At 42.4% G+C, this 57,671-nt stretch carries 54 protein-coding genes and 1 pseudogene (2 of these 55 cut by a window edge); all 55 read left to right on the plus strand.

The genetic code is table 11. The features are described from left to right. Positions 1-964 carry the 3' portion of an acetyl-CoA C-acetyltransferase gene (locus ACZ427_RS00270; protein WP_461177191.1) on the plus strand. Its footprint begins 224 nt before the window's first position, so only the last 964 of its 1,188 coding nucleotides appear in the window; its start codon lies off the left edge, out of view; it ends in the stop codon at positions 962-964. A 112-nt stretch (positions 965-1,076) separates the two neighbouring features. Further along, positions 1,077-1,331: a hypothetical protein gene (locus tag ACZ427_RS00275; protein ID WP_464883489.1), complete on the plus strand. Its 255-nt coding sequence runs from the start codon at positions 1,077-1,079 to the stop codon at positions 1,329-1,331. Positions 1,332-1,378: 47 nt separating this feature from the next. Next, a complete protein-coding gene (locus tag ACZ427_RS00280) occupies positions 1,379-2,230 on the plus strand; it encodes a 3-hydroxybutyryl-CoA dehydrogenase (RefSeq protein WP_461177189.1) in 852 nt (283 codons plus the stop codon). A 25-nt stretch (positions 2,231-2,255) separates the two neighbouring features. After that, positions 2,256-3,392, plus strand: coding sequence for an acyl-CoA dehydrogenase (locus ACZ427_RS00285; protein WP_461177188.1), 1,137 nt, complete (start codon positions 2,256-2,258; stop codon positions 3,390-3,392). A gap of 15 nt (positions 3,393-3,407) precedes the next feature. Beyond that, positions 3,408-4,547, plus strand: a complete 1,140-nt coding sequence (locus tag ACZ427_RS00290) for an acyl-CoA dehydrogenase (RefSeq protein ID WP_461177187.1) — start codon at positions 3,408-3,410, stop codon at positions 4,545-4,547. A gap of 191 nt (positions 4,548-4,738) precedes the next feature. Continuing rightward, on the plus strand, positions 4,739-5,683 hold the full coding sequence (gene meaB / locus ACZ427_RS00295) for a methylmalonyl Co-A mutase-associated GTPase MeaB (protein WP_461177186.1): 945 nt from the start codon (positions 4,739-4,741) through the stop codon (positions 5,681-5,683). Then, the gene (locus ACZ427_RS00300; protein ID WP_461177185.1) at positions 5,680-6,318 is read left to right on the plus strand and encodes a TetR/AcrR family transcriptional regulator; all 639 of its coding nucleotides are present in this window, start codon (positions 5,680-5,682) and stop codon (positions 6,316-6,318) included. Before meaB ends, ACZ427_RS00300 begins: the two co-directional genes overlap by 4 nt. A gap of 23 nt (positions 6,319-6,341) precedes the next feature. Beyond that, the gene (gene icmF, locus ACZ427_RS00305; RefSeq protein WP_461177184.1) at positions 6,342-9,584 is read left to right on the plus strand and encodes a fused isobutyryl-CoA mutase/GTPase IcmF; all 3,243 of its coding nucleotides are present in this window, start codon (positions 6,342-6,344) and stop codon (positions 9,582-9,584) included. Between the two features lie 550 nt (positions 9,585-10,134). Further along, a complete protein-coding gene (rpoE, locus tag ACZ427_RS00310) occupies positions 10,135-10,620 on the plus strand; it encodes a DNA-directed RNA polymerase subunit delta (RefSeq protein WP_461177183.1) in 486 nt (161 codons plus the stop codon). A 190-nt stretch (positions 10,621-10,810) separates the two neighbouring features. Further along, positions 10,811-12,160: an ISLre2 family transposase gene (locus tag ACZ427_RS00315; RefSeq protein WP_461180035.1), complete on the plus strand. Its 1,350-nt coding sequence runs from the start codon at positions 10,811-10,813 to the stop codon at positions 12,158-12,160. 292 nt (positions 12,161-12,452) lie between these two features. Then, on the plus strand, positions 12,453-14,063 hold the full coding sequence (locus tag ACZ427_RS00320; RefSeq protein ID WP_461176760.1) for a CTP synthase: 1,611 nt from the start codon (positions 12,453-12,455) through the stop codon (positions 14,061-14,063). 604 nt (positions 14,064-14,667) lie between these two features. Next, positions 14,668-15,027, plus strand: a complete 360-nt coding sequence (locus tag ACZ427_RS00325; protein WP_461176761.1) for a response regulator — start codon at positions 14,668-14,670, stop codon at positions 15,025-15,027. A gap of 102 nt (positions 15,028-15,129) precedes the next feature. Next, on the plus strand, positions 15,130-15,987 hold the full coding sequence (locus tag ACZ427_RS00330) for a class II fructose-bisphosphate aldolase (RefSeq protein WP_461176762.1): 858 nt from the start codon (positions 15,130-15,132) through the stop codon (positions 15,985-15,987). 38 nt (positions 15,988-16,025) lie between these two features. Further along, positions 16,026-16,667, plus strand: a complete 642-nt coding sequence (gene fsa / locus ACZ427_RS00335) for a fructose-6-phosphate aldolase (protein ID WP_461176763.1) — start codon at positions 16,026-16,028, stop codon at positions 16,665-16,667. Positions 16,668-16,895: 228 nt separating this feature from the next. Next, complete coding sequence (locus tag ACZ427_RS00340) at positions 16,896-18,185, plus strand: UDP-N-acetylglucosamine 1-carboxyvinyltransferase (protein ID WP_461176764.1); 1,290 nt, start codon at positions 16,896-16,898, stop codon at positions 18,183-18,185. 126 nt (positions 18,186-18,311) lie between these two features. Next, positions 18,312-19,280 carry a class II fructose-bisphosphatase gene (glpX, locus tag ACZ427_RS00345; RefSeq protein WP_461176765.1) on the plus strand — a complete coding sequence of 323 codons (969 nt, stop codon included), beginning with the start codon at positions 18,312-18,314 and terminating at the stop codon, positions 19,278-19,280. 1,100 nt (positions 19,281-20,380) lie between these two features. Then, the gene (gene rho, locus ACZ427_RS00350) at positions 20,381-21,661 is read left to right on the plus strand and encodes a transcription termination factor Rho (RefSeq protein ID WP_461176766.1); all 1,281 of its coding nucleotides are present in this window, start codon (positions 20,381-20,383) and stop codon (positions 21,659-21,661) included. 151 nt (positions 21,662-21,812) lie between these two features. Further along, positions 21,813-22,058, plus strand: coding sequence for a type B 50S ribosomal protein L31 (locus tag ACZ427_RS00355; RefSeq protein WP_461176767.1), 246 nt, complete (start codon positions 21,813-21,815; stop codon positions 22,056-22,058). Positions 22,059-22,316: 258 nt separating this feature from the next. Further along, positions 22,317-22,937 carry a thymidine kinase gene (locus ACZ427_RS00360; protein WP_461176768.1) on the plus strand — a complete coding sequence of 207 codons (621 nt, stop codon included), beginning with the start codon at positions 22,317-22,319 and terminating at the stop codon, positions 22,935-22,937. A gap of 171 nt (positions 22,938-23,108) precedes the next feature. Then, positions 23,109-23,309 (plus strand): hypothetical protein, encoded by a 201-nt coding sequence (locus ACZ427_RS00365; protein ID WP_464883490.1) that lies wholly within the window; start codon positions 23,109-23,111, stop codon positions 23,307-23,309. Between the two features lie 271 nt (positions 23,310-23,580). Next, positions 23,581-24,651 carry a peptide chain release factor 1 gene (gene prfA / locus ACZ427_RS00370; RefSeq protein WP_461176770.1) on the plus strand — a complete coding sequence of 357 codons (1,071 nt, stop codon included), beginning with the start codon at positions 23,581-23,583 and terminating at the stop codon, positions 24,649-24,651. Position 24,652: 1 nt separating this feature from the next. After that, positions 24,653-25,504, plus strand: a complete 852-nt coding sequence (gene prmC, locus ACZ427_RS00375; protein WP_461176771.1) for a peptide chain release factor N(5)-glutamine methyltransferase — start codon at positions 24,653-24,655, stop codon at positions 25,502-25,504. 82 nt (positions 25,505-25,586) lie between these two features. After that, positions 25,587-26,189, plus strand: a complete 603-nt coding sequence (gene spoIIR / locus ACZ427_RS00380) for a stage II sporulation protein R (RefSeq protein WP_461176772.1) — start codon at positions 25,587-25,589, stop codon at positions 26,187-26,189. Positions 26,190-26,373: 184 nt separating this feature from the next. Continuing rightward, the gene (locus tag ACZ427_RS00385) at positions 26,374-26,775 is read left to right on the plus strand and encodes a GNAT family N-acetyltransferase (protein ID WP_461176773.1); all 402 of its coding nucleotides are present in this window, start codon (positions 26,374-26,376) and stop codon (positions 26,773-26,775) included. A gap of 359 nt (positions 26,776-27,134) precedes the next feature. Then, positions 27,135-28,166 carry an L-threonylcarbamoyladenylate synthase gene (locus ACZ427_RS00390; protein ID WP_461176774.1) on the plus strand — a complete coding sequence of 344 codons (1,032 nt, stop codon included), beginning with the start codon at positions 27,135-27,137 and terminating at the stop codon, positions 28,164-28,166. A gap of 72 nt (positions 28,167-28,238) precedes the next feature. Further along, positions 28,239-28,793: a manganese efflux pump MntP gene (locus tag ACZ427_RS00395; RefSeq protein WP_461176775.1), complete on the plus strand. Its 555-nt coding sequence runs from the start codon at positions 28,239-28,241 to the stop codon at positions 28,791-28,793. 60 nt (positions 28,794-28,853) lie between these two features. Continuing rightward, a pseudogene (locus ACZ427_RS00400) lies at positions 28,854-29,072 on the plus strand (hypothetical protein); the annotation flags it as partial. 139 nt (positions 29,073-29,211) lie between these two features. After that, the gene (locus tag ACZ427_RS00405) at positions 29,212-29,817 is read left to right on the plus strand and encodes a low molecular weight protein arginine phosphatase (RefSeq protein WP_461176776.1); all 606 of its coding nucleotides are present in this window, start codon (positions 29,212-29,214) and stop codon (positions 29,815-29,817) included. A gap of 165 nt (positions 29,818-29,982) precedes the next feature. Next, positions 29,983-30,558: a TIGR01440 family protein gene (locus ACZ427_RS00410; RefSeq protein WP_461176777.1), complete on the plus strand. Its 576-nt coding sequence runs from the start codon at positions 29,983-29,985 to the stop codon at positions 30,556-30,558. A gap of 74 nt (positions 30,559-30,632) precedes the next feature. Next, positions 30,633-31,880, plus strand: a complete 1,248-nt coding sequence (locus ACZ427_RS00415; protein ID WP_461176778.1) for a serine hydroxymethyltransferase — start codon at positions 30,633-30,635, stop codon at positions 31,878-31,880. 148 nt (positions 31,881-32,028) lie between these two features. Then, entirely contained in the window at positions 32,029-32,658 is a 630-nt protein-coding gene (gene upp, locus ACZ427_RS00420; protein ID WP_461176779.1) for a uracil phosphoribosyltransferase, read from the plus strand. Positions 32,659-32,955: 297 nt separating this feature from the next. Continuing rightward, a complete protein-coding gene (locus ACZ427_RS00425) occupies positions 32,956-35,127 on the plus strand; it encodes a S8 family serine peptidase (protein WP_461176780.1) in 2,172 nt (723 codons plus the stop codon). A gap of 658 nt (positions 35,128-35,785) precedes the next feature. Next, entirely contained in the window at positions 35,786-36,184 is a 399-nt protein-coding gene (locus ACZ427_RS00430; protein ID WP_461176781.1) for an ATP synthase subunit I, read from the plus strand. Between the two features lie 63 nt (positions 36,185-36,247). Continuing rightward, the gene (atpB, locus tag ACZ427_RS00435) at positions 36,248-36,970 is read left to right on the plus strand and encodes a F0F1 ATP synthase subunit A (protein WP_461176782.1); all 723 of its coding nucleotides are present in this window, start codon (positions 36,248-36,250) and stop codon (positions 36,968-36,970) included. A gap of 107 nt (positions 36,971-37,077) precedes the next feature. Then, on the plus strand, positions 37,078-37,284 hold the full coding sequence (gene atpE, locus ACZ427_RS00440) for a F0F1 ATP synthase subunit C (protein ID WP_461176783.1): 207 nt from the start codon (positions 37,078-37,080) through the stop codon (positions 37,282-37,284). A 160-nt stretch (positions 37,285-37,444) separates the two neighbouring features. Beyond that, the gene (gene atpF / locus ACZ427_RS00445; RefSeq protein WP_461176817.1) at positions 37,445-37,948 is read left to right on the plus strand and encodes a F0F1 ATP synthase subunit B; all 504 of its coding nucleotides are present in this window, start codon (positions 37,445-37,447) and stop codon (positions 37,946-37,948) included. Next, complete coding sequence (locus ACZ427_RS00450; protein ID WP_461176784.1) at positions 37,945-38,490, plus strand: F0F1 ATP synthase subunit delta; 546 nt, start codon at positions 37,945-37,947, stop codon at positions 38,488-38,490. The genes atpF and ACZ427_RS00450 overlap by 4 nt, the downstream gene beginning before the upstream one ends. Positions 38,491-38,508: 18 nt before the next feature. Continuing rightward, positions 38,509-40,023 (plus strand): F0F1 ATP synthase subunit alpha, encoded by a 1,515-nt coding sequence (atpA, locus tag ACZ427_RS00455; RefSeq protein WP_461176785.1) that lies wholly within the window; start codon positions 38,509-38,511, stop codon positions 40,021-40,023. A 59-nt stretch (positions 40,024-40,082) separates the two neighbouring features. Then, positions 40,083-40,943 (plus strand): ATP synthase F1 subunit gamma, encoded by an 861-nt coding sequence (gene atpG, locus ACZ427_RS00460; protein ID WP_461176786.1) that lies wholly within the window; start codon positions 40,083-40,085, stop codon positions 40,941-40,943. Positions 40,944-41,089: 146 nt separating this feature from the next. Further along, the gene (gene atpD, locus ACZ427_RS00465; protein ID WP_461176787.1) at positions 41,090-42,487 is read left to right on the plus strand and encodes a F0F1 ATP synthase subunit beta; all 1,398 of its coding nucleotides are present in this window, start codon (positions 41,090-41,092) and stop codon (positions 42,485-42,487) included. A gap of 273 nt (positions 42,488-42,760) precedes the next feature. Beyond that, on the plus strand, positions 42,761-43,156 hold the full coding sequence (locus tag ACZ427_RS00470; protein ID WP_461176818.1) for a F0F1 ATP synthase subunit epsilon: 396 nt from the start codon (positions 42,761-42,763) through the stop codon (positions 43,154-43,156). Positions 43,157-43,394: 238 nt separating this feature from the next. Next, positions 43,395-43,625 (plus strand): DUF1146 family protein, encoded by a 231-nt coding sequence (locus tag ACZ427_RS00475; RefSeq protein ID WP_461176819.1) that lies wholly within the window; start codon positions 43,395-43,397, stop codon positions 43,623-43,625. A gap of 100 nt (positions 43,626-43,725) precedes the next feature. Continuing rightward, on the plus strand, positions 43,726-44,439 hold the full coding sequence (locus ACZ427_RS00480) for a YwmB family TATA-box binding protein (protein ID WP_461176788.1): 714 nt from the start codon (positions 43,726-43,728) through the stop codon (positions 44,437-44,439). A gap of 34 nt (positions 44,440-44,473) precedes the next feature. Next, complete coding sequence (gene murA, locus ACZ427_RS00485; protein WP_461176789.1) at positions 44,474-45,802, plus strand: UDP-N-acetylglucosamine 1-carboxyvinyltransferase; 1,329 nt, start codon at positions 44,474-44,476, stop codon at positions 45,800-45,802. Positions 45,803-46,915: 1,113 nt separating this feature from the next. After that, complete coding sequence (locus tag ACZ427_RS00490) at positions 46,916-47,743, plus strand: M55 family metallopeptidase (protein WP_461176790.1); 828 nt, start codon at positions 46,916-46,918, stop codon at positions 47,741-47,743. A gap of 14 nt (positions 47,744-47,757) precedes the next feature. After that, positions 47,758-48,564: a serine hydrolase gene (locus ACZ427_RS00495; RefSeq protein WP_461176791.1), complete on the plus strand. Its 807-nt coding sequence runs from the start codon at positions 47,758-47,760 to the stop codon at positions 48,562-48,564. A 37-nt stretch (positions 48,565-48,601) separates the two neighbouring features. Next, on the plus strand, positions 48,602-49,534 hold the full coding sequence (locus ACZ427_RS00500) for an ABC transporter permease (protein WP_461176792.1): 933 nt from the start codon (positions 48,602-48,604) through the stop codon (positions 49,532-49,534). Position 49,535: 1 nt separating this feature from the next. Then, positions 49,536-50,492 carry an ABC transporter permease gene (locus ACZ427_RS00505; RefSeq protein WP_461176793.1) on the plus strand — a complete coding sequence of 319 codons (957 nt, stop codon included), beginning with the start codon at positions 49,536-49,538 and terminating at the stop codon, positions 50,490-50,492. Between the two features lie 8 nt (positions 50,493-50,500). Continuing rightward, complete coding sequence (locus ACZ427_RS00510) at positions 50,501-51,505, plus strand: ABC transporter ATP-binding protein (protein ID WP_461176794.1); 1,005 nt, start codon at positions 50,501-50,503, stop codon at positions 51,503-51,505. A 100-nt stretch (positions 51,506-51,605) separates the two neighbouring features. Further along, complete coding sequence (locus ACZ427_RS00515) at positions 51,606-53,225, plus strand: peptide ABC transporter substrate-binding protein (protein WP_461176820.1); 1,620 nt, start codon at positions 51,606-51,608, stop codon at positions 53,223-53,225. Positions 53,226-53,335: 110 nt separating this feature from the next. Continuing rightward, positions 53,336-54,049 (plus strand): hypothetical protein, encoded by a 714-nt coding sequence (locus ACZ427_RS00520; protein ID WP_461176795.1) that lies wholly within the window; start codon positions 53,336-53,338, stop codon positions 54,047-54,049. Continuing rightward, positions 54,024-54,941: a S66 peptidase family protein gene (locus ACZ427_RS00525; RefSeq protein WP_461176796.1), complete on the plus strand. Its 918-nt coding sequence runs from the start codon at positions 54,024-54,026 to the stop codon at positions 54,939-54,941. The genes ACZ427_RS00520 and ACZ427_RS00525 overlap by 26 nt, the downstream gene beginning before the upstream one ends. A gap of 160 nt (positions 54,942-55,101) precedes the next feature. Then, on the plus strand, positions 55,102-56,061 hold the full coding sequence (locus tag ACZ427_RS00530) for a C40 family peptidase (protein ID WP_461176797.1): 960 nt from the start codon (positions 55,102-55,104) through the stop codon (positions 56,059-56,061). Continuing rightward, on the plus strand, positions 56,058-57,083 hold the full coding sequence (locus ACZ427_RS00535; protein WP_461176798.1) for an ABC transporter ATP-binding protein: 1,026 nt from the start codon (positions 56,058-56,060) through the stop codon (positions 57,081-57,083). The genes ACZ427_RS00530 and ACZ427_RS00535 overlap by 4 nt, the downstream gene beginning before the upstream one ends. Positions 57,084-57,387: 304 nt before the next feature. Beyond that, positions 57,388-57,671, plus strand: the start of a protein-coding gene (locus tag ACZ427_RS00540; protein ID WP_461176799.1) for a DUF975 family protein. Its footprint extends 484 nt past the window's final position; 284 of the gene's 768 nt are visible here — the first part of the coding sequence; the start codon lies at positions 57,388-57,390; its stop codon lies beyond the right edge, outside the window.

Here is a 57,671-nt window from a genome sequence, read left to right on the forward strand (position 1 = left end):
TCCATGGGATGTTAAAACGGAAACGATTAATAAAGTATGTGCCTCCGGTCTTCGTAGTGTCACACTGGCAGATCAGCTCATTCGCCTTGGAGATGAAGAGGTGATCGTTGCGGGTGGAATGGAAAGTATGAGCAATGCTCCTTATTTCCTTCCTGATGCAAGGTGGGGAAATCGTATGGGAGACAAAAAAGTTGTCGACATGATGGTACATGATGGGCTGACCTGTTCTTTTGCAGGGGTGCATATGGGAACTTACGGAAACTCAACCGCAAAAGAATATGAGTTAACGAGGGAATCCCAGGATGAATGGTCCTATCGTAGTCATCAACGTGCAGTGCAGGCAATCGAAGCAGGAAAATTTGCAGAGGAAATCGTCGCCATGGAAGTTCCACAGCGCAAAGGTGACCCCGTGGTAGTGGATACGGATGAAGCACCGAGAAAGGATACCTCCATCGAAACACTGGCAAAATTACGACCGGCTTTTGATAAGGACGGCACAATCACTGCCGGAAATGCTCCTGGAGTCAATGATGGGGCATGTGCATTTGTAGTCATGTCTGATGAAAAGGCGAAAGACCTTGGCAAAACACCTATGGCTACAGTGCTTGGTCATGCAGAAGTTGCCGTAGAGGCGAAGGATTTCCCACAAACACCTGGACTTGTAATCAATAAATTGCTGGAAAAAACAGGCTACAACAAAGATGATATTGATTTATTTGAAATCAATGAAGCATTTGCAGCCGTTTCCCTGGCAAGTGGAAAAATTGCTGGAATTGATAAGGAAAAAGTGAATGTTAACGGAGGAGCGGTGGCACTCGGTCACCCAATCGGTGCAAGTGGTGCACGGATTATATTAACACTGGTTCACGAACTAAAACGACAAGGCGGTGGACTGGGAATCGCAGCAATCTGCAGTGGCGGTGGTCAAGGTGACGCGGTGCTGATTGAGGTGCCGAAGCGTTAAAGGTAGTTTGGGAAAGTTATGGGGGTGCTTGGGATAGTTCGGGCGGTGCGCGCGTAGTTTCGGTTGATGACTCGATGGATTCGGTTGAAGCGCGAGGTCTCGAGGTCGATGATTGCGAGATTCGGTCGATGAGGACAGTCTTGGGGGCGATGATTTCCGAGATTCGATCGATGATGGCATTCTCGGGGTCGATGATTGGCGAGATTCGGTCGAAGCGCGTGGTCTCGCGGGCGATGATTCCCGAGATTCAGTCGAAGCACGCATTCACGAGGACGATGATTCCCGACATTCGGTCGAAGCGCGCATTCACGGGGTCGATGTTTTACAAGATTCGGCCGACCTCCCAACTTCCGTCCAAGCAAAATAAACAACGTGGTTCAAACGATTATTTCAAATAAAGGAGGAACACACCCAATGGCAATAAGCAAAGTAATGGTAGTCGGAGCAGGTCAAATGGGGGCAGGTATTGCCCAGGTCTTTGCACAGTCTGGTTTTGAGGTTTTATTAAATGATGTGAAGGAAGAAGCGTTGGATACTGGCATGAAGCGCATCGAAAAGTTGCTGACCCGTTCTGTGGAAAAGGAGCGAATAACCGATAGAGAAAAATCGGATTCGATCAATCGAGTAAAACCATCAACACATTTGAAAGATGCTCAGAGTTGTGACCTGGTGATTGAAGCAATTGTGGAGAAGATGGAAGTTAAGACAAGTGTATTCAGTGATTTGGATGCATTTGCACCAAAGCATGCGGTTCTGGCCTCGAACACATCATCCCTTCCAATAACAGAAATTGCAGCAGCAACGAAGCGGCCGGAACAAGTGATTGGCATGCATTTTATGAATCCGGTTCCTGTTATGAAACTTGTAGAAATCATCCGCGGGCTGCAGACGAATGATGAAACATACGAGGCGGTTGAATCAGTAGCAAAGCAATTAAGTAAAACACCAGTCGAAGTAAAGGACTTTCCGGGATTTGTTTCCAACCGTGTGCTTATGCCGATGATTAACGAAGCGATTTACACAGTGTATGAAGGTGTGGCATCACCAAAGGATATTGACACCGTTATGCAGCTTGGCACCAATCATCCGATGGGCCCGCTGACATTGGCTGACTTTATCGGATTGGATACATGTCTTTATATTATGGAAGTCCTGCACGATGGATTCGGTGACAGCAAATACCGCCCATGCCCGCTGCTGAGACAATATGTAAAAGCTGGGTGGCTCGGAAAGAAATCCGGCAGAGGTTTTTACCAATATAGTTAACAAGCAAGAGAGAGGAAGACACCCTATGAATATGAATTTCACAGAAGAGCAGGAAATGATGCGTAAAATGGTCCGTGACTTTGCCCACAAAGAAGTGACAAAAGCAATAGATCGGATGGAAACAGAGGATCGGTTTCCGGAAGAGATTATCCGGAAGATGGGAGAGCTTGGTTTAATGGGAATCCCAATTCCTGAAGAATATGGCGGGAGCGGGATGGACTACACTTCCTATATTATTGCGATAAATGAGCTTGCTAAAGTAAGTGCGACAGTGGGAGTTATTCTATCTGTACACACATCTGTCGGCACGAATCCAATTTTACATTTCGGCACGGAAGAACAAAAGAGACATTATCTGCCAAAGCTTGCTTCAGGAGAATACCTGGGTGCTTTCGCTGTAACCGAGCCTGGAGCGGGATCGGATGTTTCCAGTATGAAGACAACTGCAAAAAAGGACGGAAATCATTATATATTAAATGGTTCCAAGGTGTTTATCACTAACGGCGGCATGGCTGATACGTATATAACGTTTGCCCGTACAGGTGAAGGGGCGAAAGGGATCAGTGCATTTATCATCGAAAAAAATACCCCGGGACTTGTCGTCGGAAAGAACGAAAAGAAAATGGGCCTGCATGGATCAAGCACTGTCCAATTAAATTTTGACCAATGTAAGGTGCCCGCTTCACAGCTGCTTGGCAGTGAAGGGGATGGATTCAGAATCGCATTGGCAAATCTAAATGCCGGACGTATCGGTATCGCGGCACAAGCACTCGGTATCGGTGAAGCGGCACTGGAGTATGCTGTAAACTATGCAAAGGAACGGGAACAATTCGGAAAGCCTATCGCTAAAAACCAGGGGATATCATTTAAGCTGGCAGATATGGCAACAGAAGTCGAAGCAGCAAAACTATTAGTCTATAATGTTGCCATGATGGTTGAACGGGAAATTCCGTGTGGAAAAGAAGCATCCATGGCAAAGATGTATGCATCCAAAACAGCGATGAGAGCGGCAATTGAAGCGGTGCAGGTCTATGGAGGCTACGGCTATACACAAGATTATCCGGTTGAGCGTCTTTTCCGTGATGCAAAAGTTACTGAAATCTATGAAGGTACAAATGAAATTCAACATATGGTCATTGCAAAAAATCTACTTAATGAATAAGGGGAGTCATAATCAATGAATTTTCAGCTTACCGAAGAACAGGAAATGTTGCGTAAAATGATTCGCGATTTTGCTACAAAAGATGTGGAGCCAACAGCGGCTGAACGTGACGAGGAAGAGCGGTTTGACAGAGAGATTTTTGATAAAATGGCTGAACTTGGACTGACTGGCATTCCCTGGCCGGAGGAGTATGGCGGGATTGGCTCAGACTTTGTCAGCTATTGCATTGCGGTTGAGGAACTATCCCGTGTCTGTGCATCTACAGGGGTAACGCTCTCCGCACATCTATCCCTTGCAAGCTGGCCAATTTATACGTATGGAAATGAGGAACAGAAGAAAAACTTTCTATACCGTCTGGCAACAGGTGAAGCACTTGGTGCATATGCATTATCGGAACCAGGTGCAGGCAGTGATGCCGCTTCGATGAAAACAACGGCAAGTAAAGATGGCGACAATTATGTGTTAAATGGCAGCAAGGTATGGATCACCAACGGCGGTGTTGCTGACATCTATCTTGTATTTGCGAAAACAGAAGCTGATGCAAAACATAAGGGAATAAGTGCATTTATCGTTGAAAAAGGGACCGATGGCTTCACGTTCGGGAAGAAGGAAAAGAAACTTGGCATTCGTTCATCACCTACAACGGAATTAATTTTTGAAAACTGCCGAATTCCAAAGGAAAATATGCTCGGCGCAGAAGGTGATGGCTTTAAAATTGCTATGACTACATTGGACGGCGGGCGCAATGGAATCGCAGCACAGGCGCTTGGAATTGCACAGGGAGCACTGGATGCAGCGGTGGATTATGCAAAAGAACGGGAGCAATTTGGTAAGCCGATTGCTGCCAATCAGGGAATTTCCTTTAAATTGGCAGACATGGCAACAGATGTAGAAGCAGCTCGTCTGTTAACCTATCAGGCTGCCTGGCTGGAATCAAAAGGGCAGCCATACGGTAAGGCATCAGCAATGTCAAAAGTATTCGCCGGGGATGCAGCAATGCGCATTACCGTAGAAGCGGTGCAGGTATTTGGCGGCTACGGTTACACGAAGGACTACCCGGTGGAACGTTATATGCGTGATGCAAAAATCACTCAAATCTATGAAGGAACAAATGAAATTCAACGGCTTGTCATTGGACGCATGCTGACAAAATAGGGTTTTCGCTTACAGTGGATTCCGAGCGAGGGATCGGTCAATTCGAGCCCAGAGTGTTACCATAGCTAGCGGCAGGGCATCGAAATCGAGTGACCATACCGCAGATTCCAGCAACCGCCACATCAAATCAAGCGTCTACACAGCCACACTGTTCATACCAATCGAACGGATTAGGAGAAAGGATGTACCCCATGCATGATATCGTTGAACGGATAAAAAAACAGGACATACGGGCATTGGCACGCGCAATTACGATGGTAGAAAATGACCACCCGGAAAAACTTCAGATGCTTAGTGATATTTTTTCACTGAAAAAACATGCGCGCTATGTTGGGATAACTGGATCACCGGGGGCTGGAAAAAGTTCACTCGTCAATCGCCTGATTACACATATACGTAATGAAGGTAAAACGGTGGCAGTCATTGCGGTTGATCCGACGAGTCCGTTCAGCGGGGGAGCGCTACTCGGGGATCGTGTCCGCATGAATGAACATTTTACAGATGAAGGTGTTTATATACGAAGTATGGCAACACGCGGTAGTCTGGGAGGTCTTGCCAGGGCAACAAAGGATGCAATCCGGATATGTGATGCCTACGGGTTTGATGTCGTCATTGTAGAGACGGTAGGTGTCGGCCAGTCGGAGCTCGATGTCATGAAAATCGTTGATACAACAGCTGTAGTCCTTACACCGAATAGTGGAGATGTGCTACAGATATTTAAAGCAGGTATTATGGAAATTGCTGATCTATTTGTCATCAATAAAGCCGATCTTCCAGGGTTTGGTAAATTAAAAGCCCTGCTGAAAGAGCTTGTCATGATGACATCAACCGAGAATCACATCACCGCAATTGTTAAAGCGATAACGACAGAGAATAAGGGAATCGACAAGCTGTGGGATAAAATCAAAGAACATCACGACTATTTATACAGCACGGAAGAAGGGAAAAAGCGGCGCACAGAACAGCAGGAGTTGGAAGTGTATGAGCTTATCCGTGAAGAAATCTGGCGTGATGTTCGGCATTTCATTGAGAATGAGGAGGATCTTCCGGCAATTCAAGCAGATAGTGACCCTTATAAACTGGCCATTGAATGGTTTGAAAAATGGAAAAAGGAAGGAAGTGCCACAGACAAATGAAAAATGATAAAGTCCTTTCTTCCGTAAAAGATCAGGAACTCATCGAAAAACGGCGCAGTCAAATGATTCAAGGAGCAATCACCCTTATTAAAGAAAAGGGTTTTCATCGTACAACCACAAGAGAAATCGCAAAAGAATCCGGCTTTAGTATCGGTACATTGTATGAGTATATCCGTACAAAAGAGGATGTGCTTTTTCTTGTTGTAGATTCTATCCATCATCAAGTCCGTGAACGTTTGGAAGAAAAACTCGATATACAGCAGGCCTCGGTTGAAAATTTCATTTTGGTAATCGAGTCCTATTTCCAATTAATGGATGACATGCAGGAGGAAGTACTCATTCTGTACCAGGAAGTGAAATCACTGAAAAAAGAAGCGAGGGATTATGTGCTCAATCGGGAACGGGACATGGTGAAGATACTTGAGCGTGCGCTAGTAACTTTACTGCCGTATGAGGTTTCCAAACAGGATGCGGAACTTCTGTCCAATAATATTCTTGTCCAGGGGCAGATGTGGGGATTCCGGCGTTGGGTGCTGCAGGGGAAATTTACGCTACAAGAATATACTGACATGCAGGTCCGTTATCTTTTGAAAAGCTTGGATATTGATGATAAACACACCGGTGAAGTAATTTAATAGATGAAAAAAGGAGTGTAAAGATGGAGAAGGTTGATATTTACCGGCCGAAGAATCCGGTCCGTTTTGTAACAGCTTCGAGTCTTTTTGATGGGCATGATGCCTCTATTAATATTATGCGCAGAATCATGCAGGCGAGTGGAGCAGAGGTGATTCATTTAGGACATAACCGCTCAGTGGAAGAAGTCGTCCATGCAGCAATTCAGGAGGATGTGCAGGGAATCGCTATCTCCTCTTACCAGGGCGGACATGTCGAATATTTTAAATATATGGTAGATTTATTAAAGGAGTTTGGAGCAGAACATATTAAGATCGTTGGCGGAGGTGGCGGTACCATCTTGCCACGAGAGATCAAGGAACTTCATGATTACGGGGTCACGTGGATATTTTCCCCGGAAGATGGTAGGAAATACGGATTGCAGGGCATGATCAACCGTATCCTTGAAAAATGTGACTTTATTCCATCAATAGATGTAGAAAAAGATCAGGCACAGCTTCTCAAAGGTGAACGCAGGGCAATCGCCAAATTTATTACGTACATGGAAAATGATGAAGTTGCATCAGATGAAAAGGAAACCGTCTTAAAGACATTGCAGGAAAAAGGAAACAAGGATACACCAGTGCTTGGCATTACCGGAACCGGGGGAGCTGGGAAGAGTTCGCTAACGGATGAGTTGATTCGGAGATTTATCAATGAAATTCCTGACAAAAAAGTAGCGATTATCTCGATCGATCCAACGAAAAGGAAAACAGGTGGTGCATTGCTCGGGGACCGTATCCGTATGAATGCGATTTTTACAGATCGTGTCTATATGCGTTCCCTGGCTACCCGTGATTCACGAGATGAATTATCTAAAGCGATTCAGGACGTAATTGATGTTGTCCGTGCTTCGGGCTATGATTTCATTATTGTGGAAACGAGTGGTATCGGGCAGGGAAATGCGGCGATTACGGATGTGACGAACTTATCCATGTATGTCATGACAGCTGAATTCGGTGCACCATCACAGCTGGAAAAAATTGATATGATTGATTTTGCTGATTTCATTGTCATCAATAAATTTGAGCAAAAAGGCTCGGAGGATGCCCTGAATCAGGTTCGAAAACAATATGAACGTAGTCATATGCTGTTTCATCAGGATAAGGAGAAATTTCCGGTGTTTGGAACGATTGCCAGCCAGTTTAATGATGCCGGTACCAATGCATTATTTGCCTCACTTGTCGATACACTAAATGAAAAATTTGCCTGGGAAAACGAGATTGGCTTTGATCGTAATATCATTGCTGAAAAGCAGAATATGATCATTACGAATGAACGACGGCATTATTTGCGGGAAATTGCCCAGCATGTACGCGGCTATCATGAAAACACTAAGAACCAGAGTGCCATTGCAAGAAAGCTGTATCAGCTGGAAGGTGCGAAAGAGGCAATTAGTGATGAACATGCGGCAGAAACAATTGACCAAACAATTGAGCAATATAACGAACAGCTCGAACTAAAAGCAAAAAAGCTGCTTGATGCATGGGATGAAACGAAAGAGCGCTACAGCCAGGATGAAATGACTTTTACTATACGTGATAAAGAAATTAATATGGATATTATGACAGAATCTATATCTGGAACAAAGATTCCGAAAGTAGCTTTTCCCAAATTCGAAGACTGGGGTGAACGCCTCACCTGGCTGTTAAAGGAAAATGTGCCGGGTGCATTCCCATTTACAGCAGGCGTTTTTCCATTCAAACGAAAAGGAGAGGACCCTACCCGTCAGTTTGCGGGAGAAGGAACCCCAGAACGCACAAATCGACGGTTTCACTATTTATCAAAAGATGAAGATGCAAAACGGCTTTCCACTGCATTCGACTCTGTTACATTGTATGGAGAGGACCCTGCGCCACGCCCGGATATTTACGGGAAGGTTGGGGAAAGTGGTGTAAACATTTGTACATTGGAAGACATGAAGAAACTGTATGACGGATTCGACCTGACAAGTCCCAACACATCGGTTTCCATGACGATCAATGGACCGGCACCAATTATTCTGGCGATGTTTTTCAATACAGCAATCGATCAGCAACTGACCAGGTTCAAGGAAGAAAATGGCCGCGAACCGAGTGTCGGAGAATATGAAAAAATGAAAGATGAAACGATAGCGGTTGTAAGGGGAACCGTCCAGGCGGATATTTTAAAAGAGGATCAGGGGCAAAACACATGCATCTTCTCTACGGAATTTGCATTGCGCATGATGGGTGATATTCAGCAATATTTTATCGATAAAAATGTACGAAATTACTATTCTGTATCCATCTCCGGCTACCATATTGCTGAAGCGGGGGCGAATCCGATTACGCAACTTGCCTTTACACTGGCAAACGGATTCACCTATGTGGAGTATTATTTGAGCAGAGGGATGGATGTAAATAAATTCGCCCAAAACCTGTCGTTCTTCTTCTCAAACGGACTAGATCCGGAATATACCGTGATCGGCCGGGTAGCAAGACGCATTTGGGCAGTGACGATGCGTGATAAATATGGTGCAAATGAACGCAGCCAGAAACTGAAATACCATGTCCAGACTTCAGGACGATCCCTGCATGCACAGGAAATTCAGTTCAATGATATACGTACGACATTACAGGCACTTCTGGCCATTCAGGATAACACGAATTCCCTGCATACGAACTCCTATGATGAGGCTATCACAACACCGACAGAGGAATCCGTCCGACGTGCGATGGCCATTCAGATGATTATCAATAAGGAATTTGGTCTGGTGAAAAATGAAAACTCCCTGCAAGGATCATTTATTGTTGATGAACTGACAGACCTGGTGGAGGAAGCCGTCCTGCAGGAATTTGAAAAAATGAATGACCGTGGCGGGGTGCTTGGTGCTATGGAACGCCAATACCAGCGCGGTAAAATTCAGGAAGAGTCCCTTTACTATGAAGGGAAAAAACATTCCGGAGAGTTACCAATTGTTGGGGTGAACACATACATGAACCCAACACCTCCAAATGAAGAGGACATTGACTCGATGGAACTGGCAAGGTCATCGAAAGAGGAAAAGGAACATCAAATCAGTGAACTGCATAAATTCCAGGAAGTAAATGCAGACAAGATAGAAGAAGCACTTAATCGCTTAAAACAAGTTGCTGCATCGAATGGAAACATCTTTGCAGAACTAATGGAAACCGTCAAAACAGCCAGCCTCGGCCAAATCACAAACGCACTCTACGAAGTAGGCGGACAATACAGAAGGAATATGTAGGAAGAAAAGCGCAGGCGACTGGTCAGAAACGGACGCATAAGCAAGGAACCGCAAAGTGCGTGTTTTTTCGCACTTGGAGTGTTCATTGCTTATGACGGCAGTTTCTAGGAGCCGGAGCTAGACAGGAAGAAAAGCGCAGGCGACTGGTCAGAAACGGACGCATAAGCAAGGAACCGCAGAGTACGTGGTGCATGGATAGAGGAAGGCCGACTAAAACCGGCACGTCCTATGCCAACGCCGGCATGACCTGCATCCTGCAGGCCCGAGTGTTCATTGCTTACGTCACGAGTCGCTAGCCCGGAAAGCTAGACAGGAAGAAAAGCGCAGGCGACTGGTCAGAAAAGCGGAAGTGGCTGATTAGGCAGATTTCACATGTAAAACGAAGGCTTTCCCGGTAGAGCCTTCGTTTTCAATTTCCTTTCTCTGGCATAAAGCCTTGAAATTGGTTTATAATGTAAGGTATGATTTATACCATAACAAATTTGAATATGAGGATATGAATGATCAGGCATGAAAGCCTTAAATATATCAGTAAAGGGAGTGCTTTACCGTGAGCTTAAAGGAATACAGCCATGAAGAACTTAAATCGATGCCAATGCTTGAATTGACAAGTGCCATTTTATGGAATGAAAAAAAAGCAATGAATTTCCATGATCTCTTTTCAAAGGTCGCTGAGCACAAAGACTATTCGGATGCAGATAAGGAAGCAAACATTGCACAGTTTTATACGGACATGAATGTGGACGGCCGGTTTATGACGGTCGGTTCCAATCTTTGGGGACTGAAACGCTGGTATCCAGTGGAACAGATGGATGAAGAAGTAGCTGATGCTCCAAAGAAAAAGAAGAAAAAGAAAGCTGCACCAAAAAAGAAAAAAGAATTGCCACCGGAAGAGGAAGAGTTGGACATTGTCGATGAAGACATTGAAGAAATGGTGGATGATTACGAAGAGGTAAAAGAACTGGGCGAAGAAGAAGAGGAGCCAGATGCAGAGCTGGATGAAGAAGAAGTATTGGATGATGAAAAAAATAAATAAAGTTAGAGTAAAATGTTTATGGGAGAACATATACCTCGTTTTTGGTGTTGAAGTCGTAAGACTTCAACACCAAAAATGAGGCCAGCAAGCGGAGCGCGATAGTAGTTGAAAAGCATTTTGAATGAAAAAAAGGACCTTCTTTTATATAGTTAAGTCTTCGACAACAACAACTATAGAAAGAGGTCCTCAAATGAAAGATATCATATCTACGCTAACAATGAAAGAATTAGAACAAATTACATACCGTGCTTTACAGGAAAGTTTTTCTCAGCTGATGGCAAAAACCCTTAAGGAATTAGATGAGGCGATTGCTTTAGGAAGAGATAAGCAAAGATTTTATTTAAAGGATAAAAGAACATTAAAGTTCGAATCTGTTTTTGGTCAGGTGGAACTGAAAAGAAATTACTATAAGGATAAAAAAACTGGAAAGTACGTCTATTTACTGGACCAATATTTGGCTTTTGATGGTACGAAGGGTATGAGTCCAGTGGTGCAGGATTTAGCTATTGAACTAGCTGTGACAGGTGTTTCCTATCGACAGGCTGGTAAAGCCATGGAGAAGCTTTTGGGCTACCCTGTAATCAGTCATGAAGGTATACGCCAACAGCTTTTGAATACGGAGGTAGTTCCGGAAGAATCAGTACCACTTGAAAATGATGTTGTATTTGTGGAGGTTGACGGGCTTTACACAAAAAGTCAGGAGAAAAACAAAAAAGGTAGGGAAATCAAGATTGCCAGTGTGCACCAGGGCTGGGAAATGAATGGCAAGCGAGCAAAGCTAGTTGAAAAGCGCCATTTCATTCATGAAGGGAAACTCCCGTTTTGGGAGGAATTTGAACAGTATTTAATGACGACTTTCGAGTATGATCCAACCAAGCACCATCTCGTTATTAACGGTGATGGAGCGAAGTGGATTACAGCCTGCCGGGATTATTTCCAGCACAACGCAACTTTTGTCATTGATCGTTTTCATGTTGCCCGGGATGTGCAGCGTTTATTTCGGGATCATTCCAGGTATCGTTCCATCCGAAAGAAGCTAGCAAAATATGACTGGGAAGGTTTCATGGTGGAGTTAAATAGCGCTGTGGGGACGCTTGATAATGAAAAGAAAGAAGAGCGATTGGAAGCGTTAATAGCGCAGCTTTCCCAATATCCGGAAGCACTGGGAGATTACCGTGAAAAATTAAAAGGAAAAGGCATAGACACAACAGGATTCCGTCCAATGGGAAGTGCAGAAGGTACAATGAGTTTTTTCGCTAGACGGCTTAAAAATGGGCGTAGTTGGAGTAATAAAGGACTTGATAAATTCATTGATATCATGGTCGCTTTGAAAGATAAACTGGAGATTAAGACGCTACATGGAATACTTGATCAGACGCAGGAATTAACACAGGAAAACAAAGAAGAAAAGCCACCTAAACACTTTGTAGAGAAGCTGAAGGATAGCGCTGCAGAAGCAACTCGGAACAACTTGGGTTATTTAAAACAGGCTCTTGGAAAACCAGTTACAGCTGCTTTAAAAGGGTTGCGAGGAATTTAAAAAAGTAAAAAAGTGTTAACGGACGGAGAGATATAAAACTGAAATCGCTACCAAAATTGGAGCTAAAACCATATAAAATAAGGGACTTTAAAAATCTCCCACAAATACTTGACTCGATCATAAATAAAGGGCAGCTTGACTTTTTTTAGCCGTATAAGTACAATTCTACTTGGGCTCTTTAATTCAAATTTACCAAAGCGTTTCCCCAAACAAATGGGGAGGCGCTTTTATTATTTTCATAGTATAAGTTGATAAAATTAACAGAGCATAAGTGAAGAAAGAGGGATGAAAAGTGACAAAATATATATTTGTGACAGGCGGCGTTGTTTCCTCATTGGGAAAAGGAATTACTGCTGCTTCACTTGGTCGTTTATTGAAAAACCGAGGATTGAAAGTGACGCTTCAAAAGTTTGATCCTTATATCAATGTGGACCCTGGGACAATGAGTCCATATCAGCATGGAGAAGTTTTTGTTACAGAAGATGGCGCAGAAACGGATTTGGATTTAGGGCATTATGAACGTTTTATTGATAATAACTTGAATAAATACAGCAATATTACAACAGGAAAAGTATATTCCAGTGTCATTCGTAAAGAACGCCGCGGTGATTATTTGGGTGGTACAGTTCAGGTAATCCCACATATTACCAATGAAATTAAAGAACAGGTCTTCCGCGCAGGTGAGGCGACAAAGGCAGATGTGGTTATCACAGAAATCGGTGGAACTGTTGGTGATATTGAGTCACTTCCATTCCTTGAAGCGATTCGGCAAATTAAAAGCGATGTTGGCAGAGATAGTGTAATGTACATTCATTGTACACTTGTTCCATATATTAAAGCAGCAGGTGAAATGAAAACAAAGCCTACCCAACATAGTGTGAAAGAATTACGTTCTCTTGGCATACAGCCGGATACGATTGTTTTACGTACAGAACATGCAATCAGTAAAGAAATGAAAGAAAAAATTGCCTTATTCTGTGATATTAATGAGCATGCAGTAATTGAAATGCTTGATGCAGATACACTTTATCAAGTTCCTATTTCGCTACAGGAACAAAACCTCGATCAGCTGACATGTGATCATTTCGGTCTGGACTGTGGCGTGTCAGAAATGGAGGAATGGAAAGCACTGGTGGACAAAGTACGCAACCTTTCCAAAAAAGTGGATATTGGACTTGTTGGGAAGTACGTTGAACTCCCGGATGCATACCTTTCCGTAGCGGAAGCACTGAAGCACGCAGGTTTTGCGTATGATGCAGATATTAAGATTCATTGGATTAACTCCGAGAAATTGGATGAAGCGACTATTCAAAAAGAATTAAATCACGTAGATGGAATTCTCGTGCCTGGAGGATTTGGTGATCGCGGAATCGATGGAAAAATCGAAGCAATTCGTTACGCCCGGGAAAACAATATTCCATTTCTAGGTATATGCTTGGGGATGCAGCTTGCGACAGTAGAATTTGCCCGCAATGTGCTAGGGTTAGAAGGTGCACATTCAGCAGAAATCAATCCACAAACACCTCACCCTATCATTGATTTGCTTCCGGAACAAAAGCATATTTCTGACATAGGAGGAACATTAAGACTTGGCATCTATCCATGTAGATTGCAGGACGGCACGAAAATAAAAGCAGTATATGATGATGCAGATATGATTGAAGAACGTCACCGCCACCGTTATGAATTTAACAATGACTACCGTGAACAAATGATAGAAAACGGCTTCCTGTTCTCAGGTACCAGTCCTGATGGAAGACTGGTGGAAACCATTGAATTAGCGGACCATCCATGGTTTGTGGCAAGTCAATTCCATCCGGAGTTCACATCAAGGCCAACCAGACCACAGCCTCTATTCAAAGGGTTTATCGGTGCTTCCGTAGACTATCAGGAAAACAATTAATGATTAATGATTAATCATGGCACTTTTTGTAAATTTTGTTGCGCTTTAATGCTGTTGATATAAATGCGGCGTAACATGAAATTATGGTTGGTGCGATTATACGCGACTGAAATACACTACGCGCACCTTAGGGTGACCCGTGAACCTCCTCGAATTCCGTTCTGTGGGGTCTCACTTTGGCCACTATTCTGAACAGGCGTCTCCGTATATTTCCTTCGCTGGTATTGTGCTTTTCAACTTTAAAAAGTATTTATTGCTTGATTCATTCCAACAAGGGCTTGCACTTTTACGGTGGTTGATTGGAGCGGTGGGTAGTCGACTCCTGCGGGAAAAGCAACAGCTGAAGACCCCACAGGAAGTGGTTTTCTTCCGAGGAGGCTGAAGCGTTGCCCGCGGAAAGCGACTGCCCGGAGCGGAAATCAACATGCTCTTATAGAATACAGTTTAAGGATTAGAAGTCCCTGAATAAGAAAATTGCTTCGACAGCAAGATTCGCTTATTCGGGGACTTTTTTTCTGTTTTGGCAGGAGAATCCTAAACTTGTATAGAAACTACATATAGTGTTGGAGAAATTATTGTGTCTTCAGGGGAAGGGGAAAGGTCTATGGGGAAAGAGATATTAGTGGTGGATGATCAGCCCGGTATCCGCTTACTATTAACAGACCTTCTATCAAATGAAGGGTATCACATAACTACAGCTTCAACAGGGAAAGAAGCTGTGGATTATGCAAATTCAAATACGTTTGATTTACTCATTATAGATTACAAACTCCCTGTTCTGGACGGTTCGGAGGTCCTGCAGAAGCTGGAAGAGAATAAAATGAAGCTCCCCGTTATTGTAATAAGCGGACTGGTAGAAACGATCGATCAAGAACTACAGCAATACAATAATGTGAAAGCTGTTATAGGCAAGCCATTTGATATAAGTGGATTTATAGAAGAGGTCAAAGTAATTTTCGGATAAATTTCAAGCTTCAGTTGCGACATTGGATGGAAGTTGGTATTCTTATAATGTGTTTAAATTTATTCAGGAAGATGAACGAGTCATCTAAGAGGAGGATATAAGATGCCATTAGTATCTATGAAAGAAATGCTTGAACAAGGAAGGAAAAATGGTTATGCGGTAGGTCAATTCAATATAAATAACCTAGAGTATATACAAGCCATTCTTCAGGCAGCTGAAGAGGAGAAATCACCGGTTATTCTTGGTGTATCTGAAGGTGCAGGGAGGTATATGGGTGGCTTTAAAGTAATCGTGACATTGGTGGAATCCCTAATGGAAGCTTATGGTACTACAGTGCCTGTGGCCATTCACCTGGATCACGGTTCAAGCTTTGAAAAATGTGCAGAAGCCATTCATGCAGGGTTCACTTCCGTAATGATTGACGCATCTCATGATCCCATTGAAGAAAACATTGCTACAACCAGCAAGGTAGTAGAATTAGCACATATCCATGGTGTTTCTGTAGAAGCAGAACTGGGTACTGTTGGCGGACAAGAAGATGACGTAGTAGCTGAAGGCGTAATCTATGCAGATCCTAAGGAATGCCTGGAACTTGTTAACCGTACCGGCATTGATTGTTTGGCTCCTGCACTTGGTTCTGTGCATGGTCCTTATAAAGGTGAACCAAACCTTGGATTTAAAGAAATGAAAGAAATTCACGATACAATCGTATTGCCGCTTGTACTTCATGGCGGGACAGGCATTCCGACAAAAGACATCCAGCATGCAGTATCTCTGGGTACAGCGAAAATCAATGTAAATACGGAAAACCAAATGGCACAGGCAAAACGCGTACGTGAAGTATTAGCAGAAAAACCTGACCTTTATGATCCACGTAAATACTTGGGACCAGGAACAGAAGCAATTAAAGAAACAGTTATAGGTAAAATGCGTGAATTCGGGTCTTCACAAAAAGCTTAATTTAATTAGGCTATAACATTTACAAGGGGGAATATGCAATGAAATTTTTTATCGATACAGCGAATATTGACGATATACGTTCAGCAAATGCACTTGGTATTTTATCCGGGGTAACCACAAATCCAAGCCTAGTGGCAAAGGAAGGCGTATCCTTTCATGACCGTTTAACTGAAATTACGGCAGAAGTTTCAGGTTCTGTCAGTGCTGAGGTTATTTCCGAGGATGCGGAAGGAATGATCAGTGAAGGAAAGGAACTTGCTGCAATTGCTCCAAATATTACAGTGAAAGTTCCGATGACACTGGAAGGGTTAAAAGCAGTTAAAGCATTAAGTGAGTTAAATATCAAAACGAATGTAACACTGATTTTTAATGCAAACCAGGCGCTTCTCGCAGCACGGGCCGGTGCTTCATATGTATCACCATTCTTAGGCCGCTTGGATGATATCGGTCAAAATGGCATGGATTTGATTGCAACAATAGCAGAAATGTTTGACCGTCATGGTATCAAATCGGAAATTATTGCTGCATCCATCAGACATCCACTACATGTTACGGATGCTGCGTTGAATGGAGCACATATTGCTACAATCCCTTACAATGTATTGGAAAAACTTGTGAAACATCCACTAACCGACCAGGGAATCGAAAAATTCCTGGCAGATTGGAACAAACAAAAATAATTGCATAAAACTGGAAAAACTGCAGATAGTAACATTAAAGGCTGAATGGGATGGACCTGCGACGAATATCATAGACAAGAAATATTGCCTATGACTCGAGTCGCTCGCCCATGAAGCTGGATAATATTATAGGCTCCGGTTTTCTAAACCGGAGCTGATTATAAATAACTTCAAAGATGTGTGTGTTCAAATAATATTTGAGCAACCCGGAAAAGTGGGGTTTTCTAAATGCAAAAAATGTTAGTTGAAGGTGGCCATCCATTGAATGGCAAGGTTCGAATCAGTGGTGCAAAAAACAGTGCTGTAGCTTTACTGCCTGCAGCCATATTAGCAGATTCTAATGTAACCATTGATGACCTCCCGGATATTTCTGATGTATATACACTCGGAGATTTATTGGAGGAGATTGGTGGTACTGTAGAATGGGGACCAAACCAAACGGTAAGCATCGACCCATCGAATATGATTGCGATGCCACTGCCTAATGGGAAAGTGAAGAAGCTTCGTGCTTCCTATTATTTTATGGGGGCAATGCTTGGGAAATTCAATAAAGCTGTGATTGGTCTTCCAGGAGGCTGTTTCTTAGGACCTCGGCCAATTGATCAGCACATTAAAGGATTTGAAGCACTTGGTGCCGAAGTGACGAATGAACAGGGCGCGATCTATTTGCGTGCAAAAGAGTTGAGAGGTGCCAGAATTTACCTAGATGTTGTCAGTGTTGGTGCGACAATCAATATCATGCTTGCAGCAGTAAAGGCTAAAGGAAAAACAGTCATTGAAAACGCTGCCAAGGAACCAGAAATCATTGATGTGGCAACACTTTTAACAAGCATGGGAGCAAAAATTAAAGGTGTGGGCACAGACGTTATCCGAATTGAAGGTGTTCCTTCCCTAAATGGTTGTAATCACACGATTATACCTGATCGTATCGAAGCGGGAACATATACGATTGCAGCTGCAGCCCAAGGGAAGGAAGTTATCGTCGATAATGTCATTTCCCAACATCTGGAATCATTACTGGCCAAATTGAGAGAAATGGGCGTATCCATAGAAGAAAGCGATGAACAATTGCTAATCACACCGAGAAATCCGTTGAAAAGTGTAGATGTCAAAACACTTGTGTACCCCGGGTTTCCAACAGATCTGCAGCAGCCTTTCACATCATTATTAACAAAAGCAGTGAATACAGGGGTAATTACAGATACAATCTATGCTGCGCGTCTGAAGCATATTGATGAATTAAGGCGGATGAATGCAAACATAAAAGTAGAAGGCGGATCAGCCATTGTGTCCGGACCTGTCCAACTGGAAGGTGCTAAAGTAAAGGCTTCCGATCTGCGTGCAGGAGCTTCCCTAATTGTTGCCGGATTGATGGCGGACGGAATTACGGAGATTACGGGACTCGACCATATTGATAGAGGTTATGAAAAAATTACAGAGAAATTGACAAGCCTCGGTGCAAATATTTGGCGCGAAGAGATGACAGAGCAGGAAGTCGTGGAATTTCAAAATTCTTAAAAACAAGCACAAGGCGTAAATGAGAGTCCCTGCTCTAATTAATCGCTACCAGATTTCCCTGTTATTCGATATAAATATTCCTTTTGGGATGAGGAAATATGATTGAAAACAAGGGAGAGGTTAAATATGGAGAGAAGTTTATCAATGGAAATTGTTCGTGTGACGGAAGCTGCAGCCTTAAAGTCAGCCCGCTGGATGGGCAGAGGGAAAAAGGAAGAGGCAGATGACGCTGCGACAACAGCGATGCGGGACGTTTTTAATACGGTGCCGATGGAAGGAACTGTAGTAATTGGAGAAGGTGAAAGAGATGAAGCACCAATGCTGTATATTGGTGAGGAGCTCGGGACAGGCTCTGGTCCAGGAGTTGATGTAGCAGTTGACCCTGTAGAAGGAACAGATATTGTTGCACAAGGGTCCTGGAATGCGCTTTCTGTAATTGCTATTGCAGATAAAGGTACGCTTTTGCATGCGCCAGATATGTATATGGAAAAAATTGCAGTAGGACCTGAAGCAGTTGGCAAAGTCGATATCAATGCTTCCACACGTGAAAATCTAAGAGCAGTTGCCGAGGCAAAAGGTAAGGATATTGAAGATGTGGTTGCAACGGTTTTAGATCGTCCGCGTCATTCGAAATTAATCGAAGAAATTCGTGCAACAGGGGCAAGAATTAAATTGATTCCGGCCGGCGATGTGGCAGCGGCAATGAACACTGCATTTGATGGTACTGGTGTGGATATTTTGCTCGGGACAGGTGGTGCACCTGAGGGAGTATTGGCAGCGGCGGCTTTAAAATGCCTTGGTGGGGAAATCCAGGGAAAGCTTATTCCAGCAAATGATGTGGAAAGAGATCGCTGTATACAAATGGGAATTGACGATCTGGAAAAAGTATTTTACATGGATGACTTTTGCAGTGGGGACGATGCAATTTTTGCTGCAACAGGAATTACAGACGGCGAGTTATTAAAAGGTGTCCAATTTAAGGGAACGAGGGCAACAACGGAGACAGTTGTTATGCGGGCAAAAAGTGGTACCGTCCGTTTTATAGACGGTAAACACAGCCTGCAGAAAAAGCCTAACCTGGTCATAGAGCCATAAAATTTAATCGGAAAGGGAAGCCATTCTTATGCCTGGCTTCCTTTTCCATTAAGTGGTTAAGAGCATGTCTTCACCATCTCTAATAAATCAGCTAATTTACCCAGAAGGCTGTTATCTAAAAGATTGGGACTGCGATTACGCGACACATCGATATGTTACTTTTGACACAAAAGATATAAAATGCGACATAACTTGAAATGAAGGTTGGAGCTTTTTAACCGCTACGGAAATACACTACGCTTTCCGCGGGTGACCCGTGAGCCTCCTCGAACTCCGTTCTGCGGGGTCTCACTCTGGCCACTGTTCCCGCAGGAGTCTCCGTATATTTCCTTCGCTGGATTGTGCACTGCAAATTATCGCATTTATTGTTTGATTTAAGTCACGTATAGTTATGCACTTTTAAGATGGTTGATTGAAGCGGAGGACCGTTGACTCCAGCGGGAACAGCACGAGCTGAAGACCCCGCAGAGTGGGTTTCTCGAGGAGGCTGAAGCCGTGCCCGCGGAAAGCAACGGTCCGCAGCGGAAATCGACATAGCAGTTACGTCGTCTTTTATATCAAGTGCGACGTTAAATAGCAATACGAAACGAGCCAACCAGAAAAAGGTAAAATCTTGATTCGTGGTGGTTATATTGAATAATTTTTCCCGTTCTAATAACAGTTGTTTTCATAGAAAAGTATAAACTATAACGGAAGCTTTTACTGTCAGTACTTCGTAAAAGCCCGGATTTCTAAAGATATTCTAGTAAAAAATAAAAATAGAGTTGAATATTGCCTTTCAAAAGAGTAATATATGGTATATGTTTAATACAAGTTTTCCTTGGCTATCATTAATATACATAAGTGTTAACACAGATAGGGTGGAGTTTAGCCAACAACATATCTGTCACAGGAAAAATTAAATGTTTTGAATATCAGTTCAAATAAGGCAATTATCTGCATCCAAGACTCGGGTACTTGTCAAGTTTACTAAAAATAAACGGACTTCTGACTTTGCTTCTGACAAACCTTCATCTCTTCAAGGACAGACCTTCCAACCGAAGTGGAAAGCATGAAAAGTATATTTTACAAAATAGAAACTGAATAGGCGTGGTGATTTAATGGCTGCATTAACAATCTCTCATTTAGAGACATTAACATTAAAAGAAATATATGCTTTGGCAAAAGAATACAAAGTATCATATTACGCAAAATTAACAAAAAAAGAACTCATTTTTGCAATTCTGAAAGCACAGGCAGAAAAAGACGGATATCTGTTTATGGACGGGGTTTTGGAAATAATCCCATCGGAAGGTTTTGGTTTTCTGAGACCAATTAATTATTCTCCGAGTGCAGAGGATATCTATATTTCAGCCTCACAGATTCGCAGATTTGATTTGAGAAATGGGGATAAGGTATCGGGGAAAGTCCGGCCTCCAAAGGAAAATGAGCGCTATTACGGATTACTGCATGTGGATGCGGTGAATGACGAAGACCCGGATTCATCAAAAGATCGTGTTCATTTTCCTGCTTTAACTGCACTATATCCGGATCGGATGATGCATCTTGAGAATGAAAATGCAAAACTTTCTTCCCGGATTATGGATTTAATGACACCAGTCGGGTTTGGACAACGCGGTTTAATCGTTGCACCACCAAAAGCTGGTAAGACCATGTTGTTAAAAGAAATTGCTAACAGTATCTCAAAAAATCATCCGCAGGCAAAACTGATTATCTTATTGGTTGACGAACGCCCGGAGGAAGTTACTGATATCGAACGCTCTGTATCATCTGATGTGGATGTCGTCAGCTCCACTTTTGATGAAGTTCCGGAAAGCCATATCAAAGTCTCGGAACTGGTGTTGGAACGTGCCATGCGGTTAGTGGAACATAAACGGGATGTCATTGTACTGATGGATAGTATTACACGGCTTGCACGTGCGTATAATCTGGTCATACCTCCAAGCGGTCGAACGCTTTCCGGTGGTATTGATCCGGCGGCTTTCCATCGTCCAAAACGGTTCTTCGGCGCCGCGAGAAACATTGAAGAAGGTGGCAGTTTTACCATTCTGGCAACTGCATTAGTAGATACAGGGTCCCGTATGGATGATGTCATCTACGAGGAATTTAAAGGTACAGGAAATATGGAACTGCACTTGGATCGCAATTTGGCAGAACGCCGAATTTTCCCTGCAATTGATATTCTCCGGTCAAGTACGCGAAAAGAAGAATTGCTTGTTGAAAAAAATCAACTCGACAAAATGTGGGCAATTCGTAAAACAATGCAAGATTCACCAGATTTTCTCGAGCGTTTCCTCAAGCGGTTAAAAGCATCGAAAACGAACGAGGAATTTTTCCAATTGATGGATGATGAGATGAAGCGTAAAGGAATGAAGCGATAGGGCAGGAATTAAATGTTTCCACGCTATTGCAATCAAACGGGGAGACTGTTATAATCTTTCTATGTGAGTTTAGATAAGGTACCCAAACCTATGACATCTCTTACAATAACTCTGCTTCCAAAGGATTCAGGGCAAAAAGGAGTGGAAAGACATGAAAAAAGCAATTCATCCGGAGTACAGAAAAGTAGTATTTCTTGATACTAGCTCTGACTTTAAATTCTTAACTGGTTCAACACAATCCTCAGAAGAAACGATTGAATGGGAAGATGGGAACACATACCCATTGATCCGTGTTGAAATCAGCTCAGATTCACACCCGTTCTACACAGGTAAGCAAAAAGCAGACAAAGTCGGTGGACGTGTAGACCGATTCAAGAAAAAATATAATATGAAATAAAAGTGGAGCCGACCGTTCAGGTGTGACTGCAGAAGCAAGAGACTGTAAAATGCCAAACGGGTTGACTTTCGCATATTTCATAAAAAAAGAGACAGGCAAAATGTCTATATTTTGCCTGTCTCTTTACTTTGCGGACAATAAACCATTGGCAAAAGTCAAGTTTTCTAATAAAACCAGGTTAGAAATGCCACGAGTAGTGGTAAACTACTGAATATGTATCAATAATAATGAACACCAAATGGAGAGGGAGAACCCAGAATGTATGTGATGAAACAAAGCGGTTGGATAGAAGTAATTTGTGGCAGCATGTTTTCCGGAAAATCAGAAGAACTGATTCGCCGTGTTCGCCGGGCAACATACGGTAATTTATCTATTCGCGTATATAAACCCGCTATTGACAATAGATATGATGGGGAAACTGTTGTCTCCCATAATGGAACATCCACGGTAGCCCGTCCGGTAAACAGTTCTCATGACATTTTGCATGATATGAACTGGGATGTGGATATCGTCGGAATTGATGAAGCCCAATTTTTTGATGAGAAACTGGTAGAGGTAGCAGAGGAATTGGCAAATCAAGGTATCCGGGTAATCATCGCTGGTCTGGATACTGATTTTCGCGGGGAGCCATTCGGACCGATGCCGAAGCTTATGGCTTTATGTGAATCCATGACAAAACTTAACGCAATTTGCCCAATATGTGCATCGCCTGCCAGCCGCACCCAGCGTTTAATTGATGGCAAACCTGCATCCTATGACGATCCAATCATCCAGGTCGGTGCTTCTGAATCCTATGAACCAAGATGCCGTCACCACCATGAAGTACCAAACAAACCAGGCAGTAAATTAGAAAACATTTCGTTGAAAGTTATGAAATAAAAAAGCGCCCATATGGGGTGCTTTTTTTATGAGCTGGGAGGGTGGATGTTGCATGGGCCGAGGGCGATGTTTAGTGAGAAAAGGTTGATGTCGCTTGGGACGGGGTAGAAGTTTAGCAGGAAAAAGGCGATGTCGCCTGGGTCAGGGGTGATGTTAAGCAGGAAAAGGTTGATGTTGCATGTTTCGAGGTCGATGTTAAGCAAGTTAAGGTTGATGTCGCCAGGTTCGGGGTCGATGTTAATCGAGAAAAAGGCGATGTTGCATGGTTCGGGGGCGATGTTAAGCGAGAAAAGGTCGATGCGGCCTGTTTCGAGGTTGATGTTAATCGAGAAACAGGCGATGTCGCCAGGTTCGGGGTTGATGTTTATCTAGAAAAGGTCGATGTCGCCAAGTTCGAGGTCGATGTTAAGCAAGAAAAGGTTGATGCCGCCAAAGTCAAGGGCGATGCTATACAAGAAAAAGGTGATATCACCCAAGTCAAGGTCGATGTTAAGCCGGATTCATTCGATGTTTCTCAAAACTCCACATCGAAGTGATAAGCCCTACTCCAAATAACCACAGCGAACATCCACTCAAATTAACTTTGACCTTACCCTATCAGTATAATATAATTAGACTGTTAATCAAAAAAGAGGTGACCGTGATGTTAGATCGTTTGCAATCATTGGAAAAACGTTATGATAAGTTAAATGAAATGCTGAGTGATCCTGAAATTATAAGTGATACAGATAAACTACGTGAATATTCGAAGGAACAGTCTGACTTAGAAGATGTAGTTCAGGCCTATCGTGAATATAAAGAGACTACAACACAATTAACGGATGCGAAAAAAATGTTGGAAGACAGCCTGGATGATGAGATGGAGGACATGGTGAAAGCGGAAATTTCCGAACTTAAACAGGCTGAAGAGGAAATGGAAGAGAAGTTGAAAATCCTGCTACTTCCAAAAGACAAGAATGATGATAAAAACGTATTTATGGAAATTCGCGGTGCAGCAGGTGGCGATGAGGCAGCTTTATTTGCAGGTGACCTGTATCGCATGTATTCCCGTTATGCAGAATCCCTTGGCTGGAAGACGGAAGTAATGGAAGCAAGCTCTACAGGGGTGGGCGGATATAAAGAAATTATTTTCATGATTAGTGGTACCGGTGCGTATTCAAAATTAAAATACGAAAATGGTGCACACCGCGTGCAGCGTGTACCGGAAACGGAATCCGGCGGGCGTATTCACACGTCAACTGCGACGGTAGCTATTTTGCCGGAAGCGGAAGATGTAGAAGTGGACATTAATGAAAAAGATATCCGTGTAGATACATTTGCTTCCAGTGGACCGGGTGGCCAAAGTGTAAACACAACGATGTCAGCAGTTCGTCTGACACATGAGCCGACTGGGATTATTGTATCCATACAGGATGAAAAATCTCAGATTAAAAACAAAGAAAAAGCAATGAAGGTGCTCCGTGCCCGTATTTATGATAAATATCAACAGGAAGCACAGGCGGAATATGATGAATCCAGGAAATCAGCGGTAGGTACAGGGGATCGTTCGGAACGAATCCGCACCTATAACTTCCCGCAAAACCGTGTGACCGATCACCGCATTGGGTTGACCATCCAAAAGCTTGATCAGATTCTGCAGGGTAAACTGGATGAATTCATCGATGCCTTACAGATTGAAGAACAAACGAAAAAGCTCGAGCAAATTGGTGAATAATATGCATACAAAACAATATGAAGTCCTTCAGTGGGCTTCTCTTTTTTTAGAGGACCATAATCGAGAGCCGAAAGTTGCGGAAATCCTCCTGCAGCATCATTTAAATGTATCCCGGTCAACATTTTTCGCGATGATGCGGGATGTCGTTCCGGAAACAGTTGTGGAAAAATTGAAATCAGACATCCGAAAACATGCAGAAACCGGCATCCCCGTCCAGCACCTTACTGGAAATGAAATGTTCTATGGTCGTAACTTCCTGGTCAATGAACATGTTCTTATTCCAAGACCGGAAACCGAAGAGCTTGTCTGGCATGTCATTCAAAAAGCCAAAAAGCAAAAGCATCCGACCATCATTGATGTCGGCACAGGAAGCGGTGTAATTGCTATCACACTTGCGTTGGAATTACCGGATGCAACCGTTTATGCGACAGATATTTCCAAAAAGGCATTGGAAATTGCCCATGAAAATGCGGCCCTTCACAAGGCAGATGTTTCTTTTTTACAGGGGGATTTCCTGCAACCATTTATGGATAAGAACCTGCATGCAGATATCATCGTCTCGAATCCGCCGTATATTGCGAAAGCAGATGAATCCCTGCTTTCTGATACAGTGAAAAATTTTGATCCGAAACTTGCATTATTTGCAGATGAAGATGGACTCGCTGCCTATAAAAATATAATCATACAATCAAAGCAAGCAGTGAAATCGGGTAGTCTTCTCGTATTTGAGATTGGTCATCAACAGGGAGAAGCAGTATGTGCACACGTGAAAAATGCTTATCCCACAAGTGAAGTTGGTATCATTCAGGATATCAATAAAAAAGACCGGATTGTCACAGCAAAAATAAAATAGCAAATTACTAGAATACTAGTTTAAAATCATTTAGACCTGCCCATACTGATCTTACATGAATCAGTTCAAGGGGGAATTCTTAATGAAGAAACTAGTATTTTTTGCATTTATATTATTTATTATATTCTTGAGTTTACCTGTAAATGAAGTAAGTGGGGAAAAAGAAGACGAATTGGATTATGAAGTCATTCCGGATGATGCAATCCGGTTGCGCATCCTTGCTAATAGTGATAGTGAAGCAGATCAGGCATTGAAACGCGAAGTGCGTGATAGGGTGAATGAGGAAATTACCGAATGGGTTGCAGAAATAACAGACATTGATGAAGCGAGAGAGCTGATTGAATCACGCATTCCGGAAGTCGAAACCATTGTTGCAGATGTTTTAAAGGAGAATGATACAGTAGATGATTTCGAGGTTGAATATGGATCAGACATCACGTTTCCGACAAAGTTATATGGTTCTTTCCTGTACCCGGCAGGTGAATATGAAGCAGTTTTAATTACAATTGGTGAGGGCAAAGGTGACAATTGGTGGTGCGTGCTTTTCCCACCACTATGTTTTCTGGACTTTTCCAATGGCACTAGTGTAGCCGCAGCTGCAGAGAGTGAAAGCCTGGAGGAAGAAGTGGAAGAGGAAGAGGATGAAGCGGAAGTGAAATTTTTTCTATTTGAATGGTTTAGCTGAGCATGAATTCATCCAGTTGTGCATAGAATGATAGAGAAAATGGAATCCTATTAGGAAATAGTATTTTCAGTAATATTATAGCAGTGAAGAAAGCATACAATTTTCTTGCTGCATAAGTATGGATTTTGGCCTTTTGCTACAAGGACTTCTTTATATTCTATTAAAAAAACTAGAGGTGATATGTATGAATTTAATCCCGGCTTACCGCGCATCTGAGGAAGATCTGGAACAATTTTTCGAAAAAAATAATCATGTCAAAAAAGATTCTCTCCTGTTAAAAGGTCATGTAGTAGAAATCAATGAAAAAATTGAAGGTTGCTTTGTATTAGAGGAGATGGAGGAAGGCGTGTTTTGGCTGAAGCAACTTTATATTACTCAAACGGAAGCAGCAAAACTTCCTTTTTTGTTGGACGCCATCCTAATGCTGGCAAAAAAGAAGCAGGCGAAAAAAATATATGTACACAGTCATCAGCCGGTTGTGGATTTATTATTGGAAGCGCTGCAATTTAACCCACAAAAGGGAAAGGTTTTTGTGGATAAGTACAATGCAAACGAAGGAAATTGGTGGTCTTATAGTGTTTCGTAGGCGTATTTGAGGATAAGTACAAGAAAGAAATGTTAATAAGTGAAGGAAACCCAAATTTTCTAAAAGTTATACACATTGTCCACAGGGTCATGTGTATAACTTGTTGGGAAGCTGTTAACAATTTAACGTATTTGTGTATAAACTTCACACTAAATTTACAAAACCCCTATAGATAAAGCATAGGCCTGTGGATAAAATTCTGCAGGCCTATTTGGATGTTAAGAAAACATAAAGCTCTCTTACTGAAGGCGTTTAGATGAAGGTTTTGCCATCAATGCCCGATGAAACCACAGTTTGCTAAAATTTTACTCGGAGATGCTTATCGATTAAAATGGTGGTAGAAATGAGGGAACATACGGATGGAAACAGTACGTTGGACGATAAAAAATGACAAACCATATAATGATAAAGTAATTAAAGAAGCGGCAGAGCTGCTCAAACATGGAGAAACGGTGGCATTTCCGACAGAAACGGTATACGGCCTGGGAGCAGATGCGACAAGTGAAGCGGCTGTTTCGAAAATTTTCCGGGCAAAAGGACGCCCGGAGGACAATCCGCTAATTGCCCACATCGCGAGTCAGGAGCAGTTGAAAGAGCTTGTGGGTAATGTCCATAGCTATGTGGATAAGTTAATCAAGGCATTCACACCCGGGCCTCTGACATTTGTTTTGCCGAGCAATGGTACATGTGCAATGAATGTAACAGCAGGTTTACCCACAATCGGGGTGAGAATGCCTGATCATCCGGTCGCACTGCAGCTTCTGCAATATTGTGATATTCCGATTGCAGCACCGAGTGCGAATATTTCTGGAAAACCAAGCCCAACCACAGCGCAGCATGTCTGGGATGATTTATATGGAAAAATTGCCGGAGTCCTGAACGGCGGGCCAACAGGTGTCGGGGTGGAGTCAACGGTAATCGATTGTACACAGGATATCCCCATCATTCTCCGGCCAGGTGGTGTAACGAAAGAACAGCTGGAAGAGGTTGTTGGAACAGTGATGGTTGATCCGGCTTTGGCAAACAAAGAGGACAAGCCAAAAGCTCCAGGAATGAAGTATAAGCACTATTCTCCGGAAGTCCCCTTATGGCTCGTAGATGGGGAACCTGAGAAAATCCAGCAGATGATTTATAAGGAGCAAGAGAACAATAGGCGTGTTGGAGTGCTTGCTACAAACAATATGGCGGGTTTGTTAGAAGCGGATGAAAAAATTTCACTTGGGAAGGATGCAACCGAAATCGCAGCACATTTATATGAAGCTTTGCGCACATTTAAAGAAGGTGATGTGGATATCATTATATGTGAGGCTTTTTCGGAAGAAGGGATCGGCCAGGCGGTAATGAACCGGTTAAAAAAAGCAGCAAGTGAATATTTTAAAATCACGGTATAGCCATATGTGAAATATCATAAACCTCCCCGGAGATGCATATAGTTTAGAAGCATGTCCGGGGAGGAAAATAGAATGCAGGATTATTACATAGCTGAAATCGTTTCATTATTAATAATGGCTACAGCCCTTGGCGCAGATGCATTTTCTGTAAGCCTGGGACTGGGGATGCAGCAGCTGAGACTTAAACGAATTGCGTTAATCGGTATCGTCATCGGATTGATGCATGTGCTCATGCCGTTTGTTGGAATCATTCTTGGACAGGTCATCTCTACACAAATCGGTCAATTCACGACACTCGCTGGCGGGCTGTTGTTATTCGGTATTGGTGCACAAATGTTCTTTTCTGCATTCCATCAGGGTTCCAAAAAAATGGTTGAGCCTGTTGGCATCGGTTTGTTTCTCCTTGCTTTCAGTGTGAGTATAGACAGTTTTTCGGTTGGCTTGAGTCTGGGAATTTCTGGTGTCAAAATCGTGCTTGCATTATTTTTGTTTGGTGCAGCAAGTACCATCCTCACATGGTGTGGTATGATGCTTGGCAGAAAAGTCCATGGCCTGTTAGGTGCCTATAGCGAATTACTCGGCGGAAGTATTCTGTGCGGATTTGGCCTGTATTTATTGTTTGGCTGAGCGAGAGTTTTAAAACTCGAGCGATAGCCTGAGCGCCGGACCACCGAGCCTGAGCGCCGGACCACCGAGCCTGAGCGCCGGACCACCGAGCCTGAGCGCCGGACCACCGAGCCTGAGCGCCGGACCACCGAGCCTGAGCGCCGGACCACCGAGCCTGAGCGCCGGACCACCGAGCCTGAGCGCCGGACCACCGAGCCTGAGCGCCGGACCACCGAGCCTGAGCGCCGGACCACCGAGCCTGAGCGCCGGACCACCGAGCCTGAGCGCCGGACGCTATAACTTATAGCGTAACATCCTTCCACGTACACTTCTCCTTGAATTGCCCCAATTACTTCCAAAATTCCTTTTCTAAAAACCCTCTCGTTTTCCCTTTATTTATGATATATTTAACCTAGAGTAAATAAACGGAGGTTCACGAATGAAGATTTTGTTTGTTTGTACGGGGAATACATGTCGAAGTCCGATGGCTGAAGCATTGCTTAGAGAGAAAATTCCTGATGCCGAGGTGCAGTCTGCAGGGTTATTTGCTGGAATGAATCAACGGGCAAATGAGAATGCCTTGAATGTTTTAAAAGAGCGTAATATTGAAGTGAATCATCTTTCGCAGCCGGTGACAACGAAATTATTGCAGTGGGCGGATATAGTATTAACAATGACTACTTCGCACAAACAATCACTGATCATCGAATTTCCGAATTTTCAGGAAAAATATTTCACCCTTAAAGAATATGTTTCCGACTCGGATAAACAAGTATGGGATGAACTGAAAAAAGCCTATTCCGATTATGAGGAAAAACGATCATTATTCATCCAGAAAAATCAGCGCCATATGGATAATAAGAAATTGGACCGGGAACTGCAGGAACATGTATATGAAGATGGTAAACAAATTCGGCGGCTGGAAGCAAATCTTATCAATTATGACGTCTCTGATCCATTTGGTGGGGACCTGAGAGTCTATCAGGAGACACTTGTAGAACTGGATAAATATATTAATCTGTTGCGCAAAAAATTGGATAAATAAGTATAATGATTGCAATTTTTCTTTTTGTTTAAAAAAGGACTTAAAAAATGACTCGATTTGTTGCATAATATACAAATAAACAATATGTAAAAATGAACAACATTTTATCGTTCACTTGCGAAAAGCAAATGGACTGATTCAACATATGATGGCAGGTGAGCGTGAATGACAGATTTTAATCAACAGGTTCAAAAGGATATCGAAGCTGTCATTAACGAATGGATTACCAGCGATTTATTACAAGAAGGGGATCTCTTTGTTATAGGCTGTTCTACGAGTGAAGTGATTGGTGAAAAAATAGGGACATCCGGGAGTGAGGAGATTGCCGGGATTCTTTTTTCGGAACTGAGGAAATTAAAGCGGGAAACAGGTGTCCAGCTTGTCTTTCAATGCTGTGAACATCTGAACCGGGCCCTTGTCGTAGAAAAAGAAACGATGCAGATGAACCGGCTTGAAGAAGTTTCTGCCATACCTGTACCAAAAGCAGGCGGATCGATGGCTTCCTTCGGATTTAAAGAGATGGACAACCCTGTCGTTGTTGAAACAATCAAAGGACATGCCGGGATTGATATAGGTGAAACAATGATTGGTATGCAGTTAAAACATGTGGCAGTACCTTTAAGATTAGACCAGCGATCTATCGGCAATGCCAGAGTAACAGCTGCAAGAACCCGGCCCAAATTGATTGGTGGACAGCGGGCAAATTATGAAGATACAAGATTAAATACCATCTACAAATAAAATATTTAATTTATTCCATATATATCACGATGGAGTAATTAAAATAATTTTTTACTTACATAGGAGGATGACAAATGGAGCATGTAAAGCAATCAGACTATGAATTATATCAGGCAATTCAAGCAGAGAAATCACGTCAGCAGGATAAAGTTGAGTTAATTGCATCAGAAAACTTTGTCTCAGAAGCAGTGATGGAGGCAATGGGATCCGTATTAACAAATAAATATGCGGAAGGCTACCCCGGCAAAAGATATTATGGCGGTTGTGAGCATGTTGATGTTGCGGAAAACCTGGCGCGTGACCGTGCAAAACAGTTATTTGGAGCAGATCATGCCAATGTTCAACCACACTCTGGTGCCCAGGCAAATATGGCTGTATACTCCAGTGTCCTAAAACCGGGTGACACGGTACTTGGTATGAACCTTAATCATGGTGGTCATCTGACACATGGCAGTCCTGTTAATTTTAGTGGGAAACTATATAATTTTGTGGACTATGGTGTCGAAGAAGAAAGCGAAGAGCTGAACTATGACGTGATTTTGGAAAAAGCAAAAGAGGTAAAGCCGAAGCTGATTGTTGCTGGTGCAAGTGCCTATTCCCGGAAAATTGATTTTGCGAAATTCCGTGAAATCGCTGATCGTGTAGATGCTTATTTAATGGTTGATATGGCACATATTGCCGGACTTGTAGCGGCAGGTCTACATCAAAATCCGGTGCCACATGCCCATTTTGTTACAACGACTACACATAAAACATTGCGCGGGCCTCGTGGCGGGATGATTCTATGTACAGAGGAACATGCGAAAAAGGTTGATAAGTCTGTATTCCCAGGGATGCAGGGTGGTCCATTAATGCATATTATTGCAGCGAAAGCAGTATGTTTCAAAGAAGCATTATCTGATGATTTTAAAACATATGCGAAACAAATTATTAAAAATGCTAGTGCACTAAGTAGTGAATTGGAAAAAGAAGGGCTTCGTATCGTTTCAGGCGGAAGCGATAATCATGTAATGCTTGTGGATGTGACAACACTGGAGCTTACAGGGAAAGTAGCTGAAAAAGTGCTGGATGATATCGGAATTACCACAAATAAAAATACGATTCCTTTTGATACAGAAAGCCCGTTTGTGACAAGTGGTGTCCGTATCGGAACAGCGGCTGTAACTTCCCGTGGTTTTGGTGAAGCAGAAATGAAAGAAATTGCTTCTATCATTTCACTGACATTGAAAAATCATGAAGATGAAGCAAAATTAAAAGAAGCTGCGGATCGTGTGAAGAAACTGACAGATAAGTTTCCATTATATTCAAAAGTATATGCTTAAGAAAAGATGAAGGGTGTCCCGGGTCGGGGCATCCTTTTTCTGCAGTTTTTGTGATTAATTATTACAAAAATTAGTGATAGCTTGAAAGCAGTTCGTTTTATTAGTACAATTTTAAAGATATAACTTTTTTCGAAGGAGTGATCGACTAATGAGCAATGTTTTCGTACTGGATCATCCGTTGATTCAACATAAAATAACCTACATAAGAGATAAAAACACAGGGACAAAGGAATTCCGCGAACTTGTAGACGAAGTAGCCATGCTGATGGCATTTGAAATAACAAGAAACCTCCCATTACAGGAGACGACAACTGAAACGCCGGTGATGGAAGCTACAACGAAAGTATTAGCAGGTAAAAAAATCGGGCTTATTCCGATTTTACGTGCCGGGCTTGGTATGGTTGACGGAATGTTGAACCTTATCCCTGCAGCTAAAGTTGGGCATATCGGGATGTACCGCGATCCGGAGACATTTATCCCACATGAATACTATATAAAATTACCTTCTGATATTGAAGAACGTGAATTAATTGTGATTGATCCGATGCTTGCGACAGGTGGGTCTGCAAATGATGCGATTCATTCCTTGAAAAAACATGGAGCGCAAAATATCCGCCTGATGTGTCTGATTGCTGCACCGGAGGGTGTTGAAGTCATTCAGAAAGAACATCCGGACGTTGATATTTATTTAGCAGCAATGGACGAAAAACTGGATGAAAATGGATATATTGTTCCAGGACTCGGTGACGCAGGTGACCGGTTGTTTGGCACGAAGTAATAACATGATAGCTGTTATCTCTTTTTTAGAGAGGTAGCAGTTTTTTATTGTAAAAAAATAAGGCACTTTCAATTCGCATTCGCAAATTTTGATGTCGCAATAGATATAAAAGACGAAGTAACTTGAAATTATGGTTGATGCGATTACTCGCTACGGAAATCAACCCAGCAGGCATGTCGTATTTTATCGTTTTTGTGTCAAATTAATTATCTTTTAGAAATCCAAAAATAAAGGCGAACATACCAAGTATAATTCAGCTCCATCTTCCAAAAGCTAGAAGGAAAAAGGAGTCCTACCATGCGCCGATTATTCTGCATATTCGCAGCCATCCTCACCGTGTTGATAACCCCCACCATCATTTCACATGCATCCGAAGAGGACCTCCAATCAATCATCATAGAAGTCGAGGGTGATCCAGACGAACATAAAAAATATCTTGAAGCCTATCATCCATTCGTTGAGGTGATCGCTGTGTACGACCAACTACTTAATGGTTTAGCACTACAAGGATCTCCTGAGAAACTCGAAAAAATGGAATCCCTGGAATTTATCAAAACGGTCCATAATGTAAAATCCTACAGTACAGACATGTCTGTAAGCCTGTCCGATGAGCAGTCCAGTGCTGTCATTCCTTCCGACCTGAATGATACCGTTCATACTGGAAAAGGCGTCAAAGTAGGTGTCATTGATACAGGCATCGATTATAACCACCCGGATCTGGCGATGAATTACCGGGGAGGCTACGATGTCGTTGATTTGGACGAGGATCCAATGGAAACAACAATTGAAGAGGGGATACCAACCCTCCACGGCACACATGTTGCAGGGATTATTGCAGCGAATGGAGAGATAAAGGGAGTTGCCCCGGAGGCAGAGATCTATGCGTATCGTGCACTCGGTCCTGGTGGGAGGGGGACAACGGTCCAGGTAATTGCAGCAATGGAACAGGCGGTTGAAGATGGAGTGGATGTGATGAACCTGTCACTCGGTAATGCAGTCAATGGCCCGGATTATCCGACGAGTATGGCGGTAAACCGTGCGAATGATCTGGGGGTCGCTGTCGTTCTTGCCAATGGAAATAACGGTCCGGATAATTGGACGGTTGGTTCACCTGCGACTGCTTCCGGTGCACTTGCTGTCGGTGCTTCCAGTCCTCCAGGGAGGATGCCTTACCTTTACGAATTTTCATCAGATAAACCGATTCCGCTTCAACCAATGGCAGGATCAGTCCCATGGAATCTGGAAAAAACATATCCGGTTGCACCTGGCGAAGAAGCTAATCTTTTAGGTAAGATAGCACTTTTCAAACGTGATGATGTACCTTTCTATGAAAAAGCGAAGACAGCTGAAGATAACGGAGCTGTAGGGGTGGTCATTTATAATAATGAGGAAGAGCCAATGCAGGGGACGATTGATAATAAAAATAGTCCGATAACGATTCCTGTAGCTGTTATTTCACATGCGGACGGAAAATGGCTTCAGGAAAAAGTTCAAAAAGATAACCTGCAACTGGAAACAGTGTATCAGGAAACGATACACTCTATCGCAAATTTCAGTTCCCGTGGTCCGGTGACAGTTAATTGGCATATCAAGCCGGATGTACTTGCACCAGGAACGGATATATTAAGCACGGTTCCGAACGGCTATCAGCAGCTTCAGGGGACCAGTATGGCAGCACCACATGTCGCAGGCGCCGTTGCATTACTGAAAGAAGCAAAACCGGACTGGACAAATGATCAGATTTTTGGAGCATTAAAGACGACGGCAATGCGAATGGAAACGGAAGATGGAACCCCAAATGAACCAATAATCCAGGGGTCTGGAGAAATACAGCCGAAAGCAGCGATTGAAACAGGGACAATTATCCATGATTCGATGCTTGCCTTTGGAAAAATCGAAGCATATAAAGAAAGTCAGACAATTGAAGTAGAGATTGAAAATACAACAGAACAGGATCAGACCTACACATTTGATATCCCCAAAAAACAAAAAGGGATAACGTGGGAACTTCCACAGAGCTTTACAATTGAAGCAATGGAAAGCAGAACAATTCCAATCGAAATAAGTATCAACAGCTCCCAGATAGATGAAGGACTCCATCAGGGGTGGATTGAATTAAATCAGGACAAAGAAACGTATCACCTTCCATACCTATTCGTGAACAAAGAGGCACAACAGCCAAAAGCAATGGGTTTTGAATTTGGGCCAAAAATGTTCTCTGATGATACGTTTGAATACCGCTTGTATATAACGGAATCTGCAACCAAAGCAGAAGTGGAATTATACAACCCAGATACACTGATGTATGAGCGAACATTACTGGAAACAGATGAATTGGAAGTAGGTATGAATGAAGGGGAGTTGAAGGAATCGGAAATTGGAAAACCGGGCAATTATCTGGCATTGCTGACCGTATACCTGGAAGATGGCGGGCATGAAAGCCATGAAATGATGCTGTTTATTGAGTAACGTAGAGTATCGGGAAATGAGCAAGAAGTGGCATTTTTGTGATGTAAATTCAACAAAAAAATGAATGGCGAAAAATCGTTCACGAAAATGTCACTTTTTATATAAATGGATGGTTTAAAACAGAAAGAATTTGATATATGATTTTAGGTAATAGAAAGCCTTTATTATAGGCGTTTATAAATCGTTGCTAAATTCATAAAAATCTGTCTTTCGCTCTCGGGAAATATCATTGCAAATATAACTGAAATTGGGTATAGAAAGCAATTGACAACATATATCAGGCTAATGTAAACTTGCTAAGTGTGGGATGAGAAGGTTTTCAGTTTCAGTGCATTATTTCTATTTTTATATCGAAAGTTGTCATACATAGGAAGTAGAAAACCTCCAATTGATTGACTCCCCACGAAAACTGCAGGTCACATTTTAAACTGCTTTTAGAAGGAAACAGGGTACCGTGTTTTTAGGGGAATTGTGGTGAAGACATCTTTTGAACCTCAGCCGAACAGTCCCGACGCAGGCAAATTTAATCTTATATACATTGTCTAACATATATACAGGATACTTGCCCCATTTATTCCTGATAAAAAATCAGATTTTATTTGGACAGCGTTGGTGTATTGGAAAGCTTTGTTTCGATTTTTAAGGAGAAACGTAATACATGTTGAATTATGATGCAATGGTAACACGTCAACGCAAGTGGATGCTATTTTCTTTAGCGGTATTCTTGCTTGGGTCTGTCTTCACACCATATACACGTGTCTTTAATGGACTTCTGTTAGGTAGTGTGGCAAGTTTTTATAATCTGTGGCTTTTGCAGAGGAAAACCGAACAGTTTGGAGAAACTGTAGCAAAGGGTGGTACTTCTTCAAAGCTTGGTATCGGAACATTTGCAAGGATGGCCGCAGCGGCGCTGGTTACATTAATCGCGCTTCGATTCGAAGAACACTTTCATATTATTGCTGTAGTTGCCGGGCTGGCAACATCCTACATATTTATGATGCTGGACATGTTTTATCAGGTACTCATAAAACATGAGAAGGGCAAACACAACAATTAAGGCCAGCTCAGGAAGGTAATATATGAGTTCATACTATATTAAAAATACAAAGGGGTGAGAATTTTGAATCATACAGCTCCAATCGTGGAAGATGTGTTCGGGATTTCCTGGCTTGATTTTAATATGGCCAATGTCCTTATGATCATTGTAACTTCGGCAATTGTATTTGTCCTAAGTGTACTTGGTGCAAGAAAACTGCAGATGAAACCGACCGGGGCGCAAAATGTGATGGAGTGGATTCTCGATTTTATAAAGGGGATCGTTAATGACACCATGGACTGGAAAACAGGAAGGCTTTTCCTTCCACTGGCAATCACATTGTTTACATATATACTTGTAGGCAACTTGCTTGGTGTAATAACAAATGGGGTTGTGGGTCATAACTTATGGTGGAAATCACCAACTGCTGATCCGGGCATCACCCTGACATTAGCAGCAATGGTAATTGTATTGTCCCATTATTACGGAATAAAATTGCGGGGTGGCAAAGAATATATAAAGGATTACTTCCGTCCGGTAGGCTTTTTATTTCCAATCAAAATTGTGGAGGAGTTTGCAAACACCTTGACGTTAGGTCTTCGTCTGTTTGGTAACATTTATGCAGGAGAAGTTTTGCTGGCACTGCTTGTAAGTTTAACATCATCCGGTTTCTTTGGTTTTATAGGTGGGGCTATCCCATTCTTGGCATGGCAAGGATTCAGTGTGTTCATTGGCGGTATCCAGGCATTTATCTTCACCATACTATCCATGGTTTATATTTCACACAAAGTAAGTGAAGAACATTAAACATTATTGAACAACTTTTTCATTCTTTAGTTACCCAGTTTTAATAGAATACCTGTTAAAATTGGAAATAATAAAATTTATATATCATTTTGAGGAGGATTTATATTATGGGAGCTTTAGCAGCTGCAATCGCAGTAGGATTAGGGGCACTTGGTGCTGGTATAGGTAACGGTTTGATCGTAAGTCGTACAGTTGAGGGGATTGCCCGTCAACCAGAACTGAAAGGTCAATTGCAAACAACAATGTTCATTGGTGTAGGTTTGGTTGAGGCTGTTCCAATCATCGCGGTGGTTATCGCGTTAATGGTTATGTAATTTAATAGGAACTGATAAAAATGGCGAAGATTATCTTCCAAAAGAACCTTCGCCGTTGTTTGTGATTATTCCTGGAAAGACTTAGTGATAAACAAATATAGATGTAATATTCACCATGGAAGTGAAAGGAGTGAATTCTGTGCATACGTTTACTGATCATATGATAATTCATGCAATTGGCGGTTTCCAACTTGGAGATATGCTCGTGCAGCTGGTCTTCTTTCTCTTGTTACTCTTTTTAGTCGGGAAGTTCGCATGGGGACCGGTAGTGAATATGATGCAAAAGCGTGAAGATTATGTTGCAGGTGAAATAGAAGCTGCAGAAAAAAGCCGCGCGGAAGCAGAAAAAGCATCAAACGAAGCTGTAGAGCAATTAAAGCAAACCAAACAAGAAGCACAAAAAATTATAGAAGATGCAAAAAATGCTGGGGTTAGACAAGAACAAGATATTATTGAGTCTGCCCGTACGGAAGCTTCCCGTATTAAGGAAGCTGCACAGGCAGATATTCAAAACGAGAAAGAACAGGCACTGCAGGCACTTCAAGATAAAGTTTCTTCATTATCTGTACTTATTGCAGGTAAAGTTATTGAGAAAGAAATCAGTGCACAGGATCAAGAGAAATTGATCAATGAATACATTAAAGAGGTAGGAGAAGAGATATGAGTGAAGCATTAGTTGCCAAACGTTATGCAGAAGCTCTTTTCCAACTCGGCAAAGAAAAAGCTGTGCTGGACCAGTTACTGGAAGATTTTCGCGTAGTGAAGGAAGTTTTTCAAACAAACAAGGAACTTATTACATTCCTGAAGCATCCCCGTTTTGATAATGAGAAAAAGAAACAGTTTCTTGATGAAGTGTTTCAAGGTCTCGGAACAGATGTCGTTAACACATTGAAAATATTAGTGGAACGTCATCGTGTGGAGGTCACTCCCTCCATTATTGATCATTTAGTCCAATTATCGAATGATGCAAAAGGAATTGCAGAGGCTCGTGTATACTCTGTTCGCGAACTGTCGGATGCCGAAAAACAGGAATTGGAAACATCATTTGCGAAACGTTTAAATAAAGTATCGGTTTCGTTTGAAAATGTTGTTGATCCAACGCTTGTTGGCGGAGTGAAAATTCGTATGGGAAATACAATTTATGATGGCTCCATTAGCGGAAAGCTAAAAAGAATAGAACGAGATATGCTGACTGCAAACAAATGATGATAGGGGTGAAAGGCTATGAGCATCAAAGCTGAAGAGATCAGCACACTTATAAAACAGCAAATTGAATCGTTTGATACAGATATTGAAGTAAGTGATGTCGGAACAGTTATTGAAATTGGTGACGGTATCGCTCGTGCCCACGGCCTTGATAATGCAATGGCCGGGGAACTGCTTGAATTCTCAAATGGTGTCATGGGTATGGCGCAAAACCTGGAAGAAAATAATGTTGGTATTATTATTCTGGGCCCATTCTCAGAAATTAAAGAGGGCGATGAAGTTCGCCGTACTGGGCGTATCATGCAAGTTCCAGTTGGAGAAGAATTAATTGGACGTGTGGTAAACCCACTTGGGCAGCCGATTGATGGTAAGGGCGCAATTGAAACAACAAATAACCGTCCGATTGAAGCAGCTGCTCCAGGGGTAATGGATCGTAAATCAGTTGATGAGCCATTACAGACTGGTATTAAAGCGATTGACGCACTTGTGCCAATCGGCCGTGGTCAGCGTGAGTTGATTATCGGTGACCGTCAAACAGGTAAAACAACTGTAGCGGTTGATACAATCCTGAACCAGGCAGATCAGGACATGATTTGTATTTATGTTGCAATTGGTCAAAAGGAATCGACAGTGAGAAGTACTGTTGAAACATTCCGCCGTCATGGCGCACTGGATTACACAATTGTTGTATCTGCAGGTGCATCAGAACCGGCGCCATTACTATATCTTGCTCCATATGCAGGTGTAGCAATGGGTGAAGAATTTATGTATAACGGAAAACACGTTCTTGTCGTATATGATGACTTATCGAAACAAGCAGTAGCTTATCGTGAGCTCTCCTTGCTCCTTCGTCGTCCACCAGGTCGTGAAGCATTCCCAGGGGATGTATTCTACATTCACTCCCGCTTACTGGAGCGTGCAGCTAAATTGAGTGATTCACTCGGTGGCGGTTCATTAACTGCATTGCCATTCGTTGAAACTCAAGCCGGGGACATTGCTGCATATATCCCGACAAACGTAATCTCGATTACCGATGGACAAATCTTCCTGCAGTCAGACTTATTCTTCTCTGGTGTACGTCCGGCGATAAACGCAGGTAATTCCGTATCCCGTGTAGGTGGTTCAGCCCAGATAAAGGCAATGAAAAAAGTTGCTGGTACGCTGAGACTTGACCTGGCATCCTTCCGTGAACTGGAAGCCTTCTCGCAATTCGGTTCAGATCTTGACAAGTCTACACAGGCAAAACTGAATCGTGGACAACGTACGGTTGAGATTTTGAAACAGGGTCTTCATAAACCGATGGCTGTTGAAAAGCAGGTAATGAGCCTTTATGCATTAACGAGAGGTTTTCTTGATGACCTCCCAGTTGAAGATGTTCTTCGTTTTGAAGAGGAAATGGGTGTATGGATGGACAGTAATCGCAAAGAATTGCTTACGTCTATTCGCGAAACAGGGAAACTGCCTGAAACAGACGATATGAATGATGCGGTCGAATCATTTAAGAAAACATTTTTACCTTCAGAAAATAAATAAACAAACTTAAAATAAGAAACACTCTCGGGACCTTTGGAATGAAAGGGCGGTGAAAAAGCTTGGCATCACTTAGAGATATCAAAGGCAGAATCGATTCGACAAAAAAGACGAAGAAAATCACATCTGCAATGCAAATGGTTTCTGCGTCAAAGATGTCGAAAGCCGAACAAAATACAAAAGCATTCGAACCATACAGTGATAAAATTCAGGAAGTTGTAGCAAGTATTGCGAATTCCAGTGGGGATGCAACACATCCAATGCTTGAGAAACGCGAAGTGAAAAAGACGGGATACCTTGTTGTTACATCAGATAAGGGACTGGTTGGTGCATATAACAGTAATGTTTTAAAAAGTATGTACAATACAATCCAGAAAAATCACAGCTCAAAAGATGAATATTCCATCATTGCTGTTGGGCGTAAGGGATATGAGTTTTGCAAAAAATTGGGCCTTCCTATCTCCAAAAGTATTATCGGACTGGCAGATCAGCCTGATTTTGCAGACATTAAAGATCTTGCTTCAGAGACTGTACAAATGTTCGCAGATGAAGAAATCGATGAACTGCATATTTTCTATAATCATTATGTAAGTGCGATTTCACAACAAGTTACAACAAAACAATTACTGCCAATCACTGATCTAGAAGAACAAGGTGGAACTGGCAGTCAATATGAGTATGAGCCAAATGAACAATTGATATTGGAAGTACTCCTGCCACAATACGCTGAAAGTTTAATCTATGGTGCGCTATTGGACGGGAAAGCGAGTGAGCACGCAGCTAGTATGACGGCAATGCAAAGTGCAACAGATAATGCAGAAGAGCTTATCGATGACTTAACATTGACCTATAACCGTGCACGTCAAGCAGCTATTACACAGGAAATCACAGAAATCAGTGGTGGAGTTGCAGCATTGGAATAGCTCCTTGATTATTAATGATCAACTTTGACTTATTTAGATGATGGTCGGATAAGTATAAGGGAATTTTTAACGCTCACCATAAATCTTTGGTGATAAGCTTTTAAATTTTCGAGGCAGTCAAGAAAGTTAGTTAGGAGGGAAATCTTTTGAGCAAAGGACTTGTGACACAAGTAATGGGACCTGTCGTCGACGTTAAGTTCGAAGACGGACAGCTTCCAGATATCAATAACGCTTTAACCGTACAACTTGATAAAGCTGATGCTTCACTTGCTTTGGAAGTAGCGCTTCATCTTGGGGATAACAGTGTGCGTACGGTTGCGATGTCATCAACAGATGGCTTAAAGCGTGGAACAGTAGTAGAAAATAATGGTAGACCTATTTCCGTTCCGGTTGGGGACGTGACATTAGGAAGAGTATTTAACGTACTTGGTGAAAAAATCGACTTGGACGAGCCACTAGAAGCAGATGTCCGTCGTGACCCAATTCACCGTCTGCCACCGGAATTTGAGGACCTGACAACTGAAACACAAATTTTGGAAACTGGAATCAAAGTAGTAGACCTTTTAGCACCATATGTAAGAGGTGGTAAAATCGGTTTATTTGGTGGTGCGGGTGTTGGTAAGACCGTATTGATCCAGGAATTAATTAATAACATCGCACAGGAGCATGGTGGTATTTCCGTTTTCGCAGGTGTTGGGGAACGTACACGTGAAGGTAACGACCTTTACTATGAAATGAAAGACTCCGGAGTTATCGAGAAAACGGCAATGGTATTCGGTCAGATGAACGAGCCTCCTGGTGCACGTATGCGTGTTGCTCTGACAGGATTGACCATGGCAGAGTACTTCCGTGATGAACAGGGGCAGGACGTGTTATTGTTTATTGATAACATTTTCCGTTTCACACAGGCAGGTATGGAGGTATCCGCACTGCTTGGCCGTATGCCATCAGCTGTTGGTTATCAGCCGACACTTGCTACAGAGATGGGACAACTGCAGGAACGTATTACAACAACGAAAAAAGGTTCCGTAACATCCATTCAGGCGATTTATGTACCTGCCGATGACTATACAGACCCTGCACCGGCAACAACGTTCGCACACCTGGATGCAACGACGAACCTTGACCGTAGCTTATCTGAGCAAGGTATCTATCCGGCGGTGGATCCACTGGCATCAACATCACGTGCATTGGACCCGGAAGTTGTCGGAGAAGAGCACTATCAGGTAGCTGCAGAAGTACAGCAAACACTTCAGCGCTACAAAGAATTACAGGATATTATTGCAATCCTGGGGATGGATGAGCTGGGTGATGAAGATAAAATGGTTGTGTCACGTGCACGCCGTATTCAATTCTTCCTTTCTCAGAACTTCCACGTAGCCGAACAATTTACCGGTCAGAAAGGTTCGTATGTACCGGTGAAAGAAACGGTTGAAGGATTTAGAAAAATTCTCGATGGAAAATACGATGACCTGCCTGAAGATGCATTCCGTCTGGTAGGCCGGATTGAAGAAGTAGAAGAAAAAGCTAAAGGTATGGAATAATAGACATAAGGTGGAAGACTGGATTGCAGTTTAAAAGCTTTCCGGTAATTGGCTGATACAATCTTATAGTGCGTGTTCAAAATGAAGATGAAAAGGACCGAGAAGTTCGAGGCGGCGTAGTTTCGTGCAGCGGAATGTATGCTTTTAGATACATGAGCAGCGGAGAAACAAGCCAACGAAGAAATTCGATGTGTCATTTTCACCGGACTTTTGAACAACCTCTTGTACATATTTTATCAGCCGGCTTCCTGCCAGTCTAAGGAGGGGTTACATCTGAAAACACTAACTGTGAGTGTTGTTACTCCTGATGGACCAGTATTGGAAGATAGTTTTGAGATGGTCAGCTGTAAAGCAGAGAGTGGTGAGCTTGGTATACTGCCTGGTCACATTCCACTGGTTTCCCCATTATCAATTGCTGCCGTACGGCTTAAAAATGGCACTGATACGAAGAAACTTGCTGTGAATGGTGGGTTCATGGAAGTAAGACCGGACAAAGTTACCATTCTTGCCCAATCAGCTGAAAAACCTGATGCGATTGACATCCAACGAGCCAAAGAAGCGAAGGCACGTGCAGAACGTCGCTTGCAGGCAAAACAGGATAGTATCGACTTCCAAAGGGCAGAATTAGCACTCAAACGAGCAATGAACCGATTAGACGTTGGTAATTAAAATATCATGAAAAAACCTCCCCTGACTTCAGTTGTGGGAGGTTTTTTAGTGGGTAATTATTTGTCGTTATTTCCCGGGAAATGTAAATATTATTTGCAATTAATTAGATAAGATAAAATACATTGACATTTTTCTGCAATCATGGCAAAGTAACTATTGGCAGTCTATTAATGACAGGTAGGAAATAGAACATAATAATAGTCATAAAATGTTCAAAATTAGAAGTAAGGTGGTCGCTATGATTGATATTGGTCAATTGGCACTTATAAGTATCATTTCACATATTTTCTTTATTGCATTAACATGGAGATTAATTATTTCAATTAATTTTGATCCACTGATTACAAAAGGGAAGGCAACAGAGGCAAGAATTTTATTGCTTTTCATTACGATTGTTATTGGAACTGCTGTAAGCAACTTTTTCCTTGATATCCTGCAATGGTCCAGGGATTTGTTGCTTCTCTTCTAATCTCGTAATCTGGTAATTTGTCATAATTTGTATCGTATTATATAAGGGTTCTCTGTTCATACTATAGAATACTATTTGATGAACAGGGGGCCTATTTTTTATGAGAAAAGTCGTATTTATAAGTTTATTATTTTTATGTATAACAACAGAAACAATGGCACAGAGTCAAGGGTCTGATGAGATGATGGAATTGGCTGCTCTTGTTACGGATAGTAATCTATCGATGGAAGAATGGCAGGTTACAATAAAAGAGAAGATGAATCATACGGAAATTAACAATATTTTGGAAAGCATGGAAAATAGTCATTTAGTCACTATGGAAGAAGATGAAAATAGTATAAAATATTCTCTTGTGAACACTCATAAAATGGATGGAATTTCCGAACATTATAATGTTGTCATCCCGAAAGACGGGATAAACCATCCAGAACTTATTGCAGTGATTGGAGGTACAGATTGGAATGAATCGATAGAAGATTTCTATCAGACAAGATTGGATTCAATAACCAGAAAGTACTTTACAAATGCCTCGCAAACATTTACATGGCTGAAGGCAGAGAATGATGATATAATTAAAAGTGATAGTTTTTTACATATGTTGGCGAAAAAACTTGAGCTTCAGCACATGGAAAAACAGTTCGATAACGTTGAAAATTCGATGCATGAAAAAATACTATACGGGTATACATCACTATGGGATCAAAAAATCACAATAGAAAATATACCAATGAATCTACAGGCAGCCGTAACAGTGAATCAAGATGGAAATCGGACATATACGGTAGGAACACCTATCCTAATAAATGAATATTAATATTATGAAATTGTATTTGAAGGAGAATTATAATATGGAAAAAATCATCGTAAGAGGTGGACACCAATTAAACGGCACCGTTAAAGTTGAAGGTGCGAAGAATGCAGTGCTCCCTGTAATTGCAGCAAGTCTTATCGCAAGTGAAGGGGAAAGTGTAATCACAGATGTCCCTGTTCTGGCTGATGTTTATACAATTAATGAAGTATTACGAAACATGAATGCTGACGTAAAATTTGAAAATAATACAGTTGTAGTTGATGCTTCAAAAAAGCTTTTGACCGAAGCCCCGTTTGAATATGTACGGAAAATGCGTGCATCTGTTTTGGTTTTAGGACCTTTACTGGCGCGTTATGGCCATGCAAAAGTTGCAATGCCAGGAGGATGTGCAATCGGATCACGTCCGATTGACCTGCACTTGAAAGGTTTTGAAGCAATGGGTGCAGAGGTTCATGTCGGTAACGGTTTTGTAGAAGCGAATGTAAATGGACGTCTGAAAGGCGCTAAAATTTATCTTGATATGCCAAGTGTTGGTGCAACAGAGAATATTATGATGGCAGCTGCCCTGGCAGATGGAACATCATTCATTGAAAATTGCGCAAAAGAACCTGAAATCGTTGATCTTGCAAATTACTTAAATAAAATGGGTGCAAAAATTGTTGGTGCCGGCACAGAAACAATCCGTATAGAAGGTGTGGAAAAATTATGCGGTACAGAGCATGCCATTATACCGGATCGTGTTGAAGCTGGAACATTTATGGTTGCAGCAGCGATTACAGGCGGAAATGTTTTAATTGAGAATGCGGAAAGTGAACACCTCCGTTCTGTCATCTCAAAACTTGAGGAAATGAACGTGTCGATTGAAGAAGAAGGAGAAGGGCTGCGTGTTATTGGTCCGGAAAAATTGAAAGCTACAGACATTAAAACATTACCACATCCTGGTTTTCCAACAGATATGCAATCACAGATGATGGCATTAATGTTAAGCGCACAGGGTACAAGTGTCATCACAGAAACTGTGTTCGAAAATCGCTTTATGCATGTGGAAGAATTCCGCCGCATGAATGCGAAAATGAAAATAGAAGGACGCAGTGTAATTATCGAAGGTGACAATAAATTACAGGGTGCTGAAGTAGCTGCAACAGATCTTCGTGCAGCAGCAGCTCTAATCTTAGCAGGGTTAACGGCAGATGGAGTTACACGTGTCACAGAATTAAAGCATCTTGACCGGGGATATGTTGATTTAGCTGGTAAATTGGCCGCTCTTGGTGCAGATATCGAACGTGTCGATGGGAACGGTGAAGTTATTGGACCTGTTGTAAACGTAGAGCAAAAAGTTGATGAAATAGCAGCTGAGATCTCTTAATTTCGCAGTAAAAACGATATAACATTAGAATTGTCTAAAGATGGTGCTAACACAGCCCATCTTTTTTTTAGCAGTTAAGAAAACCAATAGGGTGGATAAGAACGTGTCGTGTCACCACTATAATGAAAACAACTAATTTAACCAGAAGGCTGTTTGCTAAAAGACTTGGCCTGCGATTCCACTTACATCGAAAAGATTAGGGAGGACTGCGGTTACTCGCCCCACCGAAATGGTTTGGGATTGCGATTACTCATCCCATCAAAAAGACTTGTTGGTTTTGACATAAAAGATATAAAAGACGAAGTAACTTTATCGTGATTTCGCTTCTTCCATTTCTTTTGAACCCGAGCTATCACAATCGCTTCGGCAGAATACTTCGCTTTCCGTGGGCACGGCTTCAGCCTCCTCAGAAGCAAAGAACGCTTCTTCCGGGGTCTTCAGACTCGTGCTATTCCCACAGGAGTCTACGTATTCTGCCTACGCTTGGAGTGGTGTTCTGATTATAGAAAGGATAAAGCTCATGGAATTTATGTTTTATGAACGTATTTTCTCTTACAAAAAGCTATTCTAAGCTGCTTAAAAAATGCGAGACTCCAACGGGAAAAGGAACAGTCTGAAGACCCCGCAGCGAGCGGGCTTTGCGAGTGAGGAGGCTGAAGCGTTCCCCGTGGAAAGCGAGTATTTTTTAAGCAGCGCTGTATCAGCACCTATTTTGTAAGGGATGAGAGGAAATCATTGTTAAGTTACTTCGTCTTTTATATCAACTGCGACGTGAAGGAGCAACAAAATTTATCAAAAGAGCCAAGCAGAAAAAGGTATCATCTTGGTTCATGGTGGTTGTTCTGAATAATTTTTCCCGTTCTAATAATAATTATTTTCATATCAAAAGTATAAAACTTTCTTTCTGTATAAGTACGGGCTCTGGCAATTTGCCTAAAGGCTTGGCGGTCAAGTTTTCTAATCTACCTGAATCTACTCACTTCTGTGAAGCTAATTAATCCCAAAATAAAATTGTAAAATCACCTTAATAATTTGTCTTTTTATTTTAAACAATCTATGTTAGAATTAAAAGAAAATTATTAATAATTTTACCATTAGAGGAGAGAATTCCATATGAAATTATATGTTTCGGTGGATATGGAAGGAATTACAGGATTGCCTGACGATACATATGTTAACCCCAGTAAGCATAACTATGAGTATGGACGTAGAATTATGACAGAAGAAACAAATTATGTCATTGATGCAGCATATCATTTCGGTTGTGAATATATTCTGATCAATGATAGCCATTCTAAAATGAATAATATCCTGATTGATAGACTGCATCCGGAAGCGGCGTTAATAACCGGTGATGTGAAACCGTTCTCAATGATGCAAGGCTTGGACAATACCTATGATGGAGCCATGTTCATCGGATATCATGCGCGTGCAGGACAATTTGGTGTGATGTCACATGCAATGGTTCAAGCAGTGCGAAACTTTTATATCAATGATAAGCCACTTGGTGAATTGGGGTTAAATGCATATCTGGCCGGTTATTTCGGTGTACCGTTATTGCTTGTGGCAGGTGATGATCAGGCGACAAAAGAAGCAGAAGCGCTTATTCCCAATATCACAACAGCAACAGTGAAAGAAACCATTTCCCGATCGGCAGTGAAAAGCTTAACACCGAAAAAAGCAGGGGAGCTTTTAACTGAAAAGGTAGCAAAGGCATTGCAAAACAGAGAAAAGGTAAAACCACTGATCCCGCCGGAAAACCCGACACTGCGTATTGAATTCAATAATTACGGACAGGCAGAGTGGGCGAACTTAATGCCGGAAACAACCATTGAACCAAAAACGACAATCGTTACATATAGGTCAAAAGACATCCTGGAAGCGTACCAGGCAATGATTGTGATGACAGAGCTTGCAGAAAAAGCAGCCTTTTCATCGTAGTGAGGAGGGGTTACATGAAACTGCTGTCTGAGAATGTTAAAGGATTGATGAATAACGCAGGTGGGACATGGGGAATAGCGCTTGAGGATTTCGATACCCGGGAAAGTTGGCAATATAATGGGGACGAATTATTTTATGCAGCAAGTGTAATCAAGATACCGATAATGATTGCTGCTTACCGGGGTTTTGAGAACAGAGAATTTGCTTTAAGTGATTCACTGGAACTAAGGCGGGAAGAGCTTGTCGGGGGCTCAGGCGTACTGCAGCATATGACACCAGGTACGTTATTAAGCATTTACGATCTTGTCACATTAATGATCATTCAAAGTGATAATACGGCAACAAATATGCTGATTGATTTCATTGGTATAAACCACATTCAACAAACGATGCAGGAAATTGGGCTTGAGGACAGTAAACTTTACCACAAACTGATGACAGTTCCTGCTGATCGAAAAGGGGATAACATAATTACGGCAAGCGAAATGACTGGCATGTTAAAGAAAATGGTAACAGGAAAGATTATTTCTTTTCATGCCTGTGAAGAAATGATAAACATCATGAAAAAACAACAGCTTCAAGACGGTCTCCCGAAAAAACTGCCACCTGATGATCGGGAAATCCCTGGAGCAAATAACGAATGGCAAATCGCAAATAAGACCGGTTATATTCCCGGTGTCCGACATGATATAGGAATCTTTTATGTGAAAAAGAGGGTATTGATTGCTTCTATTCTGGCAAAGGGAGTGGATGATAGAAAGTCTGCTGAGGTATTGAACGCTATCGGATTGGAGATCTATAATTATTTGAAGATTGGGTAAAAAAAGAGACCAACCAGTTTCAAAGGGGGGCTACGAAATGCTGCGATACATATTGAAACGTTTGCTTATTATGGTTATAACATTATGGATCATCATCACAATAACTTTTGTCATGATGATCAGCATCCCTGGTTCGCCGCTCAACAGTGAAAGAGCATCAAATGAAACAGTCCAGGCCAACCTTGAGTCCCATTATAATCTCGATGAACCTTATCATATCCAATATCTGCTCTATTTAAAGTCGATTGTCACCTTTGATTTCGGACCATCCATCAAGAAACCGGATCAATCGGTAAATGATCTGCTTGGCCGTGGATTTCCAATCTCCTTTGAATTGGGAATTGTGACAATTGCTGTTGCAGTCGTTTCAGGAATTATATTAGGAATTTTCGCTGCGCTCCGGCATAACGGATTTATCGATTATTTGGCAATGGGTATTGCTGTACTTGGTATTTCAATCCCTAACTTTATATTGGCGACATTATTGATTCAGCAATTAGCCGTTAATTTGGAGATTTTCCCTGTGGCGACATGGTCAAGTCCAGCACATATGGTACTACCGATACTCGCTCTGGCCACAAGCCCGATGGCTATCATTGCAAGACTTACCCGTTCCACCATGCTTGAAGTGTTAACACAGGATTATATAAAGATGGCAAAGGCAAAAGGATTGTCTCCATGGAAGATTACCATCAAGCATGCATTAAGGAATGCACTGATGCCGGTAGTTACGATTATGGGGACATTACTTGCCGGTATTTTGACAGGAACATTTGTGATTGAGGAAATTTTTGCCATACCGGGAATGGGAAAATACTTCGTTGAAAGTATTAACCAGCGGGATTATCCGGTAATTATGGGAACGACCGTATTTTACAGTGCATTTCTGATCATCATGCTCTTTCTTGTGGATATCGCATACGGCATTCTGGATCCCCGGATAAAATTGAACAAAAAGGAGGGGGGATGAGATGCGCTCGGCAAATGACTATCAAAAAGACCATTCTCCTTCCAAGGTGCCTGATGAGTGGTTCAAGTGGAAAGAGAAAGACAAAGACGCAGCAGAAGCTGTTTCCAGACCATCGCTATCTTACTGGAAAGATGCATGGAGGCGGCTGGTAAAGAATAAATTGGCAATGGCCGGGCTCGTTTTTCTGGTATTGCTTGGGATTATGGCTATTTTCGGACCAATCCTTTCTCCATATGATGTAAATAAACAGGACTTGCCGAATCAGTACCAGCCACCGTCATTGGCGCACTGGTTTGGAACAGATTCTGCGGGACGGGATGTCTTTACGAGGACCTGGTATGGTGCAAGGATATCTTTATTTGTAGGACTGATGGCAGCTTTGATCGATGTCACTATTGGTATTATCTATGGCGGTATCTCCGGCTATAAAGGTGGTCGGACAGACAGTATGATGATGCGTGTTGTTGAGGTTTTATATGGACTTCCATATTTACTTGTCGTCATTTTACTGCTGGTTGTACTTGGTCCAAGTCTTTCCACGATCATTATCGCATTAAGTGTCACAGGCTGGGTCGGGATGGCCCGGATAGTGCGGGGACAAGTGCTGCAGATCAAGAACTATGAATTTATCCTCGCTTCTCAATCGTTTGGTGCGAAAAGTGCACGGATTATCCGAAGAAACCTCCTGCCAAATACGATGGGGCCGATCATTGTCCAGATGACACTAACGGTGCCAACAGCTATATTTGCGGAAGCATTTCTGAGCTTTATCGGCCTTGGTATCCAGGCGCCGTATGCAAGTTGGGGAGTTATGGCCAATGATTCATTGGGGGCGATTCTTTCCGGTTACTGGTGGACATTATTTTTCCCAGCCTTCTTTATTTCTTTTACGATGTTCGCTTTTAATGTCTTAGGTGATGGTTTGCAGGATTCGCTTGATCCGAAACTCAGAAAGTAGGTGATATCATGGAAAAAATGCTCGAAGTCAACGACCTCCACGTAACATTTACAACTTATGGAGGAACGGTAAAAGCGGTACGTGGCGTTGATTTTTATTTGAATAGAGGGGAGACCCTGGCAATTGTCGGGGAATCCGGCTGTGGCAAGAGTGTTACATCCAATGCGATTATGCGGCTAATTCCCGATCCGCCTGGCAAGATTTCGGATGGACAGATCTTGTTTAAGGGAGAAGATTTAACAAAAGTTTCGGAGAAGAAAATGCGAACCATCCGTGGTGTGGATATTTCCATGATATTTCAGGATCCAATGACTGCATTAAATCCGACGCTGACCATCGGGACACAGTTGATGGAAGGGGTGAGGCAGCATCAGCAGGTGACTGTAGCCGAGGCAAAGCAAAAGGCACTTGAAATCATGGAATTGGTAGGTATTCCAAATCCAAAGGAGCGGCTGAAACAGTATCCCCATCAATTCAGTGGGGGAATGCGTCAGCGAATTGTTATCGCTATTGCACTTATTTGTGAGCCGGAATTGCTTATCGCGGATGAACCGACAACTGCACTGGATGTTACGATACAGGCCCAGATTCTCGAACTTTTTGAAAAGATTCAAGATAAAACAGGTGTCGCTATTATTTTAATCACGCATGACTTAGGGGTTGTTGCAAAAATCGCCGATCGCATCGCGGTCATGTATGCAGGGAAAATCATTGAAACAGGGACGAAGCGGGAGATTTTTTATGAACCCCAGCATCCATATACTAAAGGCTTATTGAAATCTGTTCCAAGGTTAGACCTGGACGGGGAAAAGCTGACCCCGATTGATGGAACACCACCAGATTTATTCTCACCTCCACAAGGATGTCCATTTACTGCCAGATGTCCATTCGCCATGGAGGTGTGTGATAAAGTTTATCCCGGTGATTCCCGGTTGAGCGAGACACATAAGGTGGATTGCTGGCTGCAGGATGAACGGGCTAAACAGCTATTGGCTGCCACCAAGGTCAGATGAGTGCAGGGCAGGATGATAGTGGTTTTACTGCAGGCATGAAGGAACCAAAAATGAAGAGGGGGAGATAAGTGTGAAAAAGTTTCTGTTGTTAATACTCGCGATGTTTGTTGTTTTTGTTCTTGCAGCATGTACAGCAAATGAAGATGCAGGCGAAGAGCCGGCGGAAGAAAATGGAGAAGCAGATGCTGCAGAAGAGGAAACAGAGGAAGCAGAAGAAAAAGTACTTCGGTTGAACAATCTGGAGGAACCATCGTCATTTAATCCATCCATTGGGTTTGACGAGGTTTCATGGGCTCCTTTAAATAACCTGATGGAAGGTTTGACCCGGTTGGGAGAGGATTCGACGGCACAGCCTGGTGTTGCCGAGGAATGGGATATCTCAGAGGATGGCCTGACCTATACATTCCATCTTCGTGAGGATGCCAATTGGTCAAATGGAGATCCGGTTACGGCAGAGGATTTTGTCTATGCCTGGAAATTGATGCTTGACCCGGAAACAGCTTCTCCGGCAGCATTTCTGGCATATTTTATCGAAGGGGCTGAAAGCTACAATGCCGGTGATGGTTCAGCAGATGATGTTGGTCTGACGGCAGTTGACGAAAAGACATTGGAAGTACAATTGGAAGCACCGACTGGGTTCTTTCTCGATCTTATCACAAACCCGGCATTCTTCCCTGTAAATCATCAGGTAGCAGAAGAAAATCCGGATTGGCATGCCGAAGCTGATTCTTTTGTATCCAATGGTCCATTCAAGCTTGAAACATGGGAACATGACAGTGAAATGATATTTGCTAAAAATGAAGAATACTGGGATGCAGAAGTTGTGAACCTGGATGAAGTACATTGGGCAATGGTTAATGATACAAATACACAATACCAGATGTTTGAGAGCGGAGAGCTTCATCTCGCAGACATCCCGCCAGAATTATCGGATGAGTTAATCGATGGTGATAATGTATACATCGGCGATTATGGCGGACTGGAATTTTTCCGTTTTAACGTGACGGAAGAACCTTTCCAAAATAAGAAAATCAGAAAGGCATTTGCATATGCCATCAATCGGGAAGATATCACTGAATTTGTTGTGAAAAATGGGGTGGAGCCAGCTTATGGCTTTGTTTCTCCAGGGTTCTCAACACCATCAGGGGAAGATTTCCGTGATGTCAATGGAGATCTTGTGAGTTTAGACCCGGAACATGCACAAGACTTACTGGAAGAAGGTATGGAAGAGGAAGGCTATGATGAATTACCACCGATTGTCCTGTCTTATAACACAAATGATACGAATAAAGCAGTTGCTGAAACCATGCAGGATATGCTGAATGAAAACCTTGGTATTGAAGTAAGCCTTGAGAACCAGGAGTGGAATGTTTTTGCCGAGGCCCAGCAGAATCTGGAGCTGCAATTCTCCCGCAGTTCATTTATCAATGATTACAATGATCCAGTGAACTTCCTGGAGAGCTTTATTACAGATTCGTATATGAACCGTACCGGGTGGTCCAATGAGGAGTACGATGAACTGATTGAAAAAGGAAAGACGGAAACCGATGAAGAAAAACGCTTCGAATATTTGTATGAGGCTGAAAAGTTACTGGCAGAAGAAATGATAGCAATGCCTGTCCGCTACTATAACACAGTCGCCCTGGAAGCAGAAGGGGTTTCCGGTATCCTGCGTCACCCGGTAGGTTACTTTGATTTAAAATATGCTGATGTGGAATAACGTTCTTTGAAAAAAAGTTGATGAGAGGCGGCTCCTTGCATATGGGCCGCCTATTTTTGAAGATGCTCACATTCTTGAGGGTGGTTGGGGCGATGTTTTAGAAGATTCGGGTGAAGTTTTTATTCTTGCGGTCGATGATAGGTTGGATTCGGGCGAAGCTCCTATTCATGAGGTCGATGATTGGCTGGATTCGGGCGAAGTTCTCATTAGCGAGGGTGATGATAGGTTGGATTCGGGCGATGCTCCCATTCGAAAGTTCGATGCTTAGCGAGATTAAGGCGAAGCATGCATTCACGAGGGTGATGATCTGTGAGATTCGGGTGATGCTCCCATTCATGAGTTCGATGCTTAGCGAGATTAAGGCGATGCTCTCATTCGCGTGGTCGATGATTCGCGAGATTAAGGCGAAGCATGCATTCACGAGGGTGATGATCTGTGAGATTCGGGTGATGCTCCCATTCATGAGTTCGATGCTTAGCGAGATTAAGGCGAGGCACGCATTCGCGTGGTCGATGATTAACAAGATTAAGGCGATGCTCTCATTCGCGTGGTCGATGATTCGCGAGATTAAGGCGAAGCATGCATTCACGAGGGTGATGATTAACAAGATTCGGTCGAAGTTCTCGTTCTCGAGGGTGATGATCTATGAGATTCGGGCGATGCTTCTATTCATGAGTTCGATGCTTAACAAGATTCGGGCGATGCTCCCATTCATGAGGTCGATGCTAAGCGAGATTAAGGCGAAGCTCCCATCCGCGATTTCGATGATTCCACTACCTTTTACGAGGAGGATTGTAAATGATATACCCAGAACGTCTGTATAGTGGTGATACTATTGGGATTGTTGCACCATCAAGTCCTGCGAGTCTGGAAGCGGTACAAAAGGCTATTCCGTTTTTTGAAAACATGGGTCTCCATGTCAAATTTGGGAAACATCTTGGTCGCGTTCATGGATATTTAGCGGGAACCGATCGTGAGCGGCTTGCTGATCTGCATGATATGATTGGTGATCCGCAAATAAAAGCGGTTATTTTTGCCCGCGGGGGTTATGGTGCGGGAAGAATTGTACCGGATGTGGATTATGAAATGATTCGGCAACATCCAAAAATCATCTGGGGCTATAGCGATATTACTTATTTACATACTGCGATTCGCCAGGCGACAGATCTGGTAACCTTTCATGGGCCAATGCCCGCATCTGATATTGCCAAAGATGATTTTGAAGAACTTTCTAAAAGCATGTTTAAACAACTCTTTGAACCAACCACACTTATTTACTCTGAAAAAATATCTCCATTACATGTACACAGCCACGGGCATGCAGCGGGTGAACTGGTTGGAGGGAATCTATCATTGATTGCCAGTACGATAGGCACGCCCTATGAAATAGAGACAAGAGACAAGATTCTGTTGCTTGAGGACATTGGTGAAGAGCCGTACCGGGTGGATGGATTGCTAAACCAATTAAAGCTTTCCGGTAAACTTTCGCAAGCCTGTGGTATTGTAATCGGTGATTTTGCCGAAGCAGAACCGACGAAACAGGACTCCCTAACATTGGAGGAGGTTTTCCGGGATTATTTTCAGAATTACCATGGCCCGGTTATGGCAGGCTTTAAAATCGGACACTGCCTTCCGCATTTTTCTGTACCACTTGGGTCGAGGGCGGAATTGTCAACAAAAGATAAAAGATTGAAGGTTGAACCAGGCGTTCGGTAAAGCCGTATGATATGGATGTTAAAGCGTACTAAAACAAATAAGTTAGAAAACGTGGCTTTTGCCAGGCCTTAATGGTAAAAATATCGGACCAGCAAGAAAGTTGTATGCTTTCTTAAATTCGATGCTGTAAGTAGGTTTTCGAGCGAAAGGAGAATCTTATATGACTAATCAAAGGTTTGATCAATTCCCTGAGAAACTGTGGATTACTGCGGTTCAGTCAGCTACTGTATGGACAGCTCCTCAATCAGCGAGAGAAATCGATAAACAGGGAACAGGAAATCCAACAGATCTGGATCAATGGATAAATGATTTAAGTTATGAAGAAAGTCTGGCACTTTGTGATGAAAACAGGGTGCAGTCCCAAGTATTATATGGCGAGCCTGTACTTATCACGGAGACAAAGGATAACTGGGCACATGTTATTGTTCCGTCCCAGCCTTCTAAAAAGGATGACCGCGGTTATCCGGGGTGGGTGCCGATCTCCCAATTAAAACAGGTGGAAAAAGCAGACTGGACCAGTGAAGAATATGTGACTGTCACAGCTGATAAGGCTTTTTTGGAAAAGGAAGATGGGCAAAGGTTTATGAAAATCAGCTATATGACGATACTTCCTATTGCTGAAGTGCAACAGGACCGCATTATTGTAAAAACTGCCCATGGAAATTATTATTTGCCAAAAGAAGCGATTCACATTTTCTCAGGTGAAAAAGGGATGGAAAAGAAAAGTGGAAAAGAGATTGTAAAGGCTGGAGAGCGTTTCATAGGTCTTGCTTATTTCTGGGGTGGAATGAGTGCTTTTGGCTATGATTGTTCGGGATTGGCATATGCTACACATAAAGCAAATGGCTATAAAATTGCCCGGGATGCAGGAGATCAGGTAAAGGCAGGAAAGGAAGTACCTACTGACCAGCTGCTGCCGGGGGATTTGCTGTTTTTTGCCTATGAGGAGGGCAAGGGAAAGATCCACCATGTTGGCATCTATTATGGGGAGGGGAAATTACTTCATGCCCCACAAACAGGCAAAGGTGTAGAGATTATTAAGATAGCGGATACCAAATATGAAAAAGAGCTTTGTGCAGCAAGACGTTATTGGCACATGGCAGAGGAGAAATTGTCATGAAAGAGGCCATTTTACAAGTGAGCAACCTGAAGAAGCATTTTGCTGTGGGAAAAGGCCAGATTCTAAAGGCGGTCAATGATGTCAGTTTTCATGTAAAACAGGGAGAGACATTCGGGCTTGTCGGGGAATCAGGATGTGGAAAGTCTACGATTGGCCGGACGATTATGGGGCTTTATGGTAAAACCGAGGGCGATGTGTTTTATGACGGGATGAATGTGCATGCGTTAACTGAAAAAGAAAAATTTGATTTTTACCGAAGAATGCAGATGATTTTTCAGGATCCATATGCATCGCTCAATCCAAGGTTCACGGTGAAGGAAGTCATTTCCGAGCCGATGGAGGTACATGGATTTTACAAAACGAAGGAAAAGCAGAATGACCGTGTTTACCAGTTGCTTGAAGAAGTCGGCCTCAGCCGCGATCATGCCAATCGTTATCCACATGAATTCAGTGGTGGGCAGCGTCAGCGGATTGGGATAGCAAGGGCATTGGCGTTGGATCCTGAATTTATTATTGCCGATGAGCCAATCTCAGCACTGGATGTGTCGGTACAGGCCCAGGTTGTTAATCTCCTGAAAGAACTGCAGGCTGAAAAGGGATTAACCTTTTTATTCATTGCCCACGATTTATCAATGGTGAAACAGATTTCTGACCGGATTGGTGTGATGTATTTGGGGAATATGGTTGAGCTGACCCAAAGTGGAAAGCTCTATGACAAACCGCTGCACCCGTATACGCAGGCACTGCTGTCCGCTATACCAATTCCGGATCCCGATGTTGAAGAAAGCAGAGAACGTGTTATTTTAAAGGGAGAGCTTCCAAGTCCGATTAACCCGCCAAGCGGCTGTGTGTTCCGCACAAGATGCCCGCAAGCGATGGAAGTATGTGCAAGTGAAACCCCGGTTTGGCAGGAAGTAGAACAGGATCACTATGTGGCCTGCCATCTCTATGATCATACTGTGAAGTATAAAGAGCCAGTCACGCAAGGTATGAACGGAATAGAAAAAATTAATAGTAAATAATGCAAGCTTGCTAATGGGTTTATTTTATTAGTGCAAACGAGCCATTCATTAGCAAATCCACAGTGATATTCATAATAGAATTCACTGTGGATTTTTTATTGGAAAATAAGCGGTATAGGAAATATCGCGCTTATTTTCCAAGTTCATTTGGGGGATTTGGGGGATTATGAAAAAGGAGCATTTCCGATAAAGTATTTGCACTATTTATAGACAAAATATCACTATTATTACAATTTCCAGATTTATTGCGCTGGGTCCAACCATGAAGTAAAATGGCAATCAGGTAATTATTAAGGAGAATTCTATGATGATTGGCACTGCTTTTAAAGAAGCGATAGATATACTTAACAGAAACTGGCTCAAAATTATTGGAATGGTCCTTTTCATCTATGTTATTAAGTTATTAATAGGGACACTTCCTGTTCAAGGGACGGTCAGCCTTCGATTTGATCCGATGTCCGTGGCTACTTCCGAGTCCTTAAAAACATTATTACTAAAAGCATTTGTTAACAGCATTCTATTTTTTATTATGATTCAATACATAACCCTTACGAAACAAACGATGCGTGGGAGATTGCTGACATCGAT

Source organism: Virgibacillus ainsalahensis, assembly GCF_055380755.1.

Coding starts and splice junctions, on each gene's coding strand:
- ACZ427_RS00280 (WP_461177189.1), top strand. CDS start 1,379: ATGGCAATAAGCAAAGTAATGGTAGTCGGAGCAGGTCAAATGGGGGCA.
- ACZ427_RS00285 (WP_461177188.1), top strand. CDS start 2,256: ATGAATATGAATTTCACAGAAGAGCAGGAAATGATGCGTAAAATGGTC.
- ACZ427_RS00290 (WP_461177187.1), top strand. CDS start 3,408: ATGAATTTTCAGCTTACCGAAGAACAGGAAATGTTGCGTAAAATGATT.
- meaB (WP_461177186.1), top strand. CDS start 4,739: ATGCATGATATCGTTGAACGGATAAAAAAACAGGACATACGGGCATTG.
- ACZ427_RS00300 (WP_461177185.1), top strand. CDS start 5,680: ATGAAAAATGATAAAGTCCTTTCTTCCGTAAAAGATCAGGAACTCATC.
- icmF (WP_461177184.1), top strand. CDS start 6,342: ATGGAGAAGGTTGATATTTACCGGCCGAAGAATCCGGTCCGTTTTGTA.
- ACZ427_RS00315 (WP_461180035.1), top strand. CDS start 10,811: ATGAAAGATATCATATCTACGCTAACAATGAAAGAATTAGAACAAATT.
- ACZ427_RS00325 (WP_461176761.1), top strand. CDS start 14,668: ATGGGGAAAGAGATATTAGTGGTGGATGATCAGCCCGGTATCCGCTTA.
- ACZ427_RS00330 (WP_461176762.1), top strand. CDS start 15,130: ATGCCATTAGTATCTATGAAAGAAATGCTTGAACAAGGAAGGAAAAAT.
- fsa (WP_461176763.1), top strand. CDS start 16,026: ATGAAATTTTTTATCGATACAGCGAATATTGACGATATACGTTCAGCA.
- ACZ427_RS00340 (WP_461176764.1), top strand. CDS start 16,896: ATGCAAAAAATGTTAGTTGAAGGTGGCCATCCATTGAATGGCAAGGTT.
- glpX (WP_461176765.1), top strand. CDS start 18,312: ATGGAGAGAAGTTTATCAATGGAAATTGTTCGTGTGACGGAAGCTGCA.
- rho (WP_461176766.1), top strand. CDS start 20,381: ATGGCTGCATTAACAATCTCTCATTTAGAGACATTAACATTAAAAGAA.
- ACZ427_RS00355 (WP_461176767.1), top strand. CDS start 21,813: ATGAAAAAAGCAATTCATCCGGAGTACAGAAAAGTAGTATTTCTTGAT.
- ACZ427_RS00360 (WP_461176768.1), top strand. CDS start 22,317: ATGTATGTGATGAAACAAAGCGGTTGGATAGAAGTAATTTGTGGCAGC.
- ACZ427_RS00365 (WP_464883490.1), top strand. CDS start 23,109: ATGTTGCATGTTTCGAGGTCGATGTTAAGCAAGTTAAGGTTGATGTCG.
- prfA (WP_461176770.1), top strand. CDS start 23,581: ATGTTAGATCGTTTGCAATCATTGGAAAAACGTTATGATAAGTTAAAT.
- prmC (WP_461176771.1), top strand. CDS start 24,653: ATGCATACAAAACAATATGAAGTCCTTCAGTGGGCTTCTCTTTTTTTA.
- spoIIR (WP_461176772.1), top strand. CDS start 25,587: ATGAAGAAACTAGTATTTTTTGCATTTATATTATTTATTATATTCTTG.
- ACZ427_RS00385 (WP_461176773.1), top strand. CDS start 26,374: ATGAATTTAATCCCGGCTTACCGCGCATCTGAGGAAGATCTGGAACAA.
- ACZ427_RS00390 (WP_461176774.1), top strand. CDS start 27,135: ATGGAAACAGTACGTTGGACGATAAAAAATGACAAACCATATAATGAT.
- ACZ427_RS00395 (WP_461176775.1), top strand. CDS start 28,239: ATGCAGGATTATTACATAGCTGAAATCGTTTCATTATTAATAATGGCT.
- ACZ427_RS00405 (WP_461176776.1), top strand. CDS start 29,212: ATGAAGATTTTGTTTGTTTGTACGGGGAATACATGTCGAAGTCCGATG.
- ACZ427_RS00410 (WP_461176777.1), top strand. CDS start 29,983: ATGACAGATTTTAATCAACAGGTTCAAAAGGATATCGAAGCTGTCATT.
- ACZ427_RS00415 (WP_461176778.1), top strand. CDS start 30,633: ATGGAGCATGTAAAGCAATCAGACTATGAATTATATCAGGCAATTCAA.
- upp (WP_461176779.1), top strand. CDS start 32,029: ATGAGCAATGTTTTCGTACTGGATCATCCGTTGATTCAACATAAAATA.
- ACZ427_RS00425 (WP_461176780.1), top strand. CDS start 32,956: ATGCGCCGATTATTCTGCATATTCGCAGCCATCCTCACCGTGTTGATA.
- ACZ427_RS00430 (WP_461176781.1), top strand. CDS start 35,786: ATGTTGAATTATGATGCAATGGTAACACGTCAACGCAAGTGGATGCTA.
- atpE (WP_461176783.1), top strand. CDS start 37,078: ATGGGAGCTTTAGCAGCTGCAATCGCAGTAGGATTAGGGGCACTTGGT.
- atpF (WP_461176817.1), top strand. CDS start 37,445: ATGATAATTCATGCAATTGGCGGTTTCCAACTTGGAGATATGCTCGTG.
- ACZ427_RS00450 (WP_461176784.1), top strand. CDS start 37,945: ATGAGTGAAGCATTAGTTGCCAAACGTTATGCAGAAGCTCTTTTCCAA.
- atpA (WP_461176785.1), top strand. CDS start 38,509: ATGAGCATCAAAGCTGAAGAGATCAGCACACTTATAAAACAGCAAATT.
- ACZ427_RS00475 (WP_461176819.1), top strand. CDS start 43,395: ATGATTGATATTGGTCAATTGGCACTTATAAGTATCATTTCACATATT.
- ACZ427_RS00480 (WP_461176788.1), top strand. CDS start 43,726: ATGAGAAAAGTCGTATTTATAAGTTTATTATTTTTATGTATAACAACA.
- murA (WP_461176789.1), top strand. CDS start 44,474: ATGGAAAAAATCATCGTAAGAGGTGGACACCAATTAAACGGCACCGTT.
- ACZ427_RS00490 (WP_461176790.1), top strand. CDS start 46,916: ATGAAATTATATGTTTCGGTGGATATGGAAGGAATTACAGGATTGCCT.
- ACZ427_RS00495 (WP_461176791.1), top strand. CDS start 47,758: ATGAAACTGCTGTCTGAGAATGTTAAAGGATTGATGAATAACGCAGGT.
- ACZ427_RS00500 (WP_461176792.1), top strand. CDS start 48,602: ATGCTGCGATACATATTGAAACGTTTGCTTATTATGGTTATAACATTA.
- ACZ427_RS00505 (WP_461176793.1), top strand. CDS start 49,536: ATGCGCTCGGCAAATGACTATCAAAAAGACCATTCTCCTTCCAAGGTG.
- ACZ427_RS00510 (WP_461176794.1), top strand. CDS start 50,501: ATGGAAAAAATGCTCGAAGTCAACGACCTCCACGTAACATTTACAACT.
- ACZ427_RS00515 (WP_461176820.1), top strand. CDS start 51,606: ATGTTTGTTGTTTTTGTTCTTGCAGCATGTACAGCAAATGAAGATGCA.
- ACZ427_RS00525 (WP_461176796.1), top strand. CDS start 54,024: ATGATATACCCAGAACGTCTGTATAGTGGTGATACTATTGGGATTGTT.
- ACZ427_RS00530 (WP_461176797.1), top strand. CDS start 55,102: ATGACTAATCAAAGGTTTGATCAATTCCCTGAGAAACTGTGGATTACT.
- ACZ427_RS00535 (WP_461176798.1), top strand. CDS start 56,058: ATGAAAGAGGCCATTTTACAAGTGAGCAACCTGAAGAAGCATTTTGCT.